56 protein-coding genes and 1 pseudogene (1 of these 57 cut by a window edge) are annotated in these 55,930 nt (G+C 62.8%); 30 read left to right on the top strand and 27 right to left on the bottom strand.

Translation table 11 applies throughout. The annotated features are described in order from the left end of the window. The 3 genes from cimA to rarD form a co-directional block, all read left to right on the top strand. Positions 1–207, top strand: partial view of a citramalate synthase gene (gene cimA / locus NKI50_RS25990; protein ID WP_198030508.1) — the 3' end only. The gene continues 1,416 nt to the left of window position 1, outside the view; only the last 207 of its 1,623 coding nucleotides appear in the window; its start codon lies off the left edge, out of view; the stop codon is at positions 205–207. A 4-nt stretch (positions 208–211) separates the two neighbouring features. After that, the gene (locus NKI50_RS25985; protein ID WP_051409686.1) at positions 212–751 is read left to right on the top strand and encodes a hypothetical protein; all 540 of its coding nucleotides are present in this window, start codon (positions 212–214) and stop codon (positions 749–751) included. Positions 752–878: 127 nt separating this feature from the next. Continuing rightward, entirely contained in the window at positions 879–1,811 is a 933-nt protein-coding gene (gene rarD, locus NKI50_RS25980; protein ID WP_352548978.1) for an EamA family transporter RarD, read from the top strand. Positions 1,812–1,865: 54 nt separating this feature from the next. Here rarD and NKI50_RS25975 read toward each other — a convergent pair whose 3' ends face one another. Continuing rightward, complete coding sequence (locus NKI50_RS25975; protein ID WP_023719855.1) at positions 1,866–2,156, bottom strand: muconolactone Delta-isomerase family protein; 291 nt, start codon at positions 2,154–2,156, stop codon at positions 1,866–1,868. 118 nt (positions 2,157–2,274) lie between these two features. Here NKI50_RS25975 and NKI50_RS25970 point away from each other — a divergent pair, with 118 nt between their 5' ends. Beyond that, positions 2,275–3,192 carry a LysR family transcriptional regulator gene (locus NKI50_RS25970; RefSeq protein WP_352481839.1) on the top strand — a complete coding sequence of 306 codons (918 nt, stop codon included), beginning with the start codon at positions 2,275–2,277 and terminating at the stop codon, positions 3,190–3,192. Between the two features lie 84 nt (positions 3,193–3,276). On the opposite strand, the gene NKI50_RS25965 is transcribed toward NKI50_RS25970, so the two are convergent. Continuing rightward, positions 3,277–3,888 (bottom strand): LOG family protein, encoded by a 612-nt coding sequence (locus tag NKI50_RS25965; RefSeq protein ID WP_023719853.1) that lies wholly within the window; start codon positions 3,886–3,888, stop codon positions 3,277–3,279. A 114-nt stretch (positions 3,889–4,002) separates the two neighbouring features. On the opposite strand from NKI50_RS25965, the gene NKI50_RS25960 reads away from it, so the two are divergent. From NKI50_RS25960 to NKI50_RS25945, 4 genes are all read left to right on the top strand, one after another. After that, positions 4,003–5,502 carry a LysM peptidoglycan-binding domain-containing protein gene (locus NKI50_RS25960; protein ID WP_023719852.1) on the top strand — a complete coding sequence of 500 codons (1,500 nt, stop codon included), beginning with the start codon at positions 4,003–4,005 and terminating at the stop codon, positions 5,500–5,502. 60 nt (positions 5,503–5,562) lie between these two features. Then, the gene (locus NKI50_RS25955; RefSeq protein ID WP_023719851.1) at positions 5,563–5,922 is read left to right on the top strand and encodes an ArsR/SmtB family transcription factor; all 360 of its coding nucleotides are present in this window, start codon (positions 5,563–5,565) and stop codon (positions 5,920–5,922) included. 21 nt (positions 5,923–5,943) lie between these two features. Further along, on the top strand, positions 5,944–7,830 hold the full coding sequence (locus NKI50_RS25950; RefSeq protein ID WP_023719850.1) for an ABCB family ABC transporter ATP-binding protein/permease: 1,887 nt from the start codon (positions 5,944–5,946) through the stop codon (positions 7,828–7,830). Positions 7,831–7,918: 88 nt separating this feature from the next. Continuing rightward, positions 7,919–8,266, top strand: coding sequence for a hypothetical protein (locus NKI50_RS25945; protein WP_023719849.1), 348 nt, complete (start codon positions 7,919–7,921; stop codon positions 8,264–8,266). A 5-nt stretch (positions 8,267–8,271) separates the two neighbouring features. Here the strand turns inward: NKI50_RS25945 and NKI50_RS25940 are convergent, their stop codons facing one another. After that, complete coding sequence (locus tag NKI50_RS25940) at positions 8,272–9,138, bottom strand: SMP-30/gluconolactonase/LRE family protein (RefSeq protein ID WP_023719848.1); 867 nt, start codon at positions 9,136–9,138, stop codon at positions 8,272–8,274. 265 nt (positions 9,139–9,403) lie between these two features. Here NKI50_RS25940 and NKI50_RS25935 point away from each other — a divergent pair, with 265 nt between their 5' ends. The 3 genes from NKI50_RS25935 to NKI50_RS25925 all read left to right on the top strand — a co-directional run bounded on the left by NKI50_RS25935 (position 9,404) and on the right by NKI50_RS25925 (position 11,359). Then, positions 9,404–10,102, top strand: coding sequence for a phosphatidylserine decarboxylase (locus NKI50_RS25935; RefSeq protein ID WP_023719847.1), 699 nt, complete (start codon positions 9,404–9,406; stop codon positions 10,100–10,102). A 3-nt stretch (positions 10,103–10,105) separates the two neighbouring features. Continuing rightward, the gene (locus NKI50_RS25930; RefSeq protein ID WP_023719846.1) at positions 10,106–10,921 is read left to right on the top strand and encodes a CDP-alcohol phosphatidyltransferase family protein; all 816 of its coding nucleotides are present in this window, start codon (positions 10,106–10,108) and stop codon (positions 10,919–10,921) included. A 174-nt stretch (positions 10,922–11,095) separates the two neighbouring features. Next, a complete protein-coding gene (locus tag NKI50_RS25925; protein ID WP_023719845.1) occupies positions 11,096–11,359 on the top strand; it encodes a hypothetical protein in 264 nt (87 codons plus the stop codon). A gap of 24 nt (positions 11,360–11,383) precedes the next feature. On the opposite strand, the gene NKI50_RS25920 is transcribed toward NKI50_RS25925, so the two are convergent. Both NKI50_RS25920 and NKI50_RS25915 read right to left on the bottom strand, forming a co-directional pair. Further along, on the bottom strand, positions 11,384–13,606 hold the full coding sequence (locus tag NKI50_RS25920) for an AMP-binding protein (RefSeq protein ID WP_023719844.1): 2,223 nt from the start codon (positions 13,604–13,606) through the stop codon (positions 11,384–11,386). 149 nt (positions 13,607–13,755) lie between these two features. Beyond that, positions 13,756–14,163, bottom strand: coding sequence for a tautomerase family protein (locus NKI50_RS25915; RefSeq protein WP_023719843.1), 408 nt, complete (start codon positions 14,161–14,163; stop codon positions 13,756–13,758). A 114-nt stretch (positions 14,164–14,277) separates the two neighbouring features. On the opposite strand from NKI50_RS25915, the gene NKI50_RS25910 reads away from it, so the two are divergent. Next, positions 14,278–15,132 carry a LysR substrate-binding domain-containing protein gene (locus tag NKI50_RS25910; protein ID WP_352548981.1) on the top strand — a complete coding sequence of 285 codons (855 nt, stop codon included), beginning with the start codon at positions 14,278–14,280 and terminating at the stop codon, positions 15,130–15,132. Positions 15,133–15,333: 201 nt separating this feature from the next. On the opposite strand, the gene NKI50_RS25905 is transcribed toward NKI50_RS25910, so the two are convergent. Beyond that, positions 15,334–16,242 (bottom strand): DMT family transporter, encoded by a 909-nt coding sequence (locus NKI50_RS25905; protein ID WP_023719842.1) that lies wholly within the window; start codon positions 16,240–16,242, stop codon positions 15,334–15,336. Positions 16,243–16,566: 324 nt separating this feature from the next. Here NKI50_RS25905 and NKI50_RS25900 point away from each other — a divergent pair, with 324 nt between their 5' ends. Continuing rightward, on the top strand, positions 16,567–17,073 hold the full coding sequence (locus tag NKI50_RS25900; protein ID WP_023719841.1) for an OsmC family protein: 507 nt from the start codon (positions 16,567–16,569) through the stop codon (positions 17,071–17,073). Between the two features lie 39 nt (positions 17,074–17,112). On the opposite strand, the gene NKI50_RS25895 is transcribed toward NKI50_RS25900, so the two are convergent. From NKI50_RS25895 to rpsF, 13 genes are all read right to left on the bottom strand, one after another. Beyond that, positions 17,113–17,334, bottom strand: a complete 222-nt coding sequence (locus tag NKI50_RS25895; RefSeq protein WP_023719840.1) for a hypothetical protein — start codon at positions 17,332–17,334, stop codon at positions 17,113–17,115. Positions 17,335–17,459: 125 nt separating this feature from the next. Continuing rightward, positions 17,460–18,200 (bottom strand): SDR family NAD(P)-dependent oxidoreductase, encoded by a 741-nt coding sequence (locus NKI50_RS25890; RefSeq protein ID WP_023719839.1) that lies wholly within the window; start codon positions 18,198–18,200, stop codon positions 17,460–17,462. A 221-nt stretch (positions 18,201–18,421) separates the two neighbouring features. Then, positions 18,422–19,903: an amidophosphoribosyltransferase gene (gene purF, locus NKI50_RS25885; RefSeq protein ID WP_502900384.1), complete on the bottom strand. Its 1,482-nt coding sequence runs from the start codon at positions 19,901–19,903 to the stop codon at positions 18,422–18,424. A 114-nt stretch (positions 19,904–20,017) separates the two neighbouring features. Further along, a complete protein-coding gene (locus tag NKI50_RS25880; protein WP_352481821.1) occupies positions 20,018–20,689 on the bottom strand; it encodes a CvpA family protein in 672 nt (223 codons plus the stop codon). Between the two features lie 47 nt (positions 20,690–20,736). Beyond that, entirely contained in the window at positions 20,737–22,155 is a 1,419-nt protein-coding gene (gene radA / locus NKI50_RS25875; RefSeq protein WP_023719836.1) for a DNA repair protein RadA, read from the bottom strand. Next, positions 22,155–22,760 (bottom strand): hypothetical protein, encoded by a 606-nt coding sequence (locus NKI50_RS25870; RefSeq protein ID WP_352481820.1) that lies wholly within the window; start codon positions 22,758–22,760, stop codon positions 22,155–22,157. Before NKI50_RS25870 ends, radA begins: the two co-directional genes overlap by 1 nt. A 21-nt stretch (positions 22,761–22,781) precedes the next feature. Further along, positions 22,782–24,272: a replicative DNA helicase gene (locus NKI50_RS25865; RefSeq protein ID WP_023677714.1), complete on the bottom strand. Its 1,491-nt coding sequence runs from the start codon at positions 24,270–24,272 to the stop codon at positions 22,782–22,784. A 206-nt stretch (positions 24,273–24,478) separates the two neighbouring features. Continuing rightward, complete coding sequence (locus NKI50_RS25860; RefSeq protein WP_023719834.1) at positions 24,479–25,447, bottom strand: small ribosomal subunit Rsm22 family protein; 969 nt, start codon at positions 25,445–25,447, stop codon at positions 24,479–24,481. Between the two features lie 3 nt (positions 25,448–25,450). Continuing rightward, a complete protein-coding gene (locus tag NKI50_RS25855; RefSeq protein WP_352639510.1) occupies positions 25,451–25,774 on the bottom strand; it encodes a YnfA family protein in 324 nt (107 codons plus the stop codon). 82 nt (positions 25,775–25,856) lie between these two features. Further along, positions 25,857–27,146, bottom strand: a complete 1,290-nt coding sequence (locus tag NKI50_RS25850) for a cyclopropane fatty acid synthase (RefSeq protein ID WP_023719832.1) — start codon at positions 27,144–27,146, stop codon at positions 25,857–25,859. 152 nt (positions 27,147–27,298) lie between these two features. Then, a complete protein-coding gene (rplI, locus tag NKI50_RS25845) occupies positions 27,299–27,883 on the bottom strand; it encodes a 50S ribosomal protein L9 (protein WP_352481815.1) in 585 nt (194 codons plus the stop codon). Between the two features lie 275 nt (positions 27,884–28,158). Then, positions 28,159–28,407, bottom strand: a complete 249-nt coding sequence (gene rpsR / locus NKI50_RS25840; RefSeq protein ID WP_006203718.1) for a 30S ribosomal protein S18 — start codon at positions 28,405–28,407, stop codon at positions 28,159–28,161. After that, a complete protein-coding gene (rpsF, locus tag NKI50_RS25835) occupies positions 28,407–28,907 on the bottom strand; it encodes a 30S ribosomal protein S6 (RefSeq protein ID WP_352481813.1) in 501 nt (166 codons plus the stop codon). Before rpsF ends, rpsR begins: the two co-directional genes overlap by 1 nt. Positions 28,908–29,371: 464 nt before the next feature. On the opposite strand from rpsF, the gene NKI50_RS25830 reads away from it, so the two are divergent. Further along, positions 29,372–30,916 (top strand): pilus assembly protein TadG-related protein, encoded by a 1,545-nt coding sequence (locus NKI50_RS25830; protein WP_352481812.1) that lies wholly within the window; start codon positions 29,372–29,374, stop codon positions 30,914–30,916. 39 nt (positions 30,917–30,955) lie between these two features. On the opposite strand, the gene NKI50_RS25825 is transcribed toward NKI50_RS25830, so the two are convergent. Next, on the bottom strand, positions 30,956–32,881 hold the full coding sequence (locus NKI50_RS25825; RefSeq protein ID WP_352494869.1) for an LTA synthase family protein: 1,926 nt from the start codon (positions 32,879–32,881) through the stop codon (positions 30,956–30,958). Between the two features lie 246 nt (positions 32,882–33,127). On the opposite strand from NKI50_RS25825, the gene fabD reads away from it, so the two are divergent. From fabD to NKI50_RS25785, 8 genes and pseudogenes are all read left to right on the top strand, one after another. Next, positions 33,128–34,093, top strand: a complete 966-nt coding sequence (gene fabD / locus NKI50_RS25820) for an ACP S-malonyltransferase (protein WP_352639508.1) — start codon at positions 33,128–33,130, stop codon at positions 34,091–34,093. Between the two features lie 60 nt (positions 34,094–34,153). Continuing rightward, positions 34,154–34,891 (top strand): 3-oxoacyl-[acyl-carrier-protein] reductase, encoded by a 738-nt coding sequence (gene fabG, locus NKI50_RS25815; RefSeq protein WP_023719826.1) that lies wholly within the window; start codon positions 34,154–34,156, stop codon positions 34,889–34,891. Between the two features lie 187 nt (positions 34,892–35,078). Then, complete coding sequence (locus NKI50_RS25810) at positions 35,079–35,315, top strand: acyl carrier protein (RefSeq protein WP_006203723.1); 237 nt, start codon at positions 35,079–35,081, stop codon at positions 35,313–35,315. Positions 35,316–35,349: 34 nt separating this feature from the next. Then, on the top strand, positions 35,350–36,612 hold the full coding sequence (fabF, locus tag NKI50_RS25805; RefSeq protein WP_023719825.1) for a beta-ketoacyl-ACP synthase II: 1,263 nt from the start codon (positions 35,350–35,352) through the stop codon (positions 36,610–36,612). 93 nt (positions 36,613–36,705) lie between these two features. After that, the gene (mltG, locus tag NKI50_RS25800) at positions 36,706–37,926 is read left to right on the top strand and encodes an endolytic transglycosylase MltG (RefSeq protein ID WP_023719824.1); all 1,221 of its coding nucleotides are present in this window, start codon (positions 36,706–36,708) and stop codon (positions 37,924–37,926) included. 137 nt (positions 37,927–38,063) lie between these two features. Beyond that, the gene (locus tag NKI50_RS25795; protein WP_023719823.1) at positions 38,064–38,954 is read left to right on the top strand and encodes a YicC/YloC family endoribonuclease; all 891 of its coding nucleotides are present in this window, start codon (positions 38,064–38,066) and stop codon (positions 38,952–38,954) included. A 33-nt stretch (positions 38,955–38,987) separates the two neighbouring features. Beyond that, entirely contained in the window at positions 38,988–39,644 is a 657-nt protein-coding gene (gene gmk / locus NKI50_RS25790) for a guanylate kinase (protein ID WP_023719822.1), read from the top strand. A 175-nt stretch (positions 39,645–39,819) separates the two neighbouring features. Beyond that, positions 39,820–40,380: pseudogene (locus tag NKI50_RS25785) on the top strand (glutathione S-transferase family protein). A gap of 29 nt (positions 40,381–40,409) precedes the next feature. Here NKI50_RS25785 and NKI50_RS25780 read toward each other — a convergent pair. The 7 genes from NKI50_RS25780 to lptF all read right to left on the bottom strand — a co-directional run bounded on the left by NKI50_RS25780 (position 40,410) and on the right by lptF (position 48,986). Further along, positions 40,410–40,907 (bottom strand): GFA family protein, encoded by a 498-nt coding sequence (locus NKI50_RS25780; RefSeq protein WP_348633227.1) that lies wholly within the window; start codon positions 40,905–40,907, stop codon positions 40,410–40,412. Between the two features lie 397 nt (positions 40,908–41,304). Beyond that, positions 41,305–42,144: a 16S rRNA (adenine(1518)-N(6)/adenine(1519)-N(6))-dimethyltransferase RsmA gene (gene rsmA / locus NKI50_RS25775; protein ID WP_023719819.1), complete on the bottom strand. Its 840-nt coding sequence runs from the start codon at positions 42,142–42,144 to the stop codon at positions 41,305–41,307. A 52-nt stretch (positions 42,145–42,196) separates the two neighbouring features. Next, complete coding sequence (gene pdxA / locus NKI50_RS25770) at positions 42,197–43,225, bottom strand: 4-hydroxythreonine-4-phosphate dehydrogenase PdxA (protein WP_023719818.1); 1,029 nt, start codon at positions 43,223–43,225, stop codon at positions 42,197–42,199. Between the two features lie 13 nt (positions 43,226–43,238). Continuing rightward, positions 43,239–44,165: a peptidylprolyl isomerase gene (locus NKI50_RS25765; RefSeq protein ID WP_023719817.1), complete on the bottom strand. Its 927-nt coding sequence runs from the start codon at positions 44,163–44,165 to the stop codon at positions 43,239–43,241. 119 nt (positions 44,166–44,284) lie between these two features. Then, on the bottom strand, positions 44,285–46,702 hold the full coding sequence (locus NKI50_RS25760) for an LPS-assembly protein LptD (RefSeq protein WP_023719816.1): 2,418 nt from the start codon (positions 46,700–46,702) through the stop codon (positions 44,285–44,287). Continuing rightward, on the bottom strand, positions 46,702–47,787 hold the full coding sequence (gene lptG / locus NKI50_RS25755) for an LPS export ABC transporter permease LptG (RefSeq protein ID WP_023719815.1): 1,086 nt from the start codon (positions 47,785–47,787) through the stop codon (positions 46,702–46,704). The genes NKI50_RS25760 and lptG overlap by 1 nt, the downstream gene beginning before the upstream one ends. Next, positions 47,784–48,986, bottom strand: coding sequence for an LPS export ABC transporter permease LptF (gene lptF, locus NKI50_RS25750; RefSeq protein ID WP_352639502.1), 1,203 nt, complete (start codon positions 48,984–48,986; stop codon positions 47,784–47,786). The genes lptG and lptF overlap by 4 nt, the downstream gene beginning before the upstream one ends. 354 nt (positions 48,987–49,340) lie before the next feature. On the opposite strand from lptF, the gene NKI50_RS25745 reads away from it, so the two are divergent. The 8 genes from NKI50_RS25745 to rlmJ form a co-directional block, all read left to right on the top strand. Further along, positions 49,341–50,507 carry a flavin-containing monooxygenase gene (locus NKI50_RS25745; protein ID WP_023719813.1) on the top strand — a complete coding sequence of 389 codons (1,167 nt, stop codon included), beginning with the start codon at positions 49,341–49,343 and terminating at the stop codon, positions 50,505–50,507. A 73-nt stretch (positions 50,508–50,580) separates the two neighbouring features. Continuing rightward, positions 50,581–50,964, top strand: a complete 384-nt coding sequence (locus NKI50_RS25740; protein ID WP_031194238.1) for a VOC family protein — start codon at positions 50,581–50,583, stop codon at positions 50,962–50,964. Between the two features lie 86 nt (positions 50,965–51,050). Further along, positions 51,051–52,547 carry a leucyl aminopeptidase gene (locus NKI50_RS25735; protein ID WP_023719811.1) on the top strand — a complete coding sequence of 499 codons (1,497 nt, stop codon included), beginning with the start codon at positions 51,051–51,053 and terminating at the stop codon, positions 52,545–52,547. Positions 52,548–52,577: 30 nt separating this feature from the next. Beyond that, positions 52,578–53,027 (top strand): DNA polymerase III subunit chi, encoded by a 450-nt coding sequence (locus tag NKI50_RS25730; protein ID WP_023719810.1) that lies wholly within the window; start codon positions 52,578–52,580, stop codon positions 53,025–53,027. A gap of 18 nt (positions 53,028–53,045) precedes the next feature. Next, positions 53,046–53,948 carry an aminoglycoside phosphotransferase family protein gene (locus tag NKI50_RS25725; protein ID WP_031194236.1) on the top strand — a complete coding sequence of 301 codons (903 nt, stop codon included), beginning with the start codon at positions 53,046–53,048 and terminating at the stop codon, positions 53,946–53,948. Positions 53,949–54,345: 397 nt separating this feature from the next. Beyond that, positions 54,346–55,005 carry a TetR/AcrR family transcriptional regulator gene (locus NKI50_RS25720; protein ID WP_352548988.1) on the top strand — a complete coding sequence of 220 codons (660 nt, stop codon included), beginning with the start codon at positions 54,346–54,348 and terminating at the stop codon, positions 55,003–55,005. 24 nt (positions 55,006–55,029) lie between these two features. Next, positions 55,030–55,641, top strand: coding sequence for a hypothetical protein (locus NKI50_RS25715; RefSeq protein ID WP_023719807.1), 612 nt, complete (start codon positions 55,030–55,032; stop codon positions 55,639–55,641). Continuing rightward, the coding region (gene rlmJ / locus NKI50_RS25710; RefSeq protein WP_352718002.1) for a 23S rRNA (adenine(2030)-N(6))-methyltransferase RlmJ at positions 55,638–55,930 on the top strand (293 nt) is incomplete at its 3' end. The genes NKI50_RS25715 and rlmJ, both read left to right, overlap by 4 nt.

Below are 55,930 nucleotides of genomic sequence, written 5' to 3'. Positions count from 1 at the left end.
GCCGACTTCAAGGTGCGTATCCTCAATGGTGGCACCGAGGCGATTACCCGCGTGCTGATCGAATCGCATGACGGCACCGGTGCGCGCTGGTGGACGGTCGGCGTCTCCGAAAACATCATCGATGCTTCGTTCCAGGCGCTGATGGATTCGATCGTCTACAAGCTGATGAAGAACCGCGACATGGCCGGGCTGATCGCGGCGGAGTGAGGAAATGGGCTTCACGATAAGCTGGGTCGCATTCAATGGTCTGCCACTCGCGAAGGCAGCGCTGGCTTTCGGTCTGGCTCAGAGCGGACAATCGGACGAGGTTTTTGATTTTGACTACAATGGCGTGACGGTTGGTCAAAATTGGTCTGTCGTCATTTTTAACGACGTGAACATGGACCTGGTGGACGAGAAGCGCCTGGCTAACCTTTCGACGGGCAGGGACATTGTCGTCGTTCACAATATCGATACGGTCATGCTGCAATGGGCCGAACAGTGGCGCGACGGGCACGAAGTCTGGAGCATACGACACACCAGCGCAGACGGTGCGCGCAACCTGGAAGCGACAGGAAACCTTCCATCCTGTTTCGAGGAGATCCGCCGCGAGCGCTTCGCAGATCAGGATCGCGAGGACGCAGGTGCTGCCGCCATAGACTTTATCGCCGATATTCCGATCGAGGTGGCAGAATGCGTGACGGGCTTTCGTCACGACACCGTTGGAGCGGAATTCATGGAATTGGTGCCTGCGCCCGGCGAGACCAAATGACTGCGGGCTTCGCGCATTTCAATGAACTGGTGAAAACTCCGGGTTCTTGAACCATCAGCGAGACTCCATTGATCCATCAGAACTTTGCGATGGTCTTGCCGGGGCCGCTGGCGCATAGCCTTGGGCCATGGCTACCCAAGTACTTCAAATCGAGGCCGATACCAAAGCTCGTCGCGGCTTCTTGCTGGCGCTCGTCGCCTACCTGCTTTGGGGGCTGCTGCCCTTCTACATGAAGGCTGTCGCGCATCTGCCGCTGGCCGAAGTCATCGCCCACCGCATCGTCTGGTCGGTGCCGATCGCGGCCGCCGTCCTGGTCTGGGCGGGCCGCACTGCCGATTTCAAAGCGGCCGTTCGTTCGCCGCGCATCATTTCGATGGCGCTGCTGACGGCGGCGCTGATCTCGGTCAACTGGGGCATCTATGTCTGGGCGATCGCGGTCGACCGCACGATCGAGACCGCGCTTGGCTATTACATCAACCCGCTGGTCAGCGTCGTTGTCGGCGCGCTGCTGCTCGGCGAACGGCTCGACCGCCTGCAGATCGCGGCGGTGGTGCTCGCGGCAATCGCCGTCGCGGTGCTAACCATCGACGCTGGCAAGCTGCCCTGGGTGTCGCTGGTGCTGGCCTTTTCCTTTGCCGCCTATGGCTTCTTCCGCAAGACGCTGCCAATTGGTCCAAGCCAGGGCTTCCTGCTCGAAGTGCTGCTACTGTCGGTGCCGGCGCTCGGCTACATCGTCTTCCTGATCGCCACAGGACAGGATCATTTCGTCTCCAGCTCCTTGAACGACACCGCCTTGCTGGTCGGCTGCGGACCGGTCACCGCCGTGCCGCTGCTGTTGTTTGCGTTCGGCGCCAGGCTGCTGCGCCTCTCCACCATCGGCATCATGCAATATATCGCGCCGACAATCGTCTTTTTGATCGCGGTGCTGATTTTCGGCGAACCCTTCGGCAGCGTTCAGGCCATCGCCTTCGGCCTGATCTGGGCGGCGCTGGCGATGTACTCCTGGTCGATGTTTTCTTCGGCGCGCAAGACCGTCGCCGCATCCGCTCGATCCGCGTAACGAAGAAAGGCGGCTGGCGGGCCTAATGCCGGCAGCCGCCCCTTTCACGGTCGCTCAGCGCTTCGGCCCGAAGCCTGGATAGGGCTGCAGCGGCACGACGGCGGCAATGTCCATCATGCCGGCCTTGACCAGCGGCAAGGTTGCGAGATGGCTGCGCACGTCGGCATCGCTGCCGGCCTCGAACATCATGCCGCTGCCGGGAATGTCGCCTCGATTCCACACCTGACGCACGGCGCCTTCGGCATAGAGCGTGCGGCGCTGCTCGGCCTCGCCGGGCAGCAGAGGCGCGAAATCGGCGTCGGTGAACTTTTCGGTGTTGCGCACAAGAAGGGCAAAGAACTGCATCGGAATCTCCTGATGTTGGCCGTTGGAATGGCGAAAATATTCGCTTCGGCTGGCCAGACAGTCCAAGACTGATTAGGCTAAAGTTGAGACCTCACGGGACTTGAGCATCGGAGCAACAATGTTCGACCTGCGCCAGCTCCGCTATTTCATCACGGTGGCCGAAACCGGCAATGTCGGGCGTGCCGCCGAATTGCTCCACATCTCGCAGTCGCCGCTCAGCCGCCAGATCATGCAGCTGGAGCAGCAACTGGGCATCACATTATTCGAGAGGGCGAGGCAGCGTGTTCATCTCAATCCCGAAGGCCGCGCCTTTCTTACCGAGGCGCGTGCGCTGCTGGCCCATGCAAGACGGCTGGAGGAGCTCGGCCGCAATCTCGCCAGCGGTACGGTCGGCCGTCTCGCTATCGGCTATGTCGAAGGTGCGGTCCATGCCGGGCTTGTCGCTCGGATGCTGCGCCAGTTTCGCCGCGACCGGCCCGAATTTCATCTTCAACTGAAGGGCCAGCGTTCCGCCGCGCAGATCGAAGCGCTGCGCGAACGATCGCTCGATCTGGGCCTCGTCTACACGCCTCCTTCTGCCGACGATCCCGACATCGCCGCCTTGCTCATCATGCGCGAGCCTCTGGTTCTGGCGATGCCGGAAAGCGATCCATTGGCCGAAATCGCGGAGATACTGCCGCAGCAACTGGACGGACGCACCTGGATCACGGTGGTGCGCCAGCCTGACGACACCAACCGCAGCCAATTTCTCGCCGCCTGTGCGAAGGCCGGTTTCCTGCCCGACATAGCCTATGAGACGACCGATCCGTTGACGTCGTTGGGCTTGGTCAGCGCCGGGCTTGGGCTGGCGACGGTGCAGGCCAGCCTGCGGAGTGCCGCGCCGCCTCAGATCGTGTTTCGCGATCTGCCGTGGTTCGAACGCACCGTCTCGATCCATCTCGCCTGGCGACGTCAGGACAAGCGGGCGGTCATCGCGGACTTAAGGAAGGCAGTAGGGAAGGAGTTAATGAAGGAGTTAATAGTGAATAGTGAATAGTGAATAGTAAAGTACAACACCTTCCGAACCGGCGCGCGTGTCTATCCCTACTCCCTACTCCCTACTCCCTACTCCCTACTCCCTCTACATTTTATCAATCACCGACTGCACGCCCTCCGTCGGTGCATCGACGGAGGATCCCGCCACCATGATGGCGGCTACGATCGCTTCCGGGTCCTCGACCACCAGCGGCTTGACCCGCTGCGCGGTGTGGATGAAGCCTTCCGTTGCCATGTGGTCGAGCAGCGCCAGCATCGGATCCCAGAACCCTCCGACGTTGCCGAAGACGATCGGCTTACGATGATGTCCGAGCTGCGCCCAAGTCATGATCTCGACGATCTCCTCGACGGTGCCGATGCCGCCGGGCAACGCCACAAAGGCGTCGGATTTCTCGAACATCCTGTGTTTGCGCTCGTGCATGTTGTCGGTGATGACGAGCTCGTCGAGCCGGTCAAGCGCGGTTTCGGTCGCCTCCCGGTTGATCAGAAAACGTGGAATTATGCCCGTTACCTTGCCGCCGGCCTTTAATGCCCCTTCAGCGACGGCACCCATGATACCTTTAGTGCCGCCGCCATAAATCAGACGCAGGCCGGACTTGGCGATCGAGCGGCCAAGCAGGTGTCCGGCCTTGATATAGGTTTCATCTCGGCCCGGGGACGAGCCGCAATAGACGCAGACAGATCGAATCGTGTTCATGTTATGATTGGTGATAGGGACTATTGGCATGGTCAAGCCCCGGAGCGGGCTTTTTCTTGTCGGCTTTGGCAAAACAGGCTAGACCGAAATTAGGTGGCTAAGGGGCAGGGAAACATGGCAATTAATCCGTTGAAGGCGTTTTTGTTCGCGGCTGGCGGCTCCGTCGCTGCGGCGGGAACCGCCTATGTATCGGGCGCACTCGACCCGTATCTCAATTCTACCCCGCCTGCGGAAGTCGCGGCGCTGACGCCGCCGGTTTCGAAACCGGTCGCTCCGGCAACCGAGGGGCGGCTGCCGTCTGCGCCCGCCGCGTCCACCGATGCGGCGACGCCCGCCGCGCCGGCCGCTGCAGGTGCGATCGTGCCGACCTTCGACATCGTGCGCGTCGAAAGCAACGGCTCGATCGTCGTCGCCGGCAATGCAGCGCCCAACGCCAAGGTCGAGATTCTCAACGGTTCGACTGTGCTCGGCTCGACGGTCGCCGGTCCCGACGGCGCCTTTGCCATTATTCTCGACGATCCGCTGAAGCCCGGCGACTATACGATCACGCTTCGCTCTACGGCCGACAATGTCGTGACCGCCTCGGCGCAGACCGCCGTCGTTTCGATTCCCCAGAATTCCACCGGTCAAGTGCTGGCAATGGTCGAGGAGCCGGGAAAGCCGTCCGAACTGCTCACTGTTCCTGCCCCTGAGGCAAAATCTGACGCCTCGCCGCCAACCGGCGAACAGGCGGCCGTTCAGCCACCCGCCACCGGCACCGAATTGCCGGCTGCCGCAGCGCCGGCCGCCCCGGCGGCTGATGTTCCAGCAGCGCCTGCTTCTGCCGCGCCGGCCGCTGTTGAAGCCGCACCGGCTCCGGCAGCGCCCGCCACACCGGCAGCGCCTGCTACTTCCACGGCGGAGCCCAAGGTCGTCGTCGAAGCCGTCGAAATCGACGGCAACAAGATTTTCGTTGCCGGGGTCGCCGATCCCGGCCGCAAGGTGCGCGCCTATGCCAATGATATCCTGCTCGGCGACGCGAAGACCTCGCCCGACCGCCACTTCCTGGTCGAAGCGACACGCGACGTCCCGGTCGGCACCTACACCATCCATGTCGACGCGCTCGACGCCGACGGGGTGACGGTGGTGGCTCGTGCCGCCGTGCCGTTCGAACGCGAGCCGGGCGAGGCGGTTGCCGCCGTCGCACCCGCCGAGCCAAAGCCTGCCGAGGTAAAACCAGCCGAGCCGAACGCTCCGGCCACCGAAGCCGCACCGGCGACAGCCGCCGAAACGCCCGCAACTGCCCCCATTCCTGCCACCGAGGCCCCGGCCGAAATGGCCGTCGCGACGCCTCCGGGCGAAGCTCCCGAGACCGTGGGCCCCAAGCTCGAACATGCCAATGGCGCAGTCATCATCCGCCGCCACGACACGCTGTGGCGGATTTCGCGGCGAGTCTATGGCCAGGGCATGCGCTACTCGACCATCTATCTCGCCAACCAGGACCAGATCAGCAATCCGAACCGCATCTGGCCGGGGCAGGTGTTCAAGGTGCCGGAGAAATCGAAAGAAGGCGAGCCCGCCGATCTCAAGGCAATGGGCGACCAGATGACGACGGCGCCAGTCAAGACTGAGTAGCCGTTCTGCCCATCAGGATAGCTTGCGGCAGGGCCAGTCATCGTTTATCGCCGATGGACGATGACCGAATCCTCCCTCGTAACGGACCGACGCCGCGCGGCAGATGAACACACGCCGGCCAACTGTACGCCGGATAGCCGCTCCGTCGCTGTCCGGCTCGCGGCCCTTTCGCATCCGGCGCGGATCGAAATTCTCAAACACCTTTCCGCAAGCCGTTCCTGCTGCTGTCGCGAGGTCGTCGAGCATCTCGACCTGGCGCAGTCCACCGTTTCCCAGCATTTGAAGATTCTGGTCGAAGCCGGGCTTATCCGCTTCGAGCCTGACCGCCAGCGCTCGCGCTATGAGCTCGACCGTGCTGCGCTCGCCGATGTTTCCGCGTCGCTGGCCGCGCTGGTCGATTCCTGCTGCTCCGGCCGCTAAGATATAAAAAGGTAAACAAGAATGGCCGAGAAAACCGTTTCCGCCGATTCCGGCTCGACCTTCAGAACGTTGCGCAATCTCTGGCCCTATATGTGGCCGGCCGACCGCGCCGACCTGAGGGCGCGGGTGGTGTGGGCAACCGTGCTGCTGGTTGCCGCCAAGCTGACCCTGGTGGCCGGACCCTATTTCTTCAAATGGGCGACCGACGCACTGGCCGGCGACGCCAAATCTCCGCCGCCGCTGCCGGCCTTCCTGCTGGCGCCGGTCATGCTGGTCGTCGCCTACAATGCCGTGCGGCTGGTGCAACTCGGCTTCAACCAGTTGCGCGACGCCCTGTTTGCACGGGTCGGCCAGCATGCCGTGCGCCGGCTCGCCTTCCGCACCTTCGTACACATGCATGAATTGTCACTGCGCTTCCACCTCGAACGGCGCACCGGCGGCCTGTCGCGTGTCATCGAGCGCGGCACCAAGGGCATCGAGACGATCGTCCGCTTCACCATGCTGGCGACGGCGCCGACGATCGTCGAATTCGCGCTCACCGCCGGCATCTTCGCCGTCACCTATGGCTGGCTTTACGTGCTGGTGATCGCGGTCACGGTCTGGCTCTATGTGTGGTTCACCGTCAGGGCGAGCGATTGGCGTATTTCGATCCGCCGAGAGATGAACGACAGCGATAATGAAGCCAGCACGAAGGCGATCGATTCGCTGCTTAACTACGAAACAGTCAAATATTTCAACAACGAAGCCATGGAGGCCGAGCGCTTCGACCGTTCCACGGCGCGCTATGAGGTGGCGGCGACCAGGACCTGGACCTCGCTTGGCTGGCTGAACTTCGGCCAAGGCGTGATCTTCGGCATCGGCATGACCGTCGTCATGGTGCTGTCGGCGCTCGAGGTGAAGGCAGGCACGCAGAGCGTCGGCGATTTCGTCTTCGTCAACGCCATGCTCATGCAGCTTTCGGTGCCGCTGAATTTCATCGGCATGATCTACCGCGAAATTCGCCAGGGCCTGACCGACATCGAAAACATGTTCGATCTGCTCGACGTCAAGCGCGAGATCGTCGATCGGGCGGGCGCCAAGCCACTGGTCGTCGATGCCGGTAAGGTCGAGTTTCGTGACGTGCATTTTTCCTACGACCCCAACCGCAAGATACTGAAGGGCATCAGCTTCGAGGTGCCGGCCGGCAAGACGGTGGCCATCGTCGGCCCCTCCGGAGCCGGAAAGTCGACCATTTCGCGGCTTTTGTTTCGTTTCTACGACATTCAGCGTGGCACGATTCTGATCGATGGCCAGGACATTCGCGACGTCAAGCAGGAGAGCTTGCGCGCCGCCATCGGCATGGTGCCGCAGGACACGGTGCTGTTTAACGACACCATCGCCTACAACATCCGCTACGGCCGCATCGGCGCCAGCGAGGAGGATGTGCGCAAGGCGGCAGAACTGGCCCAGATCGGACCGTTCATCGAGCGGCTGCCCGACGGCTATCGCTCAATGGTGGGCGAGCGCGGGCTGAAACTGTCCGGCGGCGAGAAGCAGCGGGTGGCGATTGCCCGCACCATCTTGAAGGCACCGCCGATCCTGATGCTCGACGAGGCGACCTCGGCGCTGGACAGCCACACCGAGCAGGAGATCCAGGCGGCACTGGACCTGGTCAGCCAGGGCCGCACCACCCTCGTCATCGCCCATCGACTGTCTACAGTGATTTCGGCCGACGAGATCATCGTCCTGCAGGACGGCCAGATCGCCGAGCGCGGCACCCATGCCGCCTTGATGGCCAAGCGCGGCCTATATGCATCGATGTGGGACCGGCAGCGCGAGGCAAGCGAGGCCGAGGAGCGGCTGCGCATTGCCCGCGAAAGCGACGAGTTCGGCGTCGTCGTCCGCCGCCGCACCTCGGAGGTGAGCTGAAATTCGTGCTTGACCTCAACTTAAGTTGAGATCGTAGGCCGTTTTGGATCGTAGCAAGATGCGTCGTTCAAAAACGGAGACAATCGATATGAATGGGATAAATCAGGCAGTTAGTGGCGGCAGCGTATTCCGGGTGGACAAGTTTGTCGTTCCGGCCAACGCTCGCGAGGAGATTCTTGCCAAGGTCCGGATGACGCATGAATTGCTGCGCCAGCAGCAAGGGTTCGTCCAGGATTTCCTGCTCGAGCAATTCTCGGGGCCGGGGGAGTTCAACCTCGTGACCATTGTCGAATGGGAAGGGCAGGCCGCTGTCGATAAGGTCGTGCCGATCATCAAGGCCGCGCATGAGCGCATCGGCTTCAATCCTCAGGAGACCATTGCGCGACTTGGCGTCAGGGCCGATATCGCCAATTACCAGCGGATTCCCGCGGTGTAAGCTCTCTATGGCCAGCCTGCTCCCGGCGCGGTAGCCTCGATGCTGAGCACCTGGCCGGTACGGGCATCGCTGATCATATGTTCGAAGCCGCGCCATTCGGCGGCCACGATGAACAGCGTTTTTCCCTCGCTGCCGCCGAGCATGCAGGCAAAACAGCCGCGATCGACGTCGACGCTTTCGAGCATTGTGCCGCCCTCGCGCACCCGCACGCAATGCCTGTTCGGAACGTCGGCGTACCAGGCGGCACCTTCGGCATCGAGGCAGATGCCGTCGGGAAAACCGTTGCCAAGATTGGCCCAGACTCTCCGATTGGAAAGGTGGCCATCGGCAGCGATGTCGAAGGCGGTCAGCCGGTTGGCGTGGGATTCGGCAACGACAAGCGTCTTGTTGTCGGGCGTCACTGCCATGCCATTGGCGAAGGCGAGATTCTCAGCCACCTGCCGAGCCGAGCCGTCAGGTGCAACCAGCACGACGGTGCCGGGGCCGAAATGCTGGCCGGAAGCCGGAGCCGGCCCACCACCATTGACGTAGATGTTGCCGCGCCCGTCGACGACGATCTCGTTCCATGGGCTCTTCGACAGATGTCTCAGATCGGCATGGGTGACCAATGTCCCGTCAGCCTCCTGCCTGAGGATCAGCCCTTCGCGGCCGGACACGACAAGCAGCCGCCCGTCCGGCAGCCAGTCGATGGAGTAGGGCAGGGTGGCCGGCACGATGAGCGCGATCTCGCTGTTGCCTAGGGCGTCAACGGCGATGATCTGGCCTGTGCCCCAGTTGCAGAACCACAGCCGGCCATCGTGCCAGCGAGGCGACTCGCCAAAGGCCAGACCGTTCATCACCACTTGCGCTTGCCTGGCTGCTGATTTCTGCATGGGCCGAGAACCTCCGGGTTTGCGCAAATCGTCACGGCCGAAAGGCCGATGAGAGGCGCTGTCTTGCCAAGGACGGGCGTGGGGGCTTCGTGCCGACAATCGCAATCAACATATTTCCGGTTGACCACTTCGGCAGTCCGGATGCTGCCAAGGACGCCCCTGAGGCGGCACGACCGCCAACACCCGACCGCCTGATTGTCGCGTTGCGGCGAAGGGGTGTTTCCGCTATTGAGGCCGGACTTGGAACCAAGGTTGCCCTCATCCCATGAGCCTCGTTGACACGATCAAAAATGCGTTCGTTCCGATCCATCGCGAGGGTTATCCCTTTATCGCTGCGTTCGGCGCGGCGACGCTTTTTCTTGGCTATTTCTCCTCGACCCTGTTCTGGATCGGTCTCATTCTGACCGCGTGGTGCGCTTATTTCTTCCGCGATCCCGAGCGTGTCACGCCGATCGACGACCGGCTGGTTGTCAGCCCGGCGGACGGCATCGTCTCGGCCGTCGGCCCGGCCGTGCCGCCGCGCGAGCTTGGCCTCGGCGGCGGCGAAATGACCCGCATCTCGGTATTCATGAATGTCTTTTCCTGCCACGTGAACCGCGCCCCGGTGCGTGGCCGCATCTCCAGGATCGAGCATCGGCCAGGAAAATTCCTCAACGCCGAACTCGACAAGGCAAGCACCGAGAACGAACGCAACGGGCTGGTCATAGAGAGCCCCAACGGCACGGTGGCTGCGGTGCAGATCGCCGGCCTGGTGGCGCGGCGGATCGTCTGCTGGGCCGAGACCGGCGGCGCCATCGGCACCGGCGAGCGCTTCGGGCTGATCCGCTTTGGCTCGCGCGTGGACGTATTCCTGCCCTCGACGGCGACGCCGCGCGTTGCCGTCGGCCAGACGGCGGTAGGCGGTGAGACGGTGCTGGCGGAATTCGGCGGCGTTGCCGCAACGCCGCTCGTGCGGATATCCTGACCGGTGGCCCCGCCGTTCAAGAAATTCGAGGCGCATGGCGGCGGCGGCCCGCGCATCCGTGAAATCCCGATGCGCATGGTGCTGCCCAATCTGGTCACCGTGCTTGCCATCTGCGCCGGCCTGTCCGGCATCCGCTTCGGCTTCGAAGGCCGCTTCGAGCCGGCGGTGGTGATGGTACTGCTCGCCGCCTTCCTCGATGGTATCGACGGCCGCCTGGCGCGAATGCTGAAGGCGACCTCCAAATTCGGCGCCCAGATGGATTCGCTGGCCGATATCGTCAATTTCGGCGTGGCACCGGCGCTAGTGCTTTATGCCTTTCTGCTCGACAGGGCAGGTTCGCCGGGTTGGATCGCGGCGCTGCTGTTTACCATCGCCTGTGGGATGAGGCTTGCCCGCTTCAACGTGCTCGACGAAGAGCTCGACCGTCCGCAGTGGCAAACCGAATATTTCGTTGGCGTGCCGGCGCCGGCGGGTGCGGTGCTGGTGATGCTGCCGCTCTATCTGTTCTTCCTCAGGCTTGGCCTTGAACCCAGCCGCCTGGCGGCCTTCATTGCCACCGGCTTTACAATATTGGTGGCGTTCCTGCTGGTCAGCCGACTGCCCGTCTATTCCGGCAAGAGCGTCAGGATACCGGGCGACAGAGTGCTGCCGATCATCCTCGCAGTCGTCCTCTACGTCCTGCTTTTGATGACCTATCCCTGGTATACGCTGACGGCTTCGGTTGCCGGCTATTTGCTGTTTTTGCCATTCAGCGTGCGCGCCTATTCCAGACGCGCCAAGCGCGAAGGCGAGAAGGTACCGTCCTCGGACATCGGCTGACAGATTTGGTGCCAATTTCGCACGCGGCGCTGTGGAACGCCCTTCAAAACCACGTTTTCGGAACTTGCTGGGCGCCTGACCGTTTGTGTCGGTAGGTCCGTTTGAGCGACTGCTCGTGATCGTCAACGTCGCGCAAGCTGCCGCATCGGGCCCAGAATCATCGGAATACGAGAAATGGCTGTCATCCTCATTGGCGCATTACTGACTGTCGCCGGCCTCGTATATATGGCGGTTGCAGCCATCATGCGCGGGCGGCTCAGTGAGCCGGCCGCTGTCTCCACCGCGCCGGATAGCCCGAGGCCCAATCTCGCAACACCAGGTCCGACTCTGGAGCCGCGGCGGCGCGGGCTCCGTTTTCTCGGCTTGTCACAGAATTGGCCGGGCCTGCTGATGATGGCCGTCGGCGTCATTCTGCTGTTATCGGTAGTGGTCCTCTAGAGTTTTGGAAAGGTCTGGAAAACCTCAGGCGGCAGCGCTCAGTCCCAGCCTCTCGAGCGCCAGCTTTCTTGTCGAGACATAGTCGGTCTTGCCCGAGCCCAGCACCGGGATTTCCTCGACCTTGACGATGTCGTTCGGTACCATCAGTTCGGCCGCCCCGGCCTTCTTGCCGAATTCGCGCAATTCGTCGGGATTGGCACTGTCGGCGGTGGTGACCAGGACGAGGCGCTCGCCGCGCCGTCTGTCCGGCACCGCCACCACGGCGTGATGCTCTTCCGGCCACAGCGACTGCACCAGCATCTCGACCGCACCAAGCGATACCATCTCGCCGGCGATCTTGGCGAAGCGCTTGGCGCGGCCGCGAATGGTGATGAAGCCTTCGCGATCGACCGAGACGATATCGCCGGTGTCGTGCCAGCCTTCGAGCGGCAGTAGCTCGCCCGGCCGATCGGCGGTCATGTAGCCCATCATCAGGTTCGGCCCGTCGAGCCACAGCCGGCCGGCGTCGCTAATGCCTTCGACCGGTTCGAGTTTCATGCGCATGGCCGGCAGCAGCCGCCCGACCGTGCCGTCGCGACCGTGGATGGCGGTGTTGACGGCGACCACCGGTGCGGCCTCGGTCAAGCCAAAACCTTCGATGATCTCGGCCTGGAAGCGTTCGCGATAAACCCGGCGCGTCTCCGGCTTCACCGCCTCGGCACCGGCGACGACAAAGCGCAGGCTGGAAAAATCGCCGTCCTTGGCGGTGCGGGCATAGTTGGCGAGGAACGTGTCGGTGCCGAACATCACCGTTGGCCGGACCTTGCGCGCCACCTCCGGAATAAGCTTGTAGTGGAGCGGTGAGGGGTAGAGGAACAGTTTTACGCCGGTGACCAGCGGCAGGATGGTGCCACCGGTCAGGCCGAACGAGTGGAACACCGGCAGCACGTTGAGCAGGATGTCGACCGGCGAGATGGTGATGCGGGCTTCGGCCTGCATGGCATTGGCAAGAAGGTTCCGGTGCGACAGCACAACTGCCTTGGGTGTGCCTTCCGAGCCGGAGGTGAACAGGATCACCGCCGGCTTGGCTGCATTCTGGCGCTGCAACGGCCATCGCCACAGCAAGGCGGCAGCGAGCTTGTCCAGCGCGGTCACGCTTGCGCGAACATCCTCCAGCCAGAGCAGTTTGGCTCCGCCCTTTTCCACCGCCTCGACTATGTCGGCGAGGTTGGCCTTTTCGACAAAGGCGCGTGAGGAGACCACGGTGCGGATCACCGCCGTGCGGATGGCGGCGGTGACGCTCGCTGGGCCGGCGGTATAGTTGATCATTGCTGCCACTCGCCCAGCCGACAAAACACCGACGAACGCCAGCACGAGGCCATTGGCGTTGGGCAGGAGCAGCCCAACCGCTTCGCTCGGCGCTGTCATTGCCTCGAAGCGGCGGCCCAAAACCCTGGCACCGATAAACATTTTCCGGTAGCTCAGCGCACCGCCGATGATGTCTTCGATAATTGGGTGCGAAGCGCCGACACGGTCGGCGGCATCACGCATGGCAAGGAACAGCCCTCGGTCGAGATCACTGCCAAAAAGCCTGGCCTCGGCGAAGCGATCGAACAGCGCATTGGTATTGGAGGCCTGATTGGGGTTCCGCGCCACCAACTCGGCGATGGTCATCGGCTCCAGCGCGCTGATCGACAGCTGCGGGAACCAGTGGCGCGGCGCCTTGTCTGCCGGCGTCAGCGACGCCGGCAGGCTGCGCGCGCCGGCAACGAAGATCGGCACGATGCGAGCGTCGGCCTGCATGGCGATACGGGTGATGGCGCGGAACAATCGAAACGACTTGACGTCGGGCTCGACCGCATTCGGAAGGTAAACCGCGAGCCGGCCCTTGCCCTTCAGCACCCGCACCAGTCTGCGGCTGACGAAGACGTGCTCGGCGTTGAAGGCGATGGTGCGGCCAAGCTCGCGCCATGGTTCCAGCCAGGGCGATCTGGCCGAAGCCGGGTCGAGAATGTGCAGCGTGTCCTCCGGCAGCAGCGACAGCATCAATGCCGGCTCGAGGCGCGACTGATGCCAGACGACGTAGATGACCGGAGCCGCCGACTTGCGGGCAATCTTGATTCGCTCGTCGTTGATCCGGTAGGCGAGCTTGAACGGCACGTAGAGCAGCGCCTGGCTCAAGCGCAGGCCGAGGCGGAACTTCTCCACCACGCCGATCAGCAGCCAGGCCGTGACAAGACCCGCAAGCAGCGCCAGTGTCAGGATCATCGCCGCATCTCCCAACAATCTCACGTCGCGGCTCTTCAGTGGCCGCTTCGGGTGAGAACCTAGCCGAAGTTGGATCAACGTCAATGCGGCTTCATTTTTCCGTCTCTCCTGCTATCAGTGGGCTCGGCTGCCTTCTCCACAAATCGCAGCTACGCCGCCTTCATCCTCCCGCTGATGAAGCGGAATTCCTGCGTCTTGCCGCCAAAGCCATACGCGGCCGCCGGCACTTCGTGCACGAGGGCATAGCTTTCCTCATGGACCTTGCCTAGCAGCCGGCCGAATGCTGCAAAGATTGCCTGGAGATAGGCCTCCAGTTCGAGCTTGGTATTGGTGCCGTCGACGACCTTGATGTCGAGCCAAGCCGTGTTGGCGCCGTGCTCGGCCAGCGACTTGCCGCCGGCGAACCAGTGCTCGGGGTCGAGATAGGAAATCGCGACAGCTGTGATCGTCGCGTCCTTGCGCAGATGCGTGGCCGTCAGTTCGGTCACCTCCTTGGCAATAGCGGCGGACAAAGCGGCATCGGGCTTGCCGGTAACGCTGACATTGATGATCGGCATGTTTCTTCTCCTCGGTTTCAAGCGGCGTCTCTTCGCCGTCGAGAAAATCATGCCATCGTTCTTGAGTCAGAAAAATCGAATTGTTTTTGATAAACACTTAGATATTATCGAATTATGCAGGCGCTCGATCCCGACCTTCTCAAAACTTTCCTGGCTTTCGTCGATAGCGGCTCGCTGGCGCAGGCGGCGTCGATCGTCGGCCGCTCGCCGTCGGCGGTGACCGCGCAGATGCAGCGGCTGGAGGATATAGTTGGCGAACCGCTGCTGGTGCCGCAGGGGCGAGGGCGTGGCCTGACGCCGGCAGGCGAGGATCTGGTCGGCCACGCGCGGCGCATTCTTGCTGCGCACCGCGAGGCGTGGCTGGCCCTCAAAGGGGCGCATGCCGATGGGCGCGTCGCCATCGGCACGACGCAGGATTTCGCCGACAGCGGCTTGCCGCAGCTTCTCAGGGCCTTCGCTGTCAGCCATCCGCGCGTCAGGATCGAATTGCGCGTCGGCCGCTCCGCCGAACTGGCGCAGGCTTTGCAAGCCGGCACCCTTGATCTGGCCATTGCCATGCGACAGGCGCCGACGCGGGACGAAGTCGGCGTGCTCAAAGAGCCAATGATCTGGCTTTGCTCACAAAACGGCTTGGCCACCCGCCAAGAGGAATTGCCCTTGGCGCTGCTCGATCCCCATTGCGGGTTTCGCGATGCAGCGACCAGTGCACTGGATGCGGCCGGCCGCCGCTATCGCATTGCTGCCGGCAGTGCCAGCCTTGCCGGCCTGCGTACGGCGGTACACGCTGGCATCGCTTTGACGTTGAGGACGGCGCGCTTCGCTCATTCCGGCATCGTCGAGGCGCCGCGCGATCTTGATCTGCCGCCGGTGCCGGTCGCCGAATTCGCCATCCGCTTGCGTGAGGATGCCGACCGGCCGGCGCAGGATCTGGCCGCGTTGTTCAGCGGCAACCTGGGCTTGGCCAGTTGAGTCAGCAAAGAAAAAGCCGACCTTGCGGTCGGCTTCTGAGTAGGACGGGCCGAGGGGTTTGGGGGGACTTGGGGGTGGCCCGTCGCAGCCATAATGCCTGAGCCCGATGATGGTTCCATGACTTTTCAAAATTTATTTTCAGGCACGGATTTCGCGTGATCGGACCCTCCAACTCGCCCTCGGGCGTGGCGAGGATTTTGGTCATGCATCCGCTGCGCGCTGCCTGGCCATCAGCCAGTCACGGCCGGCGTGAGCGAACACCGCGCAAAGCACGATTGCGCCGCCGACCATGCTGGCCGCCGGCGGGATCTCCGCCAGGAACAGGAAGGCGAACAGGATCGCGAATGGCACTTCGGCCGAACCCAGCAGTCCAGACTCGGCCGCCGGAATGAGCCGGGCGCCCTCCGTCCACAGGATCGAGGCAAGCGCGAACGAGGAGCCGAAGGTGGCTAGAAGCAATGCGTCCCTGGCCGAGACGGCCAGCGGATCGGTGACGAACCAGCCGAGCACGAACAAAAGGAATGCCGACACCGCACCCGCCCACACCACCGGCGTATCGCGGAAGGTGCGCACCATGATCATGTAGAGGGCGCTGCCGATCGTCATCAGCAGCGCCAGCCCGTCGCCGAACAGATGGCCGGTGCCGAAGCCCGACCAGACCATGATCGCCACCCCGCATAGTGACACGGCAGCGGCAGCAAGCGTCTGCAGCCGGAACGGTTCGCGGACCAACAGGAGGGCCAGCAGCGCGGTGACGAAGGGGGCGGTGGCATAGATGATGGCGACATTGGCGACAAAGGTGAACTTGAACGCCGAGATGAAGGCGATGCTGGCGAGCGCGCCCTCGATCGCCAGCAGCCAGCCGCGCCAGCCGAGCCGCAGGCTGTCGCGACCGCCGGAGCGCTGGCGGCGCCATAGCACATAGAGGCTGATCAGGATCGAGCCGACGAAGCCGCGCCAGCAGGTGATGGTCAGCGGGTCGGAATGGATCGATTTGGTCAGCACGCCGGTGAGGCCGAAGACGGCCGCCGACGCCGAGACCAGGATGATGCCAAGGGTACGTTCGCGGGCGCTTTCCACTGTGCCTGACATGTCCAGCGATTCCGTCATTTCACCAGCCTACGCTGCCCCGTCCTGACACCATAGTGTCAGCTTGATCGAGGCGTCGTGCATCGAAACAGCAGACCGGCAGCCCCGGTGAACAGGCTGCCGGCGAAGCCCTTTCGCGGGTTTCCAGGATGGCGTTATCGGCCATATGTCCGGCGGCCTTACGAATGTGTTGCGAGAGAGGGTGTGAAGGCGTTGGATGCTCCCCGTATCGTCAGGCTATACGGGCGAAACCCTGCCAAGCGCTACGCCAGCGGGGACTTGCGTTTGGGGCAGGCGACACCGCCGTTAAGCAGCGAAGCCAGGCAACTATGGGAGAGAAATGAAATGGACGCGATTGCATTGAAGGCCATGCAGGCGCCGCTGAAGGAGGCCTATCGCGACGACGCCTCGCGCGCGCTGATTACTCTCCGCGCCAAAGGCTCGATCGACGACCAATCGATCGCCTGCAAGGTCGAGACGGGCAGGGCGATCGCCATTGCCGGGCTGCATCCGGCGACCGGCGGCACCGGGCTCGAACTCTGCTCCGGCGACATGCTGCTGGAGGCGCTGGTGGCTTGCGCCGGCGTCACGCTGAAGGCGGTGGCCACGGCGCTGGAATTCAAGCTTGGGGCCGCCACAGTGGAAGCCGAAGGCGATCTCGACTTTCGCGGCACGCTTGGCGTGGCGAGGGATGCGCCTGTTGGCTTCCGCGCCATCCGGCTGACATTCGGCCTCGACACCGACGAGCCGCAGGAGCGCATCGATGCGCTGATCAAGTTGACCGAGCGCTACTGCGTGGTGCTCCAGACCATCAGCCAGAAGCCCGAATTGACGGTAAGCGCGCGACGCTGATGTGCCAATCTCTCCCCCTCAAGGGAGGAGATGACGCTCCTACTGCGCCGACGGCTCCTCGGCGTCGCCCTCGTCCGCGAACGGCGAGGCACTCGGCACGCACTGCACCGACCAGCCGGCCGGCGTCGGCTGCTTCTGGTATTCGGTGACGGCGGAGGTGCACTGTTCGCGGGTGTCGAAGGTGCTGGGCAGCACGACCATGCCGCCTTGCGGGCCGGCGATCACCAGATACCAGACCAACGCTACGCTCGGTGCCGCCATGGGTGTTTCCTCGCTCTGCTTGTTTTGGGAGTCGGTGCGATCCTAGCAACTCCGGCCAAGCGGCGAAAGCTGGGCCGAAGCGCGGCGTTAAGCCACGGCATCACAGCCGCGTGATGCAAGGCCGCTTACTCCGGCTGCCGGTAGGCGACAAAGCGGTTGTGCTTGGCCTGGAAGATCAGCCCCGTCTCCTTGAGCGCAGGGCTGGCCAACGGCACGATACGCTTGGCGATCTCCGAAGGGTGCGGCAGCGTTTCCGGATACTCGCCGGGTACGGCCTGCGCCCGCATCGCGGTGCGCGTTGCCCCGGGATCGGCGGCGTTGACCCTGAGCGGCAGGTTTTCGGTCTCATGGGCCCACGAACGCGTCATGGCCTCGACCGCCGCCTTCGACGCCGCATAAGGCGCCCAGAAGGCGCGTGCGGAGTGGGCCAGGCTGGAGCTCAGCACGATAGCGCGGCCGGCATCGGAAAGCCTCAGCAGCGGGTCGACCGAGCGGATCAGCCGCCATGTTGCGGTGACGTTGATGGTCATCACCTTCTCGAAGGTCTTTGCCTCGACATGGCCGATCGGGGCGATGACGCCGAGCACAGCGGCGTTGGCGACCAGTATGTCGAGCTTGCCCCAGCGCTCGTGGATGGCGCCGCCCAGCCGGTCGATCCCCGCCATGTCGGCAAGATCGAGCGGGACGAGCGTCGCTTGTCCGCCGCCTGCTTTGATCTGGTCGTCGAGCTCTTCCAGCCCGCCGACGGTGCGGGCAACCGCAATCACATGCGCACCGGCTGCGGCAAGCTCCCTGGCGATGAAATAGCCGATACCGCGCGAGGCGCCGGTGACGACCGCAACGCGGCCGGAGAGATCGAGGGTCATGCTTGAACTTCCATGAGGTCGGCGTGAAGCACCCCCCTCTGCCTTGCCGGGCATCTCCCCCTCAAGGGGGGAGATTGGCCCTCATCAGGCTCAGCGCCTGTTCTGCGACCGTCGCGATTGGCGAAAGTCGACAGTTCAGCCGATCTCCCCCCTTGAGGGGGAGATGCCCGGCAGGGCAGAGGGGGGGTAACCTGGCGAAGACAAATGGCGATCCGGCAACCTTACGACCCGCCCGCCGCCAAGAGCGAAAGCGTGCGGACATTGTCGGAGCCTTCGAAATCGGCAAGCCGGGTCGGATACTGGCCGGTGAAGCAGGCGTCGCAGAATTGCGGCTGCTCGTTGTCGCGGCCGGCTTCGCCGACGGCCCGGTAGAGCCCGTCGATCGAGAGGAAGCCGAGCGAATCGACGCGGATGAACTCGGCCATCTCCTCCACCGACATGCGCGAGGCCAGCAACTTCGACTTTTCCGGTGTGTCGACGCCGTAAAAGCACGAGGCGCGCGTCGGCGGCGAGGCGATGCGCATATGCACCTCCTTGGCGCCGGCATCGCGCACCATCTGCACGATCTTCTGGCTGGTGGTGCCGCGTACGATCGAATCGTCGACCAGCACCACACGCTTGCCTTCGATCATGCGGCGATTGGCGTTGTGCTTGAGCTTGACGCCCATGTGGCGGATCGAATCGCCGGGCTGGATGAAGGTGCGGCCGACATAGTGATTGCGGATGATGCCGAGCTCGAACGGAATGCCCGCGGCCTGCGAAAAGCCGATCGCCGCCGGTGTGCCCGAATCCGGCACCGGCACGACAATGTCGGCCTCGACCGGGCTCTCCAGTGCCAGCTCGGCGCCGATGCGCTTGCGTACCTCGTAGACATTGCGGCCTTCGACCGAAGAATCCGGCCGGGCGAAGTAGACATATTCGAAAATGCAGAAGCGGGTCTTCTGCGGCTCGAACGGGAACAGGCTTTCGATGGCCTTGCTGGTGACGACGACCATTTCGCCGGGCTTCAGGTCGCGCACGAAACGCGCCCCGATAATATCGAGCGCACAGGTCTCCGAGGCGAGAATCCAGGCGCCGTCGAGATCGCCTAGCACCAGCGGCCGGATACCGAGCGGGTCGCGGCAACCGATCATCTTCTTGGACGTCATTGCCACTAACGAGAAGGCGCCTTCGACCTGGCGCACCGCATCGATGAAGCGCGAATTGAGGTCGCGCTCCTTGCTGGTGGCGACCAGATGCAAGAGCGTCTCGGTGTCGGAGGTGGAAGAGAAGATGGCGCCCTGCTTCTGCAGGGCGCGCTGAACGGTCATGGCGTTGGTGAGATTGCCGTTATGGGCGACGGCAAAGCCGCCATCGGCAAGTTCGGCGAAGAAAGGCTGGATGTTGCGCAAGCCAGCGCCACCGGTGGTGGCATAGCGTGTGTGGCCGATGGCACGGTTGCCTTGCAGGCTGTCGATGACACGCTGCTTGGTGAAGGTGTCGCCGATCAGGCCGACATGGCGTTCGACATGGAATTGGGTGCCGTCATAGGAAACGATGCCGGCCGCTTCCTGGCCGCGATGCTGCAACGCATGCAGGCCGAGTGTTACGATGGCTGCGGCGTCCTGCCGGCCGAAAATGCCGAACACGCCGCATTCGTCGTGGAAATGGTCGTCGGCTTCGGCGGAAAGCACGTCGTCTGCGTCTGCCACTGAGGCTGCCATTGGGGGCTCAAGCTCCGCTAAAGTCGCCATATAAGGTCATAGCGCATCGAAAGCAACGCACGTCGTGCGACGTTCACATGATCGACAGTCTCGAGGCGAGCAAGTCTGCCGAAATCAGTTTGCCGGCGCCGGGTTTGCAGGTGCCGGCGTCGCGGGCGCATTGTCGGCCGGCGGAGCGTCGCTGTCATCGGGTGCCGGAGCAGTGGCGTCGTCGCCGGCGGCAGGTGCTTCCGCTGCAGGCGCGTCGGGGGCCAGAGGCGTCTCGGTGGCCGGCCGATTCGGATTGAGCTTGTTGAGGATGGCGTTTTCCGGATCCTCGGGCAGCAGGCTTTCCAGCTTGGCACCGATCGATTCGAGCAGCGGCTTTGACTTGGCGTTGGCAATCCAGCCTGGAGCTTTGGCGCCGGCCAGCCAATTGAAAAACAGCAGTGCGACCGCGACCACCAGGATGCCGCGCGCCGCGCCATAGAGGAAGCCAAGTGTGCGATCGAGCGCGCCGATCCTGGAATCGATGATCCAGTCGGCGAGCTTCATGGTGATGACGGAAACGACGATCAGCGCGACAATGAAGACGATACCGGCGGCCGCCGCCATGGCTGCCTTTTCGTTGTCGATATAGGGCTGAATGTAAGGCAGCACCGGCTTGTAGAAGAAGAAGGCCGCCGCAGCGGCAACTGCCCAGGAGATGATCGACAGGATCTCGCGCGAAAAGCCGCGAACCATGGCGAGCATCGCCGAGACCAGGGTGAAGCCGACGAGAATTCCGTCAAGCAGCGTAATCGGCATGTTTTTCGCCCCGCTCCGATCTCTTTTTCACGACTCGACGAGCCGCATCAGTCTTGCTCGTCGGCGCGGCTGCGCCGAGAGCCGGCTATGCGCGCCACGAGATCGGCAAGCTCGGTGGGCTGGAAAGCGCCGGCTCCGATCCCCCCGGCCCCATTACCACCAACAAGTTCCTCGCTGCCCAAGGGCAGAACCGCGCTTCCGAAACCCAGCTTTTCGGCTTCCTTGAGGCGCTGCTGCGCATGCGCAACCGGCCTCACCGCCCCCGAAAGGCTGATTTCGCCGAAATAGACGCAATCGGCGGGAAGGGCAAGACCGGTGAGCGAGGAAACCAGTGCCGCCGCCACCGCCAGGTCGGCCGCCGGCTCTGAAATGCGGTAGCCGCCGGCAACGTTGAGATAGACGTCGTGCGTGCCGAAGCGAACGCCGCAATGGGCTTCCAGAACCGCCAGGATCATCGACAGCCGGGCGCCGTCCCAGCCGACGACGGCGCGGCGTGGCGTGCCGAGCGTCGAAGGTGCTACCAGCGCCTGGATCTCGACCAGCACCGGCCGTGTGCCTTCCATGCCGGCGAAAACCGCGGCACCCGGCGATTTCGCGTGACGTTCACCGAGGAAAAGCTCGGACGGGTTGGCGACTTCCCGCAAGCCCTTGTCCGACATTTCGAAGACGCCGATCTCGTCGGTTGGCCCGAAGCGGTTCTTGACCGTTCGCAGGATGCGGTAGTGGTGGCCGCCTTCGCCCTCGAAATAGAGCACCGCGTCGACCATGTGCTCGACGACGCGTGGGCCGGCGATCTGGCCCTCCTTGGTGACATGGCCGACCAGAACGATCGCCGCCCCTGTGGATTTTGCATAGCGGATCATCGCTTGGGCGGCGGCACGCACCTGGGTCACCGTGCCGGGCGCTGAATCGGCCATGTCGGTCCATAGCGTCTGGATCGAATCGAGAATGACCAGGTCCGGCCGCTTGCCATCGGCAATGGTGGCGAGGATGTCCTCGACGTTGGTCTCGGCGGCGAGTTCGACCGGGGTGTCGGCGACGCCGAGCCGCTGGGCGCGCAGCCTGATCTGGGCGACCGCTTCTTCACCGGAGACGTAGACGATGCGGTGGCCCTTTGCCGCCAGTGCGGCTGCAGCCTGGGTGAGCAGCGTCGACTTGCCGATGCCGGGATCGCCGCCGACCAAAAGCGCCGAGCCGCGCACGAAGCCGCCGCCGGTGGCGCGGTCGAGTTCGCCGATGCCGGAGACGATGCGCGGCGCGTCCTCGATGTCGCCGGAGAGGCTGGTCAGCACCACCGCGCGGCCTTTGCGGGCGTTGCGGGTGTTGGCCGGGCCGGAGCCGATGCCGCCCGACGTGCCTTCCTCGACCAGCGTGTTCCACTCGCCGCAGGCATCACATTTGCCGGCCCAACGCTGATGCACCGAACCGCAATTCTGGCAGATGAACTGGATACGGGATTTGGCCATCAGTTTATTGGTTCCAAGAGGTATTTGGGACGATCCCAGTAAACCGGCAAAGCATCTTCGATCGTATCGAAATGAGTGCGGCGCTGGCCGTTTCTCAGAGCCCAATTGTCGTATGCCGACCAACACGCATATCTGAACAGACCGACCGCGAAGTCGTTCTCTCGCCCGACTTCATCGTGCAACGTCTCCAGCAATCTCATAAGGGCAGTCGAGAGGCGACGATCATTGAGCCGGTGCATCAAAAGGAATGCGCACCCGATCGCCGCCAGAGAGGTGTCGTGCCGAGTTTCGTCCAACGAAAGGGCCAAAAAACTCAGCAGATCGTCGATGTCAGCTGTCGCTCCCAATTTCCAAACTCGATAAAGACCGGTCACTGCCGCGCTTCGCGTATAGTCTTCGACATGCTTGGCAAGGAATTTCCTCACCAATTCAACGTTCTCGGGCGTAGGTTCGCTTGAGTAGCAGAACACCAGCAAACCGGCGTGCGATTCCGTGCGAGAAATTGACCGGGCAGATCTCAAATATTCAGTGAGTTGCGCGCGTTCATCCTCGGAGATGTTATACTCTTCGAATTTTATCCTTTGGTAGATATCGCTAAAGTCCAATCGGCTGCTCCGCGACAATGCCTACTCGAACCGATCCGGCAAATGATGCTCTTCCGCAAGGTCCGAGAAGCGGGTGAATTCGCCCTGGAAGGCGAGGCTGACCGATCCCGTTGGGCCGTGGCGCTGCTTGGCGACGATTACTTCGGCCTTGCCGCGCATCTCGTTCATCTCGTGTTCCCACTTGATGTATTCGTCGGTGCCCGGCTTCGGCTCGCGGTTCTTCAGATAATATTCCTCGCGGTAGACGAACAGCACCACGTCGGCGTCCTGCTCGATGGAGCCCGATTCGCGCAGATCCGAAAGCTGCGGGCGCTTGTCGTCGCGGCTCTCGACCTGGCGCGACAGCTGCGACAGCGCGATGATCGGCACCGCCAACTCCTTGGCCAGTGCCTTGAGCCCGGTGGTGATCTCGGTGATTTCCTGGACGCGGTTTTGCGATGATTTCGCGCTCGATCCCTGCATCAGCTGGATATAGTCGATGACGATGACGTCGAGGCCGCGCTGGCGCTTCAAGCGACGCGCGCGGGCGGACAGCTGAGCGATGGAAATACCGCCGGTCTGGTCGATGAACAGCGGGATTTTCTGCATGGTCTGCGAACAGGCGACGAGCTTTTCGAAATCCATCTCGCTGATCTCGCCGCGGCGGATTTTCGACGACGGGATTTCGGTCTGTTCGGAAATAATGCGGGTGGCGAGCTGTTCGGATGACATTTCGAGCGAAAAGAAGCCGACGACGCCGCCATTGGCCGCCTTGAACGAGCCGTCGGCCTGCTGCGCCGGGACATACGCCTCCGCGATATTGAAGGCGATGTTGGTGGCGAGCGAGGTTTTACCCATGCCGGGGCGGCCGGCAATGATGATCAAGTCGGACGACTGCAGGCCGCCCATGCGACGGTCGAGGTCGCGCAAGCCGGTGGCGACGCCCGACAAATGCCCGTCGCGCATATAGGCGGCATTGGCCATGTCGACCGCCGTCTTGACAGCGTCGGTGAAGCTCTCGAAGCCGCCGTCGTAGCGGCCGGTCTCGGCCAGTTCGAACAGCCGCCGCTCGGCGTCCTCGATCTGGTCGGAGGGCGACATGTCGACCGGCGCGTCATAGGCGATGTTGACCATGTCCTCGCCGACGGTGATCAGCGCGCGGCGCGTGGCCAGATCGTAGATGGCGCGGCCGTAGTCGGTGGCGTTGACGACGGTGACGGCCTCGACCGCCAGCCGCACGACATATTGCGCCACCGTCATGTCGCCGACCTTCTCGTCGGCCGGCAGGAAGGTCTTAAGCGTGATCGGCGTCGCGATCTTGCCCATGCGGATGAGCTCGGCCGCGACCTCGAAGATCTTCCTGTGCAGCGGCTCGTAGAAATGGCCAGGCTTCAGAAAGTCGGAGACGCGGTAGAACGCATCGTTGTTGACCAGTATGGCGCCGAGCAGCGCCTGCTCGGCCTCGATGTTGTTCGGCGCCTCGCGATAGAGCGGTGTTTCCGCCACGCCGAATTTTCGTGCTGCCTCTGCCATGATGTCCCCGGTCCTGATCCCGGTCTCTCGATAGCAGAACGAGACAAGTCGGTGATGACTTATCTGCATCAGTCCCCAACCAACCAACTTTGATGCCCGCGATTCACAGCCAAGATACTTCGGTGGAAAGAATCTCGATTGACTCGAATCAAGATGGCGAGCCTAACCGTTCTTGGGCGAGAACAAAACAGGAAAATAGCTGCCGATCATTCCGGCAAGGCGTCACCCCAGTCCAGTCGCCGCGCGGCCTTGAACGTCTCGCCGTCGCGCTTCGTGAACAGTCGCTCGGCGGCATGACCATCCTGTTGGCAAAGCTTCAGCAAGACCTTGCCGGAGCCCGATTTCGGTGGTGCGATCACCCGCGCGCGGGGCGGAGCGGCCGGATGACGGGAAGCGGCGACAAAGATGAACTTTTCGTCCTCCCACGGCACCTCGGCATCCTTGGCCAGACGGTGCAGGCGCGAGCGGGCGACGCGGCGGGCGAAATGGCACCAGTCGGGAGCGACAAGTGGGCAGGGCGCCTCATGCGGGCAGGGCGCGAGCACGTGCGCCCCCGCCTCGATCAGCTGCCGCCGCACGGCAAGGATGCGCTGCCAGCCGGCCGGCGTGCCGGGCTCGACGACCAGCAGCGTGTCGGCGGTCAGCTGCCAGAGCCGGTCGATTAGTTTTGCCAGCGATGCCGGCGCGATCTCATCCAGCACATAGGCCGAAGTCACCAGCTCGGCCGGCTCCAGATCGACCAGGTCGATGGTGACGTCGCCGGTCAGCCAGGCGGTCTTGGCATGGATTGTCTCGGCGGCAAGCGCCTCGCCGACCCGCCGCACCGCGGCACCGGCCTCGAGCAGCACTGCCTGTTCGAGATCGGGCCAGAGATCGATTGTGGCCCAAAGCACCGTGCCAGGGCCGGCGCCGACATCGAGCAAGGTCTTCGGAGCATAGTCGGGCCGAGACTCGCCCACCGCATCGAGGCTGGCACGGACGGCCGCATAGGTCGCCGGAAGCCGCGTTGCCAGATAGGCCTTAACCGCCATTTCTTCGGCCATGTGCAGGCGGCCATCGCGCAACTCGGCGCGGTAGCGGTCCGACAGCGTCTTGGCCGCTTGCTTGATCATCGGCAACGGCACCTGTTCGAGAAGGCGGTCGACGCCTTGTCTAAGCGGGGCGGGCAGTTCCATGGTCTACGCAGCCCGAGGTGCGAGCACGATGACCGAGGCGCCAATGATGCACATCGTGGCACCGGCAAGATCCCAACTGTCGGGGTGCACGCCTTCCGCCAACCATAGCCAGACCAGCGAGGCGGCAATGTAGATGCCGCCATAGGCGGCATAGGCCCGGCCCGCCGCACTGGTGTCGACAAGCGCCAGCAGCCACGCGAATAGCACCAGTGAGACGAGACCGGGCGCCAACCACAGCGGCGACTTATCCAGCCGCCACCACGCCCAGAACGAGAAGCAGCCGGCGATCTCGGCAAGTGCGGCGGCGACGTAGAGGTGGTAGGTCATGAAAAAAGGTCCCGCGTTGACGAGACCTTTTTCAGCGTGCCAGCCGGCAATGGCAAGCGGCAATGGCGCGATCGCCGGCAGTCTACTCCGGATCCGCCACCTTGCGGCGGCGAGTGGGCTTGGCGGCAGGAGCCTTTTCACGACGTCCAAGATCGCGCATCTCCAGCGCCTTCTCGCAACTGGCCATGTAGTCGCGCGTCACCGGCAGCGTGTCGTTCTTCTTGGCAATCTGGATCTGGAAGATCACCAGATCCTGCCATCGGAAGGCAGCTTCCGAGGCGGCAAGATAGAACTCCCACATGCGGCAGAAGCGCTCGTCATAGATCGCCTTGGCCTTGTCGCGGTTGGCGGCAAAGCGCTCGCCCCAATGCTTCAGCGTCTCGGCATAATGCAGCCGCAGAACCTCGATGTCGGTGACGACGAGCCCCGACTTTTCGATAGCCGGCATCACTTCGGAGAGCGACGGGATATAGCCGCCCGGGAAGATGTATTTGCGAATGAAGGCGCTGGTCGCCCACGGCACACCGGAACGGCCGATCGTGTGCAGCAGCATGACACCGTCCGGCTTCAGCAGCGTCGCCGACTTGTCGAAGAAGGTACGGAAATGATTGACGCCGACATGCTCGAACATGCCGACCGAGACGATGCGGTCGAAACGCTCATTGAGCTCGCGATAGTCCTTGAGGTCGAAATGCACCCGGTTTTGCAGGCCTTGCGCGTGCGCGCGGTCGGTGGCGACGCCGTGCTGCTCGGTCGACAGCGTCACGCCTTGCACGTCGACGTCGAACGCCTTGGCGAGATAGAGGCCAAGCCCGCCCCAGCCGGAGCCGATGTCGAGTACCGTCTGGCCCGCTTTCAACCTGAGCTTGGCGGCGATGTGGCGCTTCTTGGCTGCCTGGGCCTCATCGAGCGTCATGTCCGGCTGCTCGAAATAGGCGCAGGAATACTGCATGTCTTCATCGAGGAAGAGGCGATAGAGGTCGCCCGACAGATCGTAGTGGCGCTGCACGTTGCGGCGCGCCCGCGACGCCGTGTTGATCTGCTGCAGGCGCCGGAAGGCGTGGCGCAGACCCTCGATCGCCTTCGACCAGGTGGCATCGATGCCGCCGCTGCCCATGTTCTGGAACGCAATGCGCATCACCCCCAGCACGCCGCCCTCGATAATGTCGAGTTCACCGTCCATGTAGGCTTCCGGCACCGCCAGCATCGGATCAAAAGTGATGGCGCGCTCGGCATGCCTTGTCTTGATGTGCATGTGCACCGGCTCGCCGCTGCCGTCACCAAAAGTCACCATCGAGCCTTGCGGCCCTGTCACCTTGAGATTGCCTGTGCGGACCAGGCGGTCGAGAACGCGCTTCAGCAGAATATTCATGACCAATTGTCCCCTCTCGGCCAGACATGCTGTCCTATTCTGCATCAAGATATAGGGGTTCGAAAAGTTCCATTTGGCATAAAAATGCCCGGGTGCGAGGCCCGGGCATTGGTCCAGATAGGTATTAGCCGACGAATGCCGGCGAACAACGATCAGCCGTTGTCTTCGCCGCCCTCGAACTCCGCGTTCGGATCGAAGAAATTTTCCGGCCGCGCATTGTCGTTGATGTCTTCGCCGTAGATGGCTTCGGCGGTGGTCAGCGTTTCGCCCTTGGCCTGGCGCTCGGCTTCGTCGGCCGTGCGGGCAATGTTGAGCGTGATGGTGACCTCGACTTCCGGGTGCAGCGCGATCGCCACGTTGGTGACGCCGATGGTCTTGATCGGCTGATTGAGAAGGATCTGGTTGCGGTTCACCGAAAAACCTTCCGCCGTCAACAGCTCGGCGATGTCGCGCGTCGACACCGAACCATAGAGCTGACCGGTCTCGCCGGCCGAGCGCACGGCGATGAAGCTCTTGCCGTCGAGCTTTTCAGCAATCTGCGCGGCCTCGGACTTGCGCTCCAGGTTCCGAGCTTCGAGCTGGGCGCGCTGTCCCTCGAACTTCTTCTTGTTACCTTCGTTGGCGCGCAGCGCCTTGCCCTGCGGCAGCAGGAAATTTCGGGCGAACCCGTCCTTGACCCTGACGGTGTCGCCCATCTGGCCGAGCCGGGAAACGCGTTCGAGAAGAATGACTTCCATGGTTTTGTTCCTTCGGTTGGGCGCCTATCCTCAGGATCGGCGCCGAATTGTTTGGAACAGGTCAGGAAGCTGGGGCGTCGCCGCCTGTGTCGCTGTCCTGCCTGTCGCGGCAGTTAGGATCTCTTGTCGAAATCCAACCCGGGATTTGGTGTTCGATCCAGCTACGCCCGTCGTGGCCGGTGAAAAAAGCAGGCGGCGAACCGCCCGCTGGCTAGACCATGATCCCGAAAAGTGAAAACCGGTTTTCGGATAAGATCATGGTCAACTAATCAGTCTTAGCGGACCACGTAGGGCAGCAGGCCGAGGAAGCGGGCGCGCTTGATCGCCTTGGCGAGTTCGCGCTGCTTCTTCTGGCTGACGGCGGTAATGCGCGACGGCACGATCTTGCCGCGCTCGGAAATGTAGCGCTGCAGAAGCCGCACGTCCTTGTAGTCGATCTTCGGCGCGTTGGCGCCGGAGAACGGGCAAGTCTTGCGGCGACGGTGGAAGGGGCGCCGGGTTGGGATCTGGTTGATGTCGACCATTATTCTGCGGCTCCTTCAAAGCCTTCGCGCGGACGGCGCGGGCCACGATCGGCACCCCCATCGCCGAAGCTGCGCGGCGGACGATCACCACGGTCACCGCGATCGCGGTCGCCGAATGAGCGCGGGCCACGATCGCCACGGTCGCGGTCGCCGAAGCCGCCGCGTTCCGAGCGCTCTTCGCGCTTCTGCATCATTGCCGACGGGCCTTCCTCATGCGCATCGACCTTGATGGTCAGGAAACGCAGCACGTCCTCGGACAGGCCCATCTGGCGCTCCATCTCATTGAGCGCGGCCGGCGGGCAGGTGATGTCCATGAGTGTATAATATGCCTTCCGGTTCTTGTTGACCCGGTAGGTGAGGGACTTCAGTCCCCAGTTCTCGACCCGGCCGACGGACCCGCCATTCGCGGTGAGGACGCCCTTGTACTGTTCGACAAGTGCATCGACCTGCTGCTGCGAGAGGTCCTGCCGGGCAAGAAACACATGTTCGTATAGAGCCATAGTGTTCGTGCCTTTCTTCGTTTCTCTCCCGGTTCCCGGCGGCAAAAGCCTCTGCAACTTCTCTGACCCGCAATCCTTGCGAAGACGGGGAAGAAAGGAGCATGATGAGACGGTCGAGAGCGGAGACACGGGAGGCGGAAGCGCTTCTGGCTCCACGCGAAGGTTTCGAAAACCTCCGGCCCTCCGTTCAGCCCCCAGCAAGGACCGGCAGATTGCGGGCGTCTATACAGGAATTTGACCGCAAAGCAAGGCCAAACGACAGGCCAAACGGCTCGACTAGCGCCCTACCTTCCAGAGCACAACGGACCTCGATGGCAAGGTTTTACGGATTTCCTGAAACCTGACCTTAACCATCATGCGAAGTTCCCCGTGCCGGCGGGCGTGGTGGCAACCCGCCGTTCATCATGCGAATGCAAAACGAAACAGTTCGCGCGCGGCCGCCAGCAAGGCGGTTTGGGGGTAAAATGCTGTTCGACAAGTTCTGCCGTTCGAAGAGCGGCAACTTTGCCCTGATGCTGGCGTTCGGGTTGCCTGCGGTTCTGACGGCCGTCGCCTTTGCCGTGGACGTGTCCACCTTGATGAGGGCCAAGGTCAGCTTGCAGAACGCGCTCGATGCCGCGAACCTTGCATCTTCGCATCTCGGCGACATCGAGGCCACGCGCAAGGACGTGTTCGACCGCTATTTCCAGACCAATGTCGCCGGCCACAGCGAGTTGAGGAACGCCGAAGCGACGCTTACCGTCGAAAGGGGCCTCAATTACATCCAGACAAAGGCTGTCGCCGCGGCGGACGTCAACTTGAACTTCGCTTTCCTGTTCGGCAACGACAAGCGCATCACGGTCGATGCTGGCGCCGTCGAATCGACCAATCAGCTCGAAGTCGTACTGGTGCTCGACAATACCGGGTCGATGGCCAGCAACGATCGCATCGGCGCATTGCGGACGGCGGCGACGGGCTTGATCGATATGCTCGAAGCCGCGAAGTCGCCGACACGCAGCGTACGTGTCGCAGTGGTGCCGTTCGTCACCGCGGTCAACGTCAAGGGCGAGGACTACGATCCGTCCTGGATCGACATGGCCGGCAAATCGCCGAACAATGGCGCCAATTTCCCCTTGGTCGGCGGCAAGCGCATCACCCATATGGACCTGTTCAAGCAATTGGGCGTCGAATGGAGAGGCTGCGTCGAGGCGCGGCCCGGAACCAACAATGTTTCCGACATTTCGCCCGACCAAAACAAACCGGACACCCTGTTCGTACCTTATTTCGCGCCGGACGATCCAGGTAACGCCAAAAATCCGAACAGCTCCTATGGCAATTCGGCGACCGGCTACAATAATTCCTATCTCGACGATACGGTTATCACCCTGCTTCCCGGCCTCACCGGCGACATCGCGAAGTACAGTGTTTCGACGATGAAGCTGATCAACGACAAGAAAGGCCCCCTGACCATCGGCCCAAACCGGGCCTGTCCGACGCCGATAGTGCCGCTGACCGACGATTTCGACAAATTGCGTAAGGCCGTCAGTGAGATGATCGAATGGAACGGCTCGGGGACCAATGTTTCGGAAGGGTTGTCATGGGGGATGCGGGTACTCTCGCCGGAACCGCCCTACAGTGACGGCGCGCCGTTCAGGGCGTCAGGCACGACCAAAACGGTGCTGCTGCTCACCGACGGCGAAAATGTTGTCTATGGCGCGAAGGATACGCCACAGAAGTCGGACTATGGTTCTTACGGGTTCCTGGCTTCGGGTCGGTTCGGATCCAGCGACCAGACCGCGGCCGCGCGCAATGTCGACGACTGGACAACCAATGTCTGCAACACGTTGAAGAAACAGGACGTGCAGATCTTCACAGTACTGCTGCAGGCCGACACCGCAGCCAACCGCAAGCTCTACGAGGCCTGCGCGTCGTCGCCGTCGGATTATTACCCGACCAACGACGTCAGTCAGCTCGAAAGCGTCTTCCTGAAAATCGGAAGCTCGATCTCGCAACTGCACTTGACGAACTGAACGACGTCAGTCGCCCAACGGCCGTTCCGCCGCCGCTGCTCAACTCGTGTGCGCAGCCACTTTGCCTGTGGTTTCGGGGAAGAAGTCGGGCGCCGCATGGCGCTTGCCGAACATCATGTCGTACTGCAGCAGACGGAAGTCGCGGATTGCCGGGTCGATCTCTTTCTGACGCGACCAATCGGGGGTGGCGTCGCCCGCCGGTGCCAACAGCAAATTGCGGTCGATGACGCGGTAGTGCTCCCGCAACTGGCCGAGGAAGCCGGTATAATAGGGATGACTGATGCCGGCAGTCTTCAGGATATGGTAGGGCAGGAAGGCTGGGCTGACGGCGCCGAGATCCTCGGCCGGGCCGCTGCGGTTCGACCAGACGATCAGCGGCGTCTGGTGATGCAGCAGCATCTGGTCGGCCGCCTCCTTGCGCGGCGCGACATTGTCCTTCATGAAACCGGTCTCGACGTAGACCGGCCCAAGCGGCGGCAGATGGTCGCCGAAGAAGGCGATGACCGTCGGCCGCTGGCGTTTCTTCGCCCATTCGATCAGCCGCTCGAGGCCGCGGTCCGCGTCGGAAGAGCCTTCGGCGTAGCTCAACAGCGATTCACGCGCCCATTGGCTGATCGGCGCCTGCACCTTATGGGTCGGATTGTTATAGCGATACGGCTCATACGGCCCGTGGTTCTGCAGGCTGACGGCGAAAAAGAACACCGGCTCGGCGCTGGTATCGGCCTCGTGGATGATCTCGTCGGTCATCGCCGCGTCCGACGCGAGCGGTCCGCGTTTTTGCATGGGCGGCAACGTCTCCTCGGACTTGAAGTCGTTGAAGCCGAAATCGGCATAGACGGCTCCCCGGTTCCAGAACCAGTTGGTGCCGGGGTGGATGGCGCGTGCCCGATAGCCCTGACTTTTCAGGAAGGTCGCCAGTGACGGGGTCGGTGTCCGCACATATTGCTGGTAAGGAATACTGCCCGCCGGCAGGAAGGCGTTGGAAAAGCCGGTCAGGGCCTCGAACTCGATGTTGGCCGTCATGCCGCCGAATTCGGGCGAGAACATGTAGCCCGTGCGCAGTGCCCGCACATTGGGGATAGGGTCGGGCGTGATGGTGACGCCGGGCAGCTTGGTCGGATCCCAGAAGGATTCGCTCATGACGACGATGATGTCGGGCTTCTCGGCGGGTACCGAGACCGTCACCTGCGGTTTGCCGATCGCTTCGATCGCCTTGCCGGAATAGCCGGGCGGCGCCGAGACATGGGCCATCGGGACGTTCAGCGCGAATGCGAGCGCAAAACCGTTCGAGGCATAGTTTTCCTTCTGGTCCCACATGATCGGGATGATCTGCAGCCGGTCGCGCGTCCATGAGAAAGTGGCATAGTCCATGATGGAGACGAAGAAGGCGATCAGCGGCACTGTCAGCGTCAGCCGGGCAAGGCGGCCCTTGTGGCTGAGCGCCGGAACGCGGCGGCGCCATAGCCGCCAGCCATAGACGAGAAGCGACAGCCCGCCGACGATGCCGATCGCCAGGGCAATGGCGGTTCCCGGGCGATCGCGTACCAGGAGCGGCATCAGCGCCACGATCTGCCGGGAATAGAGGAAATCGGTCGGATAGAGCGGATCGCCGAGATAGAGCGACTTCTGGTGGCCGACGAACGCCAGCGACAACGTCAGCGGCGCGAGGATCATCAGGCTCTGATGGCTGCGGCCGAGCACGGCGTCGAGCCCTATGAGGATCAACGCAAAAATGATGATTGTGGTCCAGCCGGGTTTGAAGGGCTGCAGAAAGAAGTCGATGGTGCCGGCAAAGTTGCCGCGCACGATCAATTCGATAGCGAACACCAGGATGGCCGCGGCCAACAGGCTGATGAAGCCATAGCGGATGACAGGCCATTTGCGCCCTGGCAGATAGCCGGTGGCCGGATCGCCTTCGAGAAACTGTGGCGCGGCCTCGGCTGCGCTCTTCTTGGTCTTTGCCACTGCGATAGTTCCCCGGCCCGCAACAAAAGCGTCACTCGACTGTCATCGAACTGTCACGCAAAGCTAGCGCCTGTGGCGGAAATAAGAAGAGCCAGCAAACAAATCGTGAGCGGTTTTCATCATGAGTGATCGCCAAAAAGCCTGCCGAAACAGGCACTCGGCCGACGTTGCGCGGTCAAGGTTGGACTTGACTTGGCCGCACGCCTTGCGTCACAGGCAACGAGAACCAGCAGCTGGGAGCCGCCGATGGCCATCGCATTCACCTTTCCGGGGCAGGGCAGCCAGGCTGTCAGCATGGGCAAGGACCTTGCCGATACCTTTGTTGAATCGCGGCGGATCTTCGAGGAAGTCGATGATGCGCTCGGCGAAAATCTATCGAAGCTTATCTGGGAAGGCCCGGAAGAGACGCTGACGCTGACCGCCAATGCCCAGCCGGCGCTGATGGCGGTGTCGCTTGCCGCAATCCGGGCGTTGGAGGCGCGCGGCTTCTCCCTGAAAGGCAAGGTCACCTATGTCGCCGGCCACTCGCTTGGCGAATATTCGGCACTTGCGGCCGCCGGTTTCGTTTCGGTCGCCGACGCCGCCCGACTGTTGCGCATCCGGGGTAACGCCATGCAGGCGGCGGTACCGGCCGGCGAGGGCGCCATGGCGGCGATCATCGGGCTGGAACAAGCCGACGTCGAAGCCGCCTGCGCAGAGGCTGCCCAAGGCGCGGCCAAAGATCCCGCGCAAGCCTTGGTTTGCCAGATCGCCAATGATAATGGCGGCGGCCAGCTGGTAATCTCCGGCGCCAGGTCGGCGGTCGAACTGGCGGCGAAGCTATGCACGGAGAAGGGCGCCAAGCGGGCGCTCATGCTGCAGGTTTCGGCGCCCTTCCATTCGGCATTGATGAAGCCGGCGGCCGAGATCATGCGGGAGGCACTGGCCGCCGTGACGAAGAGTGCACCGGCCGTGCCGCTGGTCTCCAATGTTACGGTGACCCCGACGAGCGATCCCGACGAGATCGCCCGCCGCCTCGTCGAACAAGTGATCGGGCGCGTGCGCTGGCGCGAAACGGTGGAGTGGTTCGGCGCGAATGGCGTTGCGACGCTATATGAAGTAGGCGCCGGCAAGGTTCTGTCGGGGCTGGCGCGGCGCATTAACCGCGATATTGCCACCAGCGCAATCGGATCCGCGGCGGATGTCGAGGCGGCGCTGGCGGCGCTTGCATAATCAACTGGCGATTTGACCCCGCTCCGTGCGAAGGGTGTTCGCTCAGATCAGGAGACAAAAATGTTCGAATTGACCGGCCGCAAGGCGCTCGTCACCGGCGCATCGGGGGGCATCGGCGAGGCGATCGCCCGCGTACTGCATGGCCAGGGCGCCATCGTCGGCCTGCACGGCACGCGTATCGAGAAACTGGAGGCGCTGGCCGCCGAACTGGGCGACCGGGTCAAGCTGTTTCCGGCCAATCTTTCCAATCGCGACGAGGTCAAGGCGCTTGGCCAGAAGGCGGAGGCCGATCTCGAAGGCGTCGACATCCTCGTCAACAATGCCGGCATCACGAAGGACGGGTTGTTCGTACGCATGGCTGATGCCGACTGGGATAGCGTGATCGAGGTCAACTTGACCGCCGTGTTCCGGCTGACCCGCGAGCTTACCCATCCGATGATGCGGCGCCGCCATGGCCGCATCATCAACATCACTTCAGTGGTCGGCGTCACCGGCAATCCCGGCCAGGCCAATTATTGCGCCTCCAAAGCCGGAATGATCGGCTTTTCCAAATCGCTGGCGCAGGAGATCGCCACCCGCAATATAACCGTCAACTGCGTCGCCCCGGGCTTCATCGAATCGGCGATGACCGACAAGCTCAACGACAAGCAGAAAGAGGCGATCATGGCGGCGATCCCGACGCGGCGCATGGGCACGGGCGCCGAAGTCGCCTCTGCCGTCGCCTACCTCGCTTCCAATGAGGCGGCCTACGTCACCGGCCAGACCGTTCATGTCAATGGCGGCATGGCAATGATCTAACACTTGGGAAAACGCTTCATTCCGTCTTGGATGCACGGGATTTTTCGTGTAATGCCGCCCGCAACCCGGCGGTTCGGGCAAAAACCGGTCCTGTTCCGCTGCGTTTCCCGCAGGACCATCTTTCAGCTTGATTAGCGGCATTCTGCCCGCTAACGAAGACAGACAACCAAAAGACGAGGATGCCCAAATGAGTGACACCGCAGAGCGCGTCAAGAAGATTGTCATCGAGCACCTTGGCGTCGATGCCGACAAGGTGACGGAGCAGGCGAGCTTCATCGATGATCTGGGCGCGGACAGCCTCGACACGGTCGAACTTGTCATGGCGTTCGAAGAAGAGTTCGGCGTCGAAATCCCCGACGATGCGGCCGAGACCATCCTGACTGTTGGCGATGCGGTGAAATACATCGACAAGGCCTCGGCCTGACGCTATTTGCAGTCATCACCGGGGAGGACCTGCGATGAGGCGTGTCGTCGTCACGGGCCTTGGGCTGCTTTCGCCGTTCGGCATGGGCTTCGAGCACAGCTGGAATGAGCTTCTGACCGGCCGCAGTGCAGCCAAGCGCATCACCGAATTCGAGGTGGAAGACCTTGCCTGCAAGGTCGCCCACGTCATTCCGCGCGGTGACGGCTCCAATGCCACTTTCAATCCTGAAGCCGTTCTCGAGCCGAAGGAACTGCGCAAGATCGGCGACTTCATCCTGTACGGGATCGCGGCCGCCGACGAGGCGCTCAAGGATTCCGGCTGGCAGCCGAAGACGCATGAGGAACAGTGCGCCACCGGCGTGCTGATCGGTTCCGGCATCGGCGGCATCGAAGGCATCGCCGAGAATGCGATGATCCTCAAGGAACGCGGTCCGCGCCGCATCAGCCCGTTCTTCATCCCCGGCCAAATCATCAACCTCGTGTCCGGCCAGGTCTCGATCCGGCATGGGCTGAAAGGCCCCAACCATGCCGTCGTCACCGCTTGCTCGACCGGTGCGCACGCCATCGGCGATGCCGCCCGGCTGATCATATGGGGCGATGCCGACGTTATGGTCGCAGGCGGCGCCGAAGCGCCGGTGACGAGGCTTTCGATCGCTGGGTTCGCGGCTTGCCGCGCGCTCTCCACCGACCGCAACGACGCGCCGCAAACGGCCTCGCGCCCCTATGATCGCGATCGCGACGGTTTCGTCATGGGCGAGGGCGCCGGTGTTGTCGTGCTCGAGGAGCTCGAACACGCCAAGGCCCGCGGCGCCAAGATCTATGCCGAGGTCACCGGCTACGGCCTGACCGGTGACGCCTATCACATCACCGCGCCAGCCGAGGACGGCGACGGCGCTTTCCGTTGCATGACGGCGGCGCTGAACCGGGCGAAGCTGACGCCCGCCGATGTCGACTACATCAACGCCCACGGCACCTCGACCATGGCCGATACGATCGAACTCGGCGCCGTCGAGCGGCTGGTCGGCAACGCCGCCTCGAAGATATCGATGTCGTCGACGAAATCGTCGATTGGCCACCTGCTGGGCGCGGCTGGTGCTGCCGAGGCGATCTTTTCGATCCTCGCCATTCGCGACAACATCGCGCCGCCGACCATCAATCTCGACAATCCGGAGCGCGAAACGGCGATTGACCTTGTGCCGCACAAGCCGCGAGCCCGGCAGATCGACGTGGCGCTGTCCAACTCCTTCGGCTTCGGTGGCACCAACGCCTCGCTCGTCTTCCAGCGCTACAATGGCTGACCGCTCCGCCGGTTTGCGTCTGCCGTCAATTTTGCCATATTCGCCCCTACTCTGCCCGAGGGGATTCGTCGCAAGATCAATTGGTAGGGCGCTATGAACACAAATCCGGCCGATAACGGGGAATTCGGGCAACGGGCAGCAACCCCCGGCCCGATCGTGCCGAAGACGGCCAGCGAGGCGTTGCGGCCCGAGGCCGGCACGCCGCCGCCGAAGCGCTCGCGTGCCTCGCGCAGCCAGTTCGTCGTGTTCATGAACTTCGTCATCTCTTCGGTGATGCTGATGGTTCTGGCGGCAGGCGTTGCGCTGTATTTCGGCAAGCAGGAATTCAACGAGCCGGGCCCGTCGGCCAATGGCGACACTTTCCTGGTCAAGCCGAATAGCGGCGTCCAGGAGATCGCCGACCAGCTTGAGCGGCGAGGGCTGATCAGCGACGCCCGCATCTTCCGCCTTGGCGTACGCGCCTTCGGCAATGATTCCGCCCTGAAGGCTGGCGAATACGAGATCAAGCCGCAGGCTTCGATGCACGATATCATGGAACTGCTGAAGAGCGGCAAGTCGGTGATGTATTCGCTGACCATCCCCGAGGGGCTGACGGTCGAGCAGGCACTGCAACGGATCGCTGAGCAGGACGCACTGGCCGGCGATATGCCGTCGACCACTCCACCCGAGGGCAGCCTCGCCACCGACACGCTGCGCTTCACCCGCGGCGCAACACGCCAGCAGATGGTCGACAAGCTTCTGGCCGACCAGAAAAGACTGGTCGACGAAGTCTGGCAGCGCCGAGCGCCGGATCTGCCGATCGCCAACATTGAGGATTTTGTCACCCTGGCCTCGATCGTCGAGAAGGAGACAGGTAAGGGCGATGAACGCTCGCGGGTAGCGGCCGTCTTCCTCAACCGGCTGGCCAAGGGTATGCGGCTGCAGTCGGACCCGACCATCATCTACGGCCTGTTCGGCGGCAAGGGCAAACCCATCGACCGCCCGATCTATCAGTCGGACATCCAGAAGCCGACGCCCTACAACACCTATCTGATCAACGGCTTGCCGCCGACGCCGATCGCCAATCCCGGCCGTGCGGCGCTGGAGGCAGTCGCCAATCCGTCGAAGACCAGCGATCTTTACTTCGTCGCCGACGGCAGCGGCGGCCACGTCTTTGCCGCGACGCTCGATGAGCATAACGAGAATGTCGCTCGCTACCGGGCACTGCTGAAAAAGCAGGCGCAGGACGCCGCCAAGGCCGGGGCAACCAATACCGGAGCCGACACGCCGGCGGGAGCCATCGTTGACGATGCGGGGGCTACCGCCGCCCAGTAGGGCCAGACGCCATCAGGTCGGCCCTGTGCATGTCCGGGTGGATGTGCAAGGGCTGCTATGGCATTGAAATTCACATGATCCTGTCCGGAGCAATCGTTCCGGCTTGAGGGGCATTCGGCAAGGGGACGCACGGCAACATGAACTTGCAGAGTATGACCGGTTTTGCGCGCAGTGTCGCCGAACACGAAGGCACTTCGATTGCCTGGGAAGCCAAGTCCGTCAACGGCAAGAGCGTCGAGGTCAGGCTGCGGCTGCCGCAAGGTTTCGACCGGCTGGAGCCGGCAGTCAGGCAGACGGTGCAAAAGCGTTTTGGGCGCGGTAATTTCCAGATGACGCTGACCATTGGCCGCGCCGCCGGCGCGCAAGCGCAACCCGTGGTCAACGAGGCTTTCCTGAAGGATCTGGCGGGGTTGGCCAAGCGGCTGCAGGAGCAGTTCGGAGTAGCGCCTGCGGCGGCCGACGGACTGCTTGCGCTGCGCGGCGTGCTCGACATTCCCGAAGCCATCGAAACCGAAGAGGCGCGCAGTGCGCTCGATACCGCGATATTGTCGGCGCTGGAAGCAGCACTGGACGGGCTGCAGCAGGCGCGCCAAGGCGAAGGTGCGGCGCTTCGTTCCCTGCTGTCCGGCCATATCGATGCCATCGAGGCGCTGACACTGCGGGCCGAGGCCGATCCATCACGCGAGCCGGCCACGATCCGCGAAAGGCTTGCAGAGCAGATCCGGCTGCTGATGGACGCATCAGCCAATCTGGATGCCAGCCGGCTGCATATGGAAGCGGCGTTCCTGGCCACCAAGGCCGACATACGCGAGGAGATCGACCGGCTGAAGACGCACGTGGCGTCGGGCCGGGCGCTGCTCGCCGGCGGTGGCGCCGTCGGCCGCAAGCTCGATTTCCTGGCGCAGGAATTCAACCGCGAATCGAATACGCTGTGTTCCAAGTCGAATGCTGCCGCGGTCACCGCCATCGGACTGGAACTGAAGGCGGTCGTCGACCAGTTTCGCGAACAGGTCCAGAATCTGGAATGATCCCGATGCCAAGCCACATGACTGCCAAGCCCCATGACCACTAGGGATGTGGGTTCCCGCATTCGGCGCCGCGGGCTGATGCTGGTGTTGTCGTCGCCCTCAGGCGCCGGCAAGTCGACGATCGCGCGCAACCTGCTGGAGAGCGATTCCAGCCTGGAATTGTCGGTCTCGGTCACCACGCGGCCACGCCGCGGCAGCGAGATCGAGGGTGTCCATTACCACTTCCGCACGATGCGCGAGTTCGAGCGGCTGCGCGATTCCGATGCGCTGCTCGAATGGGCGGAGGTGCACGGCAATTGCTACGCGACGCCGCGCGAGCCGGCCGAACAGGCGCTGGCAGAAGGCCGCGACATGCTGTTCGACATCGATTGGCAAGGCGCTCAGCAGCTCAAGGAGAAGATGCGCGCCGACATCGTCTCGATCTTCATCCTGCCGCCGTCGATGAAGGAATTGAAGGCGCGGCTGAAGCGTCGCGCCGAGGACCAGGAAGCGGTAATCGAGACGCGGCTCAAGAACGCCCGTAATGAGATCGAGCACTGGAAGGAATATGATTTCGTCATCGTCAACGACGATCTTGACCGCGCTTTCGCCGAGGTGCGCGGCATCGTCACGGCCGAACGGCTCAGACGCGATCGCCGGCCGGGCTTGTTCGATTTCGTCTCGGGGCTGCTCGATGAGAAGACGGATTGAGCACCTTTATCGTAAGCGTCCGGCCTGCGGCGTCTTTCGGGACGGTGGCGATCACACGAAGATAGTGTCCACTTGTCGGGATAATTGACATTTGCCGATGTTGGTTGACGAGAGAGACGCCCTCGTACCAGCGATCAACGTCGGCATAAAACGCGATAGAGAGTTGGCATGCCGATTGAATTATGGGGCTTTTGACACACCGAATGGCCGAAAGATCAGCGTCGCGCTCGAGGAGATGGGGCTGCCCTACACGGTGAAGGTGGTCGACATCACGAAGGGCGAACAGCATGCCTCTGGGTTTCTGCGTATTAGCCCCAACAATCGCATCCCCGCCATCGTCGATCCCGCCGGACCGGACGGTAGACCGATCAGCGTGTTCGAGTCGGGTGCCATCCTAATTTACCTAGGCCAGAAGACCGGCCACTTTTGGCCGTCCAGACTCAGCGCGCAAGTCCCTGTGTTGGAATGGCTGATGTGGCAGGTGGGTGGTTTCGGTCCGATGCCGGGCTAGGTGCACCACTTTCTTGGCGTGACCGACGACCAGGACCGCCGCTACGGACTGGCACGCTATAGCGCAGAGACCCGACGCCTGTACGGAGTCGCCGATCGGAGGCTGGCGGAGGTCGAGTATTTCTCGGGCGAGCTGTCGATCGCCGATTTTGCTATTCTCGGCTGGGCATGGCGGCACGAGCGGCATCAAGTCGATCTTGCCGAATTTCCGAATGTTGAGCGCTAGTATGGGACTATGATGGCACGGCCGGGGGTTCAACGCGGCTTTGCGGTATCGCTCTCCTGATGGAACGACACGAAGCTCGACGCTTCCGTGAATTCGCTCCTGTCTTCGACAATATTTTCGTCATATTGCGGCAGGTCGTCTGTAATGGTGAACCAAGGTGCCTTGGAGCCGACGAAAATGTGCGCGCTTGGGCGAATGTTTGGGTCGTCGACGAGGGTCCCCATAGCGATGTGGGCGAACGCGCCGTCACGAACAACCGCAAAAAGGAACGACCCGCATAGCTTGCATCGCTCGTCATGCCAGCTATTGCCGTCGACGATCTGGATTTTGTCCTCCCCACTCGTGATGCGCAATTTGACACGCTCTATGCCTGCGAGTGGCTTGAACGCTGCGCCGGTTGCGCGACGGCAGATCGAGCAATGGCAATTCACGGCAAATATGAACTCGTCCGTCACCTTATAGGTGACTGCACCGCACTGGCATGATCCACCTAGCGTGCGGGTGTTGGTCGGCTCCTGCAGCGTCACGACTGGCATTCCTCTGTGCGATCGAAGTTTGCCAGATAGCGCACTTTTATCGGACTTCAGGCGGGTAGTCGGGGCGACGCTTTGTCTGGGCGGGTGTCAAGTGTTCAATGATCTGTACAATGTCGGTCCGTCCGATCTGCGGATAGTGCTCTCGCATCCCCGTGACCTCTTGGGGCCATTCCGATTCTCTCCAAGGAACGTTGCCGCCTCGGACAGGCGCAGATCGGTGCAGCGCGTGACCCACACAATCGCGATCCTGCTGGCATCGCCGTCACAAACATAGCGCATATAGCCCGGCAAAATCGATATTTCGCGCCAGCGTATGGTGGATATTTTCTCGCCTGCCTCGATAAGTGGGAAAAGCCGAGCGACCACTCCAAGTTCCTGCATCACAGCCTCACACCGCATTCGTCAGCCGCACGAATTCCTCGACGCTGAGCGTCTCCGCACGCCTGGTCGGATCGATGCCGGCGCGGGTGAGCAGCGCCTCGCCGCCAAGGCTTTTCACGCTCTGCCGCAGCATTTTCCGGCGCTGGCCGAACGCCGCTTCGGTGACGCGGCTGAGCCGTTTCACCTCTGCCGGCAAGGGGCTGGCGCGTGGCACCAGATGCACAACCGAGGACGTCACCTTGGGTGGCGGCGTGAACGCCTGCGGCGGCACGTCGAAGGCAATCCTCGCCTCCGTCCGCCACCCTGCCAGCACGCCGAGCCGGCCATAGGCCTCGCTGCCGGGGCTGGCTGCAATGCGTTCGGCGACCTCGCGCTGGAACATCAGCGTCATCGATGTGTAGAAAGGCGGCCACTCGGTGACGGTCAGCCAACGGATCAGCAATTCGGTGCCGATATTGTAAGGCAGGTTGGCGACGATTTTCGCCGACCCGCTGCTTCCCGGCACTCCTTTGGCAAGCGCTGCAAAATCAGTTTTCAGCGCATCGCCGGCCACGATTTCGAGCCGACCCGGATAGTGGTTCGCGATCTCGGCCAAGGCCGCCAGGCAGCGCTCGTCGCGCTCGATCGCGACGACCCGCCGGGCGCCGTTGAGGAGCAGGGCCCTAGTCAGCCCGCCCGGACCGGGACCGACCTCGATAACCGTAACGTCGCTCAGGTCGCCGGCGGTCCGCGCAATCTTGCTTGTCAGGTTAAGGTCGAGCAGAAAATTCTGGCCGAGCGCCTTTTTCGCCTGCAGCCCATGGCGCTCGATCACCTCACGCAGCGGCGGCAGCCCGTCTATGCTCATCGGGCTGGGCTCATCGGGCTGGGCTCATTGGGTTAGGATCATCGGATTGGGCTCATTGGCCTGCAGTTTTTGTCCCAGTATCGGCAAGTAGGCGAGCGAGCTTCAGTGCGCCAATCAGACTGTCGGCGCGGGCGATGCCCTTGCCGGCGATGTCGAAGGCGGTGCCATGGTCGGGCGAGGTGCGGATGAAGGGCAGGCCAAGCGTGACGTTGACAGCCTCGTCAAACGCCAGCGCCTTGGCCGGGATCAGCGCCTGGTCGTGATACATGCAGAGCGCCACGTCGTAGCCGGCGCGGGCGCGAGCATGAAACAGCGTGTCGGCGGGCAATGGCCCGAAGGCGTCGATCCCTTCCTGCCTCAGCCTGTCGACCGCCGGGCGTACGATGCGCTCATCTTCGGTGCCCATCGCGCCGCCTTCGCCGGCGTGCGGGTTGAGGCCGGTAATGGCGAGCCGCGGCTTGGCAATTCCGAAGCGGTTTGCAAGGTCGGCGGCGGTGATGCGGCCGGTGGTGACGATCAGGTCGGTCGTCAGCGCCTTCGGCACCTCGGCCAGCGCGATGTGGATGGTGACCGGCACGGTGCGCAGGTCCGGTCCGGCAAGCAGCATCACCGGCGTCACCTCGGTACCGGTATGAAGCGATGCCAGATGCGCCAGATATTCGGTGTGGCCGGGAAAGCCAAAGCCGGCATCGTAGAGCGGCTTCTTGGCAATGGGGCAGGTGACGACCGCGGCAGCGCGGCCGGCCAGGCAGTCGGCGACGGCGCGGTCGATCGCCTCGACGATGCCGGCGGCGTTGGCTGGATCAGAGCGGCCGGGACTGTCGATGAAACGGGCGGCAAGCGCCACCACCGGCAGCGCGCGCGAAAACATCTCCGGCGCTAGCGCCGGCGTTGTCTCGGCCATCGCAATATCGGCGCCGAGCCTGTGCGCCCGCGCGGCAATCAGTGCCGGATCGGCAAGAAGATAGAAAGACGGAACGCCGGCGGTATCGCGGGCCTGCCAAGCGGCGATGGCGATGTCCGGCCCCACACCGGACGGATCGCCGACGCTCAGCGCCAGCGGAAGCTCTGCGTGAGGCACGGCTATCGCGACTTCAGCGCTCGATGATGCGGGCTTTCTTCCGCAACTCCTCGACATATTTCTTCGAGAGCTCGTCGGCGTTCTTGTCGCTCGAACCTTCATTCTGGAACACCATCTGCGCGACTTTGTCGTCTGACACCTCGCGCGACGAGCAGATGCCGATGAATTCGACGCCGCGGTCGGTTTCGCGCGTCGTGGTGGCGCCGCCAACCTTTGTAGCTTTTATCTGCTCGGCCCAGTCCAGCGGCAATTGCGGCGCCAGCACCCGGCCGAGATCGCGAACGGTGACATCCATCAGGCCCTTGGCGAATTCGCGCGTGGTGTTGCAGCCGTTGAAGCGGGCGCGCATGGCGTCGGCTTCGCGTTTGCGCTTGGCCAGCGTCGCGCTTCGCTCGGCGGCCGGCACCACGAAAATGACCTGCTGCAGCATGTACTCGGTGGCACTCGGTTTGCTACCGCCTTTCTCGAGCATGCGCTTGACGAGGTCCTGCTCGCTTATGGCGCCGCCGCCGTCGCTAGAACGGTGACGCGCGGTCAGCGCCTGGTTCCAGGCCATCTGCGCCCGGATAAACTCCTTGAAATGCTCCTTGGAGACGCCGGATTGCGCCATGGCGCCGTCAAGCTGCTTGAGCGGCATCTTGTTGCTCGTGGCGAAACGCTGATAAGCGGCATCGACCTGCGCGTCGCTGATGCGGATGCCGAGCCGCCTGGCTTCGGCCATGCGCAGCGTCTGGTCGATCATTTCCTGGCCGGCATCGCCCTTTTTGTGCTGCAGGCGGAGGAAAGCCGCGCGATGCTGGATGTCGCCGGTGGTGATCGGTATATTGTTGACGACGTATTTGATCTCGCTGGCGAAAACCGGCCGCGTCACTGCGGTGATCGAGACCGCCACCAGCAGCGCGAAGCCTGCCGAAAAGAGGTATTTCCTCATCGAAAGCATCCCAATTCCATCTCGATTCGGCCCAACCTGTCCCAGTTCAGGCCGCGGAAATTCGTGCCTGCTCTATGCGGCGAAACAATGTCGTCCGCCAGCCGCCCCGTTGCCGACTGCTGCTCCCCTTATTGGATGGTGTCGATGGAGCGTTGCGACGAGCCGAAATCGCCGAGCGTGCGGAACGACAGGTTGAAGCCGACGTTCTGCGATACTTCCTTGGTGTTCAGGTCACGTCTTTCCGAAAACGTCATCAAATAGGTAAAGCACGAATCGCTATAGGCAAAGCCGACCCCGTCCTTGACCAGGATGCTCTGCTCCAGATCATACGTGCCGGTGCCAAAGACGCGCCAATTCTCAGCAAGATGCGTCGAGGCGCCGAGCGTGATCTCATGGCGATCCGTGGAGAAGCCATAGAGCGGCTGCGCCTGGATGAAGGCGTATTTGGCGCTCAGCGATACGGGCAGGCCTGAAAAGGCGGCCTTTACCTCAGCGCGGCGGACCTCGAAGCTTTGCTCGTCGAAACGGCCGCTGACCGAGCCGGAAAATCCGCTGGGGCTATTGAAGCCGACAAGGCCGACATAGTCGGAGGTTGCGGTTTCAAGACCCGAATAGGCGCCGACATTGACCAGATCCGGCGTGCCGAACGAGTTCTGGCCGCCGAGTTGGTAGGATTGGCCGAACACCGCATTGGTGCTCCAGCCATTGTCGTACGCGCCGGAATAGCGCAGCCCGACATTGGCGCGCGTGCCGCCTTCCATGCGGTCATAGCCGGAGAATTTGTCGCGCTCGAACAGCGTCGTGGCGTCGAAGACGAAGCTCTGGGCGTCCTCGTTGGGGACCGCCAGCCCGCCGACATATTGCTCGTTCGGACGCATGAACACTTGCGCCATCGGTTCGAAGACATGGCTGGAACTGGTCATCGAGAACAGTACCGGCCAGCGCATCTCAAGGCCGGCGGTCGCCATGTAGCGGGCAAGCGACGAACGCATGTCGTCGTCAACGCCGAGATTGGTCGCCATCTGGTTGACGGCGTCGAGCGAGGCCGAGGAGGCGTTGACATAGCCGGCGTCGCCGCGCAGCGCCAGCAGCGGCGTCAGCAGCAGCCCGCCATCGGTGGTGAAGGTGCGCTTCCATTCGGCCTCAGCGGTAACGCGGCCGGATTGACCGTCGATGCCGCGGACGTTGTTGACGGACGAAGGGATGCCCGAATCTGCAAGAGCCGTATCGAGCCTGTCGCGGTCTATGATCCGCGCGTTGACGTCGAACGACAGCTGCCCGCCGGCCACCGGCATGTCGGGGATATAGGCGTAGTCGAGCGAGGGCAGCACCCAGGGCTGCTTGGCGGCGCGGGCGGTCGGATCGCTAGCGAGGGTGTCTTCTTGAACGTCGAAGTGCATGGCGCGCACATCGAAATAATTGCGATCGTTGAGCCCCGTCAGGTACACCTCGGAGCGGTGTACGCTATCGTTGAAGCCATCGATATCGTAGGTGCGCGAGAAACTCTTGTCGCTCTGCAGCAGGATGTCCCAGCCGAAGTCCCAGCGCGGGTTGATGGCGAACTGGCCTTGGGTGCCCATCATGCCGCGGAACCTGTTCGGATCGCCCTCGGTACCCGAACTGACGTTGTGGCCATTGTCGTCGATGAAGGCATCGGGATTCTCTTGACGGATGCCCGCAATCTTCAGGCTGTACTGACCGTTGTTGAAGCGCTGCCTCCACTCGGCCTCACCGAGGAAACCCTGTCTGGTATAGCCGCTGCCGGTGACAGTTAGATCGTAGGTCGGCGAGAGCGCGAAATAATAGGGAACTCTAACACCGACGCCGAGATCGCTCTTGTAGGCGACGCCGGGGATCAGGAAGCCGCTCTTGCGCTTGACCGTCGGGTCGGCGATCTCGAAAGCCGGCAGATAGGCCAGTGGAAAGCCGAAGAACTCGAAATTCGAATTCTCGAAGCGAACCGTCTTCTTCTCGCCGTTCCAGATGATCTTCCTGGCCTTGATACGCCAGGTCGGCGCTTTGTCGGGCTTGTCCTCGCACGGCTCGCAGGCGGTGTAGACGCCATTGTGGAACGTCGTCAGCACGCCGCCCATGCGCTCCGCGCTTTCGGCGGCGAAATACGCCTTGTCGACGGTCTCGACACGCAGCGCGTTGACGAAGCCTTCGGCGAAATCGTCGGTGATGTCGGCATGCTGCGAATAGATTTTGGTGCCGTCGCTGTTGACGAGCTCGACATTGCCGCTGGCGACGAGGCGTTTGGTGTTGCGGTTGTATTCGACCCGCTGGGCGACGAGACGGTTGCCGCCATAGTCGATCTGGACGCCGCCGACGGCCGTCACAGTCTGCTTGTCGTTGTCGTAGACCAGCGTATCGGCTGCCAGCAGCATCTGCGTGCCGCTCGGAACCTTCGTTGCCAGCTCACTGACGTCCTGGGCGAAAACCGGAGCAACCGGGGCAGCGCCGGCAAGCAGGCATGCCAAGGCGCTCGCCGCAGAGAGGCGTGCCAAACCGGCGTGCCTATGGCTGCGCAAAACCGCCTCCCTCACTAGCCGTCTTCCTTGTATAGCAGGAATGTCACCCCGAAGAACATAGCCACGACAACCGGGACCCAAGCCGCTACGGCAGTGGGTACGAATCCCGCTACGCCGAATGCCTTGACCAGCACCGAAACGACATAAAGCAGAAAGCCGGCCACGATGCCACCCAGAATCATCGTCGCCGACTGCCCCATCCTCGCAAATCGCATTGATACCGTTGCCGCAATCAGCGTCATCGCCACGAGCAGGAAGGGCAGCGCAATCAGGGAATCGAACTGCATGGCGAAGGCATTTGCCTTGAGGCCGAAGGAGCGGGCCACCTCGATCTTGCCGGGCAGATCGTAGAAGGGGATGGTCTCAGGGCGCGCCAACCGCTCTTGCACGAATTCCGGCTTGAGATCGGTCGGCAGCCGATCGCTGGGTAACGACTGGATGGTGCCGTCCCGGAACACCTTGACGTCCCGCAATTCCCAGTAGCCGTCCCGCAAAAAGGCGTGCGCGGCATCCTTGCGCTCGATGATGTCGCCTTGCGGGCTGAAACTGAAGAAGACCGCGTCGGCCATCTCCAGGCCTTGATTGAGAATGGCGCGCGCGCCGATGATGGTATCGCCGGAGCTGGTTTTCTGCCTGATCCAGGGCGCGGCGTCGGCCGAGACGGTGTTCGACTTGCCCGAACGGAGCTGGGTCTCGATCTGCTCGGACCAGGAATAGGCGTGCGCGGCTATCGGATTGATGACGCCAACCGACAAGGCCCCAAACAGCAGCGCCCCGATGCAGCACGGCAGCAGGAACTGCCATGCGGAAACCCCGGCGGAACGGGCGATGACCAATTCATATTTGCGGTTGAGCGACACCAGGGTCGCCATCGCCGAGAACAGGCCGACGAACGGCACCGTCTGCAGCATGATCATCGGCATCCGGAGCCCCGAAATGGCGAACGCAGTTGCGTAGGTGAAGCCCGGCACGCCGGTCGTGCGGCCGGAAAGCTCGGTGAAATCGATCAGGAACACCAGCGCCAAAAGGCCGATGAAGAACCAGATGGTGATCGTCACATAGCGAAAGAAGAAGTACCGACCCAGAGTCCAGCCCATCAGCCGGCTCCCTGTCCGGATGCGCCACGCCGGGCAAAGCGGAGCTTGACGGCGCTCCAGCCGTCTTTGAAGCGGCCGGCAAGATTGGTTATCCAATCGGCCCAAGCAACCGGCAGTTCCATCGTCCGGTTGGAAACGATGAACCAGATAGCGATCGCCGATGCCAGGATCGGGACGCCGTAGACCATATAGGCATATTGCGGCACCTTGTCGGCCTTGCCGGCGGCAAAGAACCCGAGCCAGCGCACGAACAGCGCGATCGCGATTGCCGTGATCAGCGGGTGCACGCGCGCCTCGCGATGCGAGCGCGCATCTCCGGCGACCGCAAGCGCGATCAGCGCAAAGACGAGCGAATAGGACCACTCGGAAAAACGCTGGTTGAGCTCGGCCAGGTACCTGTTCGGCTTTTGCTGGTACATCTTGTCGTTCGGACTGGGATTGAGCAGGTACTGGGTCGTCCGGTCCTTCGGCAAAAGCAGAATGTCAGATGACGCCGACAAGAAAGCGGACAAGTCGAAGGCGTAGGAGGTGAACCGGATTACCGAGAGGTCGCCGGTCATGGTTTTGCGATGGATGACGCCGTCATTCATCATCAGCACCTTCTCGTCGCCGCGTTCGATGATGCTGCCGGTCTTGGCATAATAGATGAGATTGACGCCTTCTTCGCGCGAGTCGGCGACGAAGATGCCGCCGAGGCGATTGTCGGGAAGCCGTTCGCCAACCTGCAGGAACAGGCCATCATCGATCTTGCGGAAGGTGCCTTCCTGGATGATCAACGACAACAGATCGGCACGCGACGAAGCAATCAACTCGCGGTTCTTCTGGCGTGCGTAAGGGTCGACGCCATTGTCGACAGCAAACGAAAAAACGCTGGCTGCGAGTGCCAGAAGCATGATCGGCCTGACGATGGTCCAGCGTGAAGCGCCGGCGGCATTGATGACGGCCAGCTCCGAATCCGAATTCATCACGCTGAGGATCTGCGCGACCGCGACGACTAGGGCGAACGGCACGACGATCGGAACGATCGACGGGACGATCAGCGCTGCGACTTCGAAGAAGGTGAGGGCCGACTGACCGCTATCGGTGACGAGGTCGATGCGGGCGAGCACCTGAGTCGTCCAGACGATCGCCAGCGTCCAAACGAGCGCCAGCGCGAATACCGCGAAAGCACGGCGCATGATGTAACGTTCAACGACCTTCATGAAGGCTTTTCTCGGCGGTTTCGAACGGCATCATGCCTTGGAATAAGGTAGTCGTCCGGCGCCGGCTGCACAACTGGCTCAGTTTGGCGGTTCGATCTGGGTTCTGTCCCGTATCGCAAATTCCGCTGGGCCGGAGTGTCGGCGGCAATGGATAAGAAAGGGCGAACATTGTTGGTTAACAACAGGTTGCGGCGGGAAGCGGGGCCGTGCCGCGACGAATCGTGGATGGTTCAATGTCGCATATGGGAGCGATTTCGGCCAAAGTCTTGTCAAATGCGGCAAAACGACCAAATGTCGCGCCGATCGCCGCCGCGGCGGCGTGATAAGACGGGTCAGGATCTGTTGAGCCCCAGCATGGAAGCGGAAAAATTGCGCAGTCAAACCGGTTGGGAAGCGGTCTTTGATGGCGCGATTGTGATCGGCGCCGGCGCGGCCGGCCTTGCCGCCGCCCACGCCCTGATGAAGGCCGGCGTACCGACGCTCGTCCTGGAAAAGGAGAGCCGGCTTGCCGAGCCCTGGCATCGGCGGCACCAACGTCTGCACCTCAACACGCATCGCGATCTCTCGACGCTGCCCGGCATCGGCTATCCCGCAGGCACCCCGGCCTTCCCGCACAGAACCGCCGTCATTCGCCATCTGAACGATTTCAGCCAAGTGCACCGGCTGCCTGTCACATTCGGCGTTGCCGTCGAAGAGATCACGTTCGATGGCGATCACTGGACCGTACAGACCAATTCCGGATCCCGTCCGGCGCGCCATGTCGTCGTCGCCACCGGGCGCGACCGGCAGCCGTTTATTCCCGCATGGAAAGGCATGAAGGATTTTGCCGGCCGGATCGTCCATTCGGCAGATTTTGGCGAGGCGAAAGACTATGCCGGCAAAAAGGTGCTGGTGGTCGGTGCAGGCAATTCGGGTTTCGACGTCCTCAATCATCTTGCGGATGCAGACGCCGAAAGCATCTGGCTGTCGGCCCGCAATGGTCCGTCATTGCTGCCGAAACGCATCTGCAAGATCGCCGTCCACAGGCTTTCGCCTTTCATGGCGCGCTTGCCGGTACGGATTGCCGATGCGGTGATGGCGACAACCCAGCGCCTGGTTTTCGGCGACCTGACGAAATTCGGGCTTCCGCCGGCCTCCATAGGAGGTGCGAGCCGTCTGAGCGCCGACTACACCGCGATCGCAGCCGATGACGGCGCGGTTCGCGCCATCAAGGCAGGCATGATCGTGGTGGTGCCGCCATTGCGAGAATTTACTCGCGACGGCATCATATTGAACGACGGCAGGTTTATCACGCCCGATATCGTCATCTCAGCGACCGGCTACCGGACCGGGCTGGAGCAGATGGTCGGCAAGCTCGGCGTTCTCGACGGCAAGGGCGTTCCGCTTTTCAACGGCGGCGAAGCCGACCCGCGATTGCCCGGTCTGTGGTTTACCGGCATGCGGCCGAGCATTCGCGGTTGTTTCGCCAATGCCCGCATTCAGGCTAGGGCGATAGCGGCGCGGATTGTCAAGCAGCGATAATGAGCAGGACTATGCCGACTGTGCGCCCCGCAATAGATACGCCTTGTTGGAACGTTCTCGAACCGAAAGGTCAATGATCATGACGCCAGTCAGCATTCGCTACATGGTCGATGATGTCGCCGCCTCGATCGACTTTTATTGCGGACATCTGGGCTTCACCGTCCAACAGGACGCGCGACCGGCTTTTGCCTCCGTCACGCGCGGCGCGTTACGGCTCCTTCTAAGCGGACCCGGCAGTTCGGGTGCACGGGCGATGCCCGACGGCCGGCAGCCGGTGCCGGGAGGCTGGAACCGCATCCTGCTGGTGGTGCCGGACCTGAAAGAAGAGGTTGCGCGTCTCAAGAGTGCTGGACTTGTCTTTCGCAACGATATCATAACGGGCGTCGGCGGTTCCCAGACCCTGCTCGAAGACCCATCCGGCAATGTCATCGAGCTGTTTCAACCCGCCGCTCACTGACGCAACAACACGGCATCTTAGGTCCGATCTGCCCAATCGAACGCCTCTCCCGACAATCCAACGCATTTCCCCGAAAGCAGGACATGATGAATTCGAGACCCTCGATCGCCTTCGCCAAATTCGCCGCGCCCAAAAAGGGCAGCGTTTTCGTTCTGGCGGCCGACGAGGGCGGCCTCGGTGATGCCGTCAGGGCCTGCGATCCGGCAAAGACCCTCGAGCGGGCCTTTCCCGTCGCCGACTTCACCGGCAAATTCGCCAGCCAGGTCGAAGTGCTGGCACCGGAAGGGACGTCGCTCGAGCGGCTGGTGGCGGTCGGCGCCGGCAAGGGCTCCAATCTCGATGACTACGCCTGGCTGAAGCTCGGCGGCACGATTGCCGCATCCTTTCGCAAGGCAACCGAAGTGGCCGTCGTGCTCGATCTTCCCGGCGCCGCCGTCAGCGGCAGGCAAGCCGTTCAGCTTGCCGCGGGCATCCTGCTGCGCAGCTATTCCTTCGACAAGTACAAGACCAAAAAGGACAATGGTGACGGCAAGCGTGAGCCAAAAAAGCCGGTAAAGGTGACCATTCACACGGCCGATCCGGCGGCCGCAAAGAAGGCCTTTGCCGATGAAGCGGCGGTGATCGACGGCGTCTTGCTGGCGCGCGATTTGGTCAATGAACCGGCCAATGTGTTGGGACCGGTGGAATTCGCCGCCCGCATCGCCCAACTGGAGGCGCTCGGCGTCACGGTCGAGATCCTGGCCGAGAAGGAGATGAAGAAGCTCGGCATGGGTTCGCTGCTGGGCGTAGCGCAGGGCTCGCCGCGTGGCGCCCGCATCGCCGTCATGCGGTGGGACGGCGGCAAGGCCAAGGAAAGCCCGGTCGCCTTCGTCGGCAAGGGAGTCACCTTCGACACCGGCGGCAATTCGATCAAACCGGCCTCCGGTATGGAGGACATGAAGGGCGACATGGGCGGCGCTGCTGCCGTCACCGGGCTGATGCACGCGCTGGCCGCGCGCAAGGCGAAGGTCAATGTCGTGGGCATTGTCGGGCTGGTCGAAAACGCCGTCGACGGCCACGCTCAACGACCGGGCGACATCGTCACCTCGATGTCTGGCCAGACCATCGAAGTGCTCAACACCGACGCCGAGGGCCGCCTCGTGCTGGCCGATGCGCTGTGGTACTGCAACGACCGCTTCCAGCCGAAATTCATGATCAATCTGGCGACGCTGACCGGCGCCATCATGGTCGCGCTCGGCCAGCATTATGCCGGCCTGTTCTCTAATAATGACGAGCTGGCGGACCGGCTGACGGCGGCCGGTCAGGCGACGCAGGAGCGGTTGTGGCGCATGCCGCTCGGCGCCGAATACGACAAGCTGATCGAGTCCAAGAATGCCGACATGAAGAATATTGGCGGCCGTTATGGCGGCGCCATCATCGCCGCGCAGTTCCTGCAGCGCTTCGTCAAGGACACGCCCTGGGCGCATCTCGACATTGCCGGCACCGCGATGGGCTCGCCCTCCAACGAGATCAACCAGTCATGGGCTTCCGGATTCGGCGTCAGATTGCTCGACCGATTGGTGCGCGATCATTACGAGCAATGAGCGGCGCGCTAAATGATTTAGACTGAAGTCATGGCCGAAATCCTGTTCTATCACCTGACCGAATCGACCCTGGAGGACGCGCTGCCCGGCCTCCTGGAGCGCAGCATCGATCGCGGCTGGCGCGCCGTGGTGCAGACCGGCACCGAGGAACGGCGCGACGCGCTGGACCAGCATCTGTGGACTTTCCGGGACGATTCGTTCCTGGCCCATGCAACGGACCGCGAAGCCCATCCCGCCGAGCAGCCGGTGCTTCTGACCGTCGGACCTGACAATCCGAACCAGGCGCAGATACGCTTCCTGGTCGATGGCGCGGTGCCGCCGGAGCTTGGCGGCTACCAGCGCGCCGTGTTCCTGTTCGACGGCCACGATGCAGCCCAGCTAGAGGCGGCACGCACGCACTGGAAGACAATGAAGGAGGCCGGCCACACCGTGACCTACTGGCAGCAAACACCGGACCGGCGCTGGGAACGCAAGGCTTAGAAGACCTGAGCAAGCCCGATGCCGCCTGATGATCAAACACCAAGCATATCGATAGATGCCGCACTTGTTCGCCGCTTGATTGCCGCGCAGTTCCCTGAATGGGCGGACCTGCCGGTAGAGCCGGTCGAGCCTGGCGGCTGGGACAACCGCACCTTCCGGCTGGGCGATCGAATGTCGGTGCGGCTGCCCAGCGCTGCCGCCTATGTTGCCCAGGTCGAGAAGGAGCATCGCTGGCTGCCTCGCCTCGCGCCTCACTTGCCTCTGCCGATACCGGTGCCACTGGCCAGAGGCGCGCCCGGTGAAGGCTATCCATGGCCTTGGTCCGTCTATCGCTGGCTTCGCGGTCGGCCGGCGGCTGGTGGGCTGATTGCCGATCTCAATGAATTCGCTCGTTCGCTGGCCGGCTTTCTGGTTGCGCTCTACCGGATCGACGCCGCTGGCGGACCACCGGCAGGTCAGCATAATTTCCACCGCGGTGGCCAGCTTTCAGTCTACGACGCCCAGACCCGAGCCGCGCTTTCGGCGCTCGGCGGCCGCATCGACAAGGCAACCGCCGAGGCGGTGTGGGCGACCGCGCTCGGCTCGCGATGGCAAGGGCCGCCGGTCTGGGTCCATGGCGACGTTGCCTCAGGCAATCTGCTCGTCCAAGATGGCAAGCTCTGCGCGGTCGTCGATTTCGGCAGTTCGGCTATCGGCGATCCTGCCTGTGACCTGGTGATCGCATGGACGGAATTTTACGGCGAGAGCCGCCAGGCGTTCCGCGACGCCATTTCCCTTGACGAGCACAGCTGGGCGCGCGCTCGGGGCTGGGCGCTCTGGAAGGCGCTGATCGTCGCTTCGGGACATGACGGCAACCAGCGCGAGGCGGAAAAATCGTGGCGGGTTATCAATGAGGTGCTGGCGGATCACACAAACAGTTAGAGCGGGATGGAGAATTCAGTTTGAACGCATCCCGCTCCAAAAACGAAAGCATTACTGACCGCCCGTCTCCCTCCTGAACGTATCGAAATCGACCTGCATGCCGTTGAAGATCGAAATCGACCTGCATGCCGTTGAAGATAGAGCTCCAAGCGCCCATGGTCGACTGGATGTCCTTGATGGTTGCGTCATAGTCGTCGGCACGGGCCGGTGCGGAGGCCAGCGTCAGGGTCAGCGCGTGGACCGTGGAGGCGAGCAAGGATGCATGATGAAGCGAAGAGGGCGTGGAATGAAAACGATATGGAAGCTGTTCATGGCGTTCTCCTCTGGTTTTGGTTGGCCTTACGATGTAAGGTAATGTCGAAAATTAACCTTACAGCGTAAGTTGTCAAGCGGCACCATGGACATATCAGTCAAAAAAAAGCGAACGCGCGGCCGGCTGTCTCGCGAGATGATCGAGGATGCGGCTTTCGAGGTAATCGAGAGGGAGGGGCTTTCCGGCTTTTCGATGCGCAAGCTGGCGGCAGAACTCGGCTGCGAAGCGATGAGCATCTACCATCATTTCCCCTCCCAGGCGCATCTTTACGAGGCACTGGTCGATCGACAGATCAGCTCGATCAAGATTCCTGACGACGGCATGCGTTGGCGCCAGCGGATCCACGTCGCCGTGAAGGAATACCGCCGGGTCGCCACCGAACATCCGGCCTTTGCGCCGTTCATTGTGGTCTACCGCATGAATTCGCCGGCATGTCTCGCCAAGCTGAACGACGTGATCGGCCTGTTCGAAGCCGGCGGTTTCGGTTTGGAACTCAGCGCCCGGTTGTTCCGAGCCACGAGCTACTATCTGATGGGCGCGATCCTTGACGAGACGGCCGGCTACGCCAAAGGGCCTTCGGCGGTCACCACGGTGAGCGATGAAGCGCTAGCGCGGGATTTCCCCGGCGTCATGGCTGCCGGGGCATATTTCGGCACAGCCGGTTTTGACAAGACCTTCGATATAGGCCTCGACATGTTGCTGGACGAGATGGAGCGTATCCGCGACGGTGCCAATGCGAGGTAGTTGCATCAACGGGGCATTGTCCGCATGCGCTTTTTGTTTCTTCTGATCCTGCTCATCGGTACCGGCATCGGCGTCGTCTATCCCTGGGCGATGACCAATTTCTCCGGCCGTGAGATCGGCACCTGGCGGGTTTACGACCAGGGCCGGTTCAAGCCGGTGACGGTGGCCCTGAGCGCACGCGACGGGCCGCTACGCGTGCTGGTCGATCTCACTGCAAGAGCCGAGCGCATCGTCTCGCAGCAGCGCACCGTGCTGACCCTGACCGCCGCCACCGGCGGCAGGACGGTGCTCGCCTCGACGCTGCAGTTCAATCACTCCGACAATCCGCGCCAGGTCAGCCCACAGCTGCCGGACAGGATCTTTCGCGACGAGGCCGGCCTGATCCCGAGCGTTACCCCCGGTTCCTACATCTTCACCGTCGGTCCGGGCGACGCCGAGGGCATTCCGATGCGGGCCGTCGACCTCGTCCTGCGCTCGGCTGCCGGCGAGGTCGACCGCCGGGCGCGGCCGGTCGGTTTTTCCCTGATGGCGGCCGGCCTGGCCGGGCTGGCGCTGGCATTCCGTTTCGGCGGCCGCCGGCCGGAAAATCCGAACTCGCAGCCGCCACCGCCGCGCTGGGGCAGGGGCTCCAATTGAACTATCGCCACGCCTACCATGCCGGGAACTTCGCCGACGTCGTCAAGCATGCCGTGCTCAGCCGGCTGATCGAATATCTGAAGCAGAAGGACAAGGCGTTTCGGGTCATCGACACCCATGCCGGCATCGGCCGCTACGATCTGTCCTCAACCGAAGCGCAAAAGACGGGCGAATGGCAGGGGGGGCAACGCCGGGGGGGCCCAGGCCCCCCCCGCCCCCCCCCGGGGGCGTGTGGGGGCCCCCATAATTGGGGCGGGCGGTGGCTGCAAACCCCCGCGCGGGGGGGAAA

The organism is Mesorhizobium sp. M0563 (assembly GCF_040321065.1).
Classification (GTDB): domain Bacteria; phylum Pseudomonadota; class Alphaproteobacteria; order Rhizobiales; family Rhizobiaceae; genus Mesorhizobium.
The sequence above is the reverse complement of the archived record's forward strand: the minus strand, read 5'-3'. Positions and strand labels throughout refer to the sequence as shown.

What these genes read in the sequence shown, in the direction of transcription:
- NKI50_RS25925 (WP_023719845.1), top strand. Translation starts at nt 11,096, where the DNA reads ATGGCTGTCATCCTCATTGGCGCATTACTGACTGTCGCCGGCCTCGTA.
- NKI50_RS25830 (WP_352481812.1), top strand. Translation starts at nt 29,372, where the DNA reads ATGCTGTTCGACAAGTTCTGCCGTTCGAAGAGCGGCAACTTTGCCCTG.
- NKI50_RS25720 (WP_352548988.1), top strand. Translation starts at nt 54,346, where the DNA reads ATGGACATATCAGTCAAAAAAAAGCGAACGCGCGGCCGGCTGTCTCGC.
- rarD (WP_352548978.1), top strand. Translation starts at nt 879, where the DNA reads ATGGCTACCCAAGTACTTCAAATCGAGGCCGATACCAAAGCTCGTCGC.
- NKI50_RS25725 (WP_031194236.1), top strand. Translation starts at nt 53,046, where the DNA reads ATGCCGCCTGATGATCAAACACCAAGCATATCGATAGATGCCGCACTT.
- NKI50_RS25810 (WP_006203723.1), top strand. Translation starts at nt 35,079, where the DNA reads ATGAGTGACACCGCAGAGCGCGTCAAGAAGATTGTCATCGAGCACCTT.
- NKI50_RS25850 (WP_023719832.1), bottom strand. Translation starts at nt 27,146, where the DNA reads ATGAATATTCTGCTGAAGCGCGTTCTCGACCGCCTGGTCCGCACAGGC.
- NKI50_RS25970 (WP_352481839.1), top strand. Translation starts at nt 2,275, where the DNA reads ATGTTCGACCTGCGCCAGCTCCGCTATTTCATCACGGTGGCCGAAACC.
- NKI50_RS25975 (WP_023719855.1), bottom strand. Translation starts at nt 2,156, where the DNA reads ATGCAGTTCTTTGCCCTTCTTGTGCGCAACACCGAAAAGTTCACCGAC.
- lptF (WP_352639502.1), bottom strand. Translation starts at nt 48,986, where the DNA reads ATGAAGGTCGTTGAACGTTACATCATGCGCCGTGCTTTCGCGGTATTC.
- NKI50_RS25985 (WP_051409686.1), top strand. Translation starts at nt 212, where the DNA reads ATGGGCTTCACGATAAGCTGGGTCGCATTCAATGGTCTGCCACTCGCG.
- NKI50_RS25935 (WP_023719847.1), top strand. Translation starts at nt 9,404, where the DNA reads ATGAGCCTCGTTGACACGATCAAAAATGCGTTCGTTCCGATCCATCGC.
- NKI50_RS25960 (WP_023719852.1), top strand. Translation starts at nt 4,003, where the DNA reads ATGGCAATTAATCCGTTGAAGGCGTTTTTGTTCGCGGCTGGCGGCTCC.
- NKI50_RS25965 (WP_023719853.1), bottom strand. Translation starts at nt 3,888, where the DNA reads ATGAACACGATTCGATCTGTCTGCGTCTATTGCGGCTCGTCCCCGGGC.
- rpsR (WP_006203718.1), bottom strand. Translation starts at nt 28,407, where the DNA reads ATGGTCGACATCAACCAGATCCCAACCCGGCGCCCCTTCCACCGTCGC.
- NKI50_RS25915 (WP_023719843.1), bottom strand. Translation starts at nt 14,163, where the DNA reads ATGCCGATCATCAATGTCAGCGTTACCGGCAAGCCCGATGCCGCTTTG.
- NKI50_RS25795 (WP_023719823.1), top strand. Translation starts at nt 38,064, where the DNA reads ATGAACTTGCAGAGTATGACCGGTTTTGCGCGCAGTGTCGCCGAACAC.
- NKI50_RS25715 (WP_023719807.1), top strand. Translation starts at nt 55,030, where the DNA reads ATGCGCTTTTTGTTTCTTCTGATCCTGCTCATCGGTACCGGCATCGGC.
- rsmA (WP_023719819.1), bottom strand. Translation starts at nt 42,144, where the DNA reads ATGAGCATAGACGGGCTGCCGCCGCTGCGTGAGGTGATCGAGCGCCAT.
- NKI50_RS25950 (WP_023719850.1), top strand. Translation starts at nt 5,944, where the DNA reads ATGGCCGAGAAAACCGTTTCCGCCGATTCCGGCTCGACCTTCAGAACG.
- fabD (WP_352639508.1), top strand. Translation starts at nt 33,128, where the DNA reads ATGGCCATCGCATTCACCTTTCCGGGGCAGGGCAGCCAGGCTGTCAGC.
- mltG (WP_023719824.1), top strand. Translation starts at nt 36,706, where the DNA reads ATGAACACAAATCCGGCCGATAACGGGGAATTCGGGCAACGGGCAGCA.
- radA (WP_023719836.1), bottom strand. Translation starts at nt 22,155, where the DNA reads ATGGCCAAATCCCGTATCCAGTTCATCTGCCAGAATTGCGGTTCGGTG.
- rpsF (WP_352481813.1), bottom strand. Translation starts at nt 28,907, where the DNA reads ATGGCTCTATACGAACATGTGTTTCTTGCCCGGCAGGACCTCTCGCAG.
- NKI50_RS25895 (WP_023719840.1), bottom strand. Translation starts at nt 17,334, where the DNA reads ATGGCGGCACCGAGCGTAGCGTTGGTCTGGTATCTGGTGATCGCCGGC.
- NKI50_RS25745 (WP_023719813.1), top strand. Translation starts at nt 49,341, where the DNA reads ATGGAAGCGGAAAAATTGCGCAGTCAAACCGGTTGGGAAGCGGTCTTT.
- NKI50_RS25860 (WP_023719834.1), bottom strand. Translation starts at nt 25,447, where the DNA reads ATGGAACTGCCCGCCCCGCTTAGACAAGGCGTCGACCGCCTTCTCGAA.
- NKI50_RS25955 (WP_023719851.1), top strand. Translation starts at nt 5,563, where the DNA reads ATGACCGAATCCTCCCTCGTAACGGACCGACGCCGCGCGGCAGATGAA.
- NKI50_RS25945 (WP_023719849.1), top strand. Translation starts at nt 7,919, where the DNA reads ATGAATGGGATAAATCAGGCAGTTAGTGGCGGCAGCGTATTCCGGGTG.
- fabF (WP_023719825.1), top strand. Translation starts at nt 35,350, where the DNA reads ATGAGGCGTGTCGTCGTCACGGGCCTTGGGCTGCTTTCGCCGTTCGGC.
- NKI50_RS25890 (WP_023719839.1), bottom strand. Translation starts at nt 18,200, where the DNA reads ATGACCCTCGATCTCTCCGGCCGCGTTGCGGTCGTCACCGGCGCCTCG.
- NKI50_RS25920 (WP_023719844.1), bottom strand. Translation starts at nt 13,606, where the DNA reads ATGATCCTGACACTGGCGCTGCTTGCGGGTCTTGTCACGGCCTGGCTG.
- NKI50_RS25940 (WP_023719848.1), bottom strand. Translation starts at nt 9,138, where the DNA reads ATGCAGAAATCAGCAGCCAGGCAAGCGCAAGTGGTGATGAACGGTCTG.
- purF (WP_502900384.1), bottom strand. Translation starts at nt 19,903, where the DNA reads ATGGCAGCCTCAGTGGCAGACGCAGACGACGTGCTTTCCGCCGAAGCC.
- NKI50_RS25900 (WP_023719841.1), top strand. Translation starts at nt 16,567, where the DNA reads ATGGACGCGATTGCATTGAAGGCCATGCAGGCGCCGCTGAAGGAGGCC.
- NKI50_RS25855 (WP_352639510.1), bottom strand. Translation starts at nt 25,774, where the DNA reads ATGACCTACCACCTCTACGTCGCCGCCGCACTTGCCGAGATCGCCGGC.
- NKI50_RS25735 (WP_023719811.1), top strand. Translation starts at nt 51,051, where the DNA reads ATGAATTCGAGACCCTCGATCGCCTTCGCCAAATTCGCCGCGCCCAAA.
- NKI50_RS25910 (WP_352548981.1), top strand. Translation starts at nt 14,278, where the DNA reads ATGCAGGCGCTCGATCCCGACCTTCTCAAAACTTTCCTGGCTTTCGTC.
- fabG (WP_023719826.1), top strand. Translation starts at nt 34,154, where the DNA reads ATGTTCGAATTGACCGGCCGCAAGGCGCTCGTCACCGGCGCATCGGGG.
- NKI50_RS25740 (WP_031194238.1), top strand. Translation starts at nt 50,581, where the DNA reads ATGATCATGACGCCAGTCAGCATTCGCTACATGGTCGATGATGTCGCC.
- NKI50_RS25865 (WP_023677714.1), bottom strand. Translation starts at nt 24,272, where the DNA reads ATGGCAGAGGCAGCACGAAAATTCGGCGTGGCGGAAACACCGCTCTAT.
- NKI50_RS25905 (WP_023719842.1), bottom strand. Translation starts at nt 16,242, where the DNA reads ATGACGGAATCGCTGGACATGTCAGGCACAGTGGAAAGCGCCCGCGAA.
- rplI (WP_352481815.1), bottom strand. Translation starts at nt 27,883, where the DNA reads ATGGAAGTCATTCTTCTCGAACGCGTTTCCCGGCTCGGCCAGATGGGC.
- NKI50_RS25765 (WP_023719817.1), bottom strand. Translation starts at nt 44,165, where the DNA reads ATGCTTTCGATGAGGAAATACCTCTTTTCGGCAGGCTTCGCGCTGCTG.
- gmk (WP_023719822.1), top strand. Translation starts at nt 38,988, where the DNA reads ATGACCACTAGGGATGTGGGTTCCCGCATTCGGCGCCGCGGGCTGATG.
- NKI50_RS25730 (WP_023719810.1), top strand. Translation starts at nt 52,578, where the DNA reads ATGGCCGAAATCCTGTTCTATCACCTGACCGAATCGACCCTGGAGGAC.
- NKI50_RS25880 (WP_352481821.1), bottom strand. Translation starts at nt 20,689, where the DNA reads ATGCCGATTACGCTGCTTGACGGAATTCTCGTCGGCTTCACCCTGGTC.